The following is a 54,664-nucleotide window of genomic DNA, read 5'->3' as shown; positions in this document are numbered from 1 at the left end:
GCGCGCGGCCGCGCCGAACAGCAGCGGCACCACGTTGGCCGCGCCGATGCCGATCAGGGCGAAGCCGGCCGCGGTCAGCAGGAAGTGGGTGCTCAGCACCGCCGTGGCCAGGCCCGCGAACATCGCCAGCCCGCCCAGCACCATCACGCGCAGCGCGCCGAAGCGCAGGATCATGCGGTCGCCCGCGAAGCGGCAGGCCGCCATCGCGATCGAGAAGGCGGAAAATCCCAGCGCCGCCTGCGCCGGCGCGGCCCCGGTGCGCTCCTGCATCAAGAGCGCGCTCCAGTCGACCAGCGCGCCCTCCACCGCGAAGCACAGCAGCGCCAGCATGCCCAGGCCCAGCGCCGCGCCGCGCGGCAGCTGGAAGTGGCTGCCCGCCTCGTGGGTCGGCGCAAAGGCCATCACGCGCGGCGCCGCCAAGGCCAGTACGATCGCCGTCGCGATGGCCATCGCCAGGGCGCCCCGGCCGTCGCCCCAGCCCTGGCCGATGATCAGGCCGCCCAGCGCCGCGCCGATCAGGCCGCCGAGGCTGTAGAAACCGTGGATCGACGACAGGGTCGGAATGCCGCGCGCGGCCTCGACCTCGCTGGCGTTGGCGTTCATCGCCACGTCCAGCGCGCCGTTGCTGACGCCGAAGGCGAATGCCGCCAGGAACAGCAGGCGCAGGTCGCTCACGCCCATGAGCACGGCCAGCAGCGCGGCAAAGGCAAAGCCCGACAACAAGGTCATGCGGCGCGTGCCCCAGCGCGCGGTGAAGCCGCCCATCAGCGGCATGGCCAGCAGGGCCCCGGCCGCGATGGTCAGGAGGACCATGGAAAGCGTCGCCAGGTCGATCCCGGCACGCGCCTGCACGGTCGGCACGTGGGCGGCCCACAGGCCGATGCCGGCGCCGTTGAGCAGGAAGACGGTCGAGATCGACCAGCGCGCCGCGGACAGCGCGGAAGGATTCGTGTTCATGCGCGGGCTTTCTGGGCAAGCTGGAGATCGAGTCCCGGATGCGCCTGGCGCAGGCGGGCGATGGTGTCGGGCGGGGCGTCGGCTTCGAGCACCAGGTGATCGAGTTCGGCCAGCCGGGCAAAGGCGAAGGGCGCGCTGCCGCCCAGGCGTTCGTTCAGGACCGCCGCGGCCCTGCGCGTGCTGCCTGTCACCATGGCGGCCTTGATCGTGGCTTCCTCGGCGTCGGACCCCGCCAGGCCGCGTTCGGGGTCGAGCGCGCAGACCCCGACGATGCACAGGTCGGCGCGCAACTGCCGCAGCTCGGCCAGGGTCCAGGCGCCGAGCACCGCACCGGTGGCGGCGTGGTAGGTCCCGCCCAGCAGCACGATGCGGGTGCGGCGGAAGTCGCCCAGCGCCAGCGCCAGTTGCGGGCTGTTGGTGACGATGGTCGCGGCCTGGCCGTCTTCCAGCAGGCGCGCCAGCGCGAGATTGGTGGAACCGGCGTCGATCAGCACCGTGTCGCCGGGACGGACGATCGCGCGCAGGGTGTGCGCCAGCGCGGCCTTCCTGGCGGGATCGCGTTCGATGCGCTCGCCGAAGCTGGCCTCGCGCGTGCACCGCACCGCGCCGCCGTGCACCCGGCGCAGCAGGCCGGCCGCGTCGAGCTCGCGCAGGTCGCGCCGGATGGTGTCTTCCGAGGTGTCCAGGCGCTGGGCCAGCTCGGCCGCCAGCACCCGTCCTTCCCGCTCGACGGCCTCGATGATCGATTGCCGCCTTTCTTCCGCCAGTTGCATGTTCTCTCCTGTTGAGCTCACCAATTCTACGCGAACATGCAAAAAAACGCATAAAAATGCATAGAAACGCAAGAATACACCGATCTGCGGCGCAATCTTACTCTCATGCATATCACATCTTCCACGCTGAGCCCGTATGCGGCTTGCCCAGAAGTTGCTAAACTTTATCTACTTTGAACCGCCGCCCGTCCCTGCGCCAGAGGCAGCCGGCGTCGCCCATCCGCAGTTCGGTCACCGGATCCTGCAATTCGCGACACGGCAGTTCCGCTGCGGCGGCCCACGCGCGACACTAGGGACATGAAAACACTACTCGCCAAGCTTCCCCAGCTCAGCCTGATGTGGCGGATCTACATCGCCGCCTGGCTGGTGTACGGGATTCTCCTCTCTGCGGCCGACCAGCTGGACAAGCTCGCCGCCGGACAGTTCGACGCCGCCCGCTATGTGCTGACCCTGGCCAGCCTGCTGCCGTCCCCGATCCTGTTGACGCTGGCCTGGCCGCTGACCGGCGCCATGGAGCGCCGGGGCTACCGCCTGCCCAGGGTCATCGGCATCCACGTCGTGGCGGCCTTCGCGTTCTCGATCGTATCGCAAGTGCCATTCTGGATCATGTTCAGCGTCGCCAAGCCGCTCAGCTGGTACGTCTGGCCGCTGCTCTACCACGTGATGACCTACCTGCTCGGGGCCGGCATCTTCCACCTGATCCGCGCCAGCGAGGCGGCGCATCGCCAGGCGCTGGCCATGAAGGACGCGCAGAACCTGCTGATCGCCTCGGAGCTGAGTGCGCTGCGCAACAAGCTCAATCCGCACTTCCTGTTCAACACCCTGCACTCGATCATCGCCCTCACCCAGCGCCACCCGGCCGCCGCCGAGACCGCGCTGTTCCAGTTCTCGGACATGCTGCGCTACGTGCTCGACACCGAGCGCAGCGGCAGCGACCGCGTGACGCTGGCTGCGGAACTCGATTTCGTGCGCGACTACCTGGAACTGGAGCAGCTGCGCCTGGGCGAGCGCCTGCACGTCGAATGGGACCTCGACGAGGATGCGGGCGACCACCTGCTGCCGGCGCTGTCGCTGCAGCCGCTGGTCGAGAACAGCATCAAGCACGCCTTCAACCCGCACAGCCGGCCGGGCATCCTGCAGATCCGCACCCGGCGCGACCCCGCCACCGGGGCGCTGACCATGACGGTGCGCGATACCGGCCCCGGCGCCGACCCGGCGCTGATCGCCACCTCGTCCGGCCTGGGCCTGCGCACCATCGAGCGGCGCCTGCAGCTGGACTACGGCAGCCGCGCCGCCATGCGGGTGCAAAGCGCGCCGGGCGCCGGCTTCGGCGTGTCGGTCACCATCCCCGCAGTCCTTGAAGAAAGCCATGCATGACATGAACATGAAAACCGCCTTCTTTGCCGAAGACGAGCCGCTGGCGCGCGACGTGCTGCGCGACGCCATCTACGCCAATCCCGGACTGCGTCTGGTGGGCGAGGCCGCCAACGGCGCCGAGGCGCTGGAGCGGATCACGCGCCTGCGGCCCGAGGTCGTGTTCATGGACATCCAGATGCCCGAGATGACCGGGCTGGAAGTGCTGCGCCGCCTCGACTACCTGCCGCAGATCGTCTTCACCACCGCCTACGACCAGTACGCCGTGACCGCCTTCGAACTGCACGCGGTCGACTACCTGCTCAAGCCCTTCACCCAGGCGCGCTTCGCGGCGGCGGTGGCGCGCCTGCTCGACGGTCCGGTCCATGCCCGCGACACCCTCGACAGCGCGCTGGCGCAGGCGGCCAGCAGGAACCAGGCCCCGGCGCGGCTGGAACGCATCCTGGTGCGCGACCGCGGCCGCATCTTCCCGCTGGCGGCCGGCGAGATCGAGTACATGAAGGCCGATTCCAAGTACACGGTGATCGCGGCGCGCGGCCAGACCTTCCTGGTGCGCATCGGCATCTCCGAACTCGAAATCCAGCTCGACCCGGCGCGCTTCGTGCGCATCCACCGCTCGGCCCTGGTCAACCTCGATTTCGTGGACTCGATGCGGGCCGACGAACAGTCGCAGCTGCAGATCCACATGCGCGACGGCACGGTGCTGGGGGCCAACCGCGACGCTTCGAAAGTCTTGCGCGACATGGCGATCTGAACGGCGCGCGTGTGGACCACCGATTGCCGGGCGCTGGACTGGTTCTGGATGCCGCGGGCCAGCACGATCGGGGCGACGTTCAGGACCAGCAGGCTGAGGATGGTAGCTGCGGTGACCGGGCCGCGCTACCAAGGAGGCGATCGCTCAGCCGACCTGGATCCAGGTCGTCTTCAGCTCGGTGTACTTGTCGAAGGCATGCAGCGACTTGTCGCGCCCGTTGCCCGACTGCTTGTAGCCGCCGAAGGGCACCGTGATGTCGTCGTTGTCGTACTGGTTGACGTGCACGGTGCCGGCGCGCAGGGCGCGCGAGGTCCGGATCGCCTTGCCCATGTCCGACGTCCATACCGCCGCCGCCAGTCCATAGGGCGTGGCATTCGCCTGCCGCACCGCCTCGTCGAGATCGGTGAACGACAGCACCGACAGCACCGGACCGAAGATTTCCTCGCGCGCGATGCGCATGTCGGGCTCGACGCCGTCGAACAGCGTCGGCGCGATGTACAGGCCGCCGCTGTCCTGGCGCGCCGCATCGCCGCCCGCCAGCAGGCGCGCACCGGCGGCCTTGCCGTCCTCGATATAGCCGAGCACCGTCTTCATCTGGACCGGATCGACGATCGCGCCCATGACGGTGTCCTCGTCCAGCGGGTCGCCCGGCGCGTAGCGCGGCAGCAGCTTCAGCGCTTTTTCCAGGAACGCGTCCTTGATCGAGGCTTCGACGAACAGGCGCGAGGGCGCGTTGCAGCTCTCGCCCTGGTTGAAGTAGATCGACCCGATGGCGCTTTCCACCGCGGCATCGAGGTCGGGACAGTCGGCGCAGACGATGTTGGCCGATTTGCCGCCCAGTTCGGTCCAGGCGCGCTTCAGGTTCGACTGCCCCGCCATCTGCAGGATATGCTTGCCGACCCGGGTCGAGCCGGTGAAGGCGATGCAGTCGACGTCCATGTGCAGGCCGAGCGCGCTGCCGGCTTCATGGCCATACCCGGGCAGGACGTTGAACACCCCGGGCGGCACGCCCGCCTCCAGCGCCAGCTCGGCCAGGCGCAGGCAGCTCAGGGGCGCCTTTTCGGACGGCTTCAGGACCAGGCTGTTGCCGGCGGCTAATGCCGGGCCGATCTTCCAGGCCGCCATCAGCATCGGGTAGTTCCAGGGGATGACCGCCGCTACCACGCCGACCGGCTCGCGCGTGATCAAGGCCAGGCTGTCCGCGCCGGTGGGCGCCACCTGGTCGTAGATCTTGTCGATCGCCTCGCCATACCAGCGGATGCAGTTCTGGGCCAGCTGCACGTCGACACTCAGGCTGTAGCGGATCGGCTTGCCCATGTCGAGGGTTTCCAGCAGGGCCAGCTCGTCGCGCTGCGCCAGCATCAGGTCGGCGAGGCGCACCAGCACCCGCTTGCGCTCGCTCGGCGCCATGCCGGCCCAGCGGCCGTCTTCGAAGGCGGCGCGGGCGCTGCGCACGGCGGCGTCGGCATCCCGGGCGTCGCAGCGCGCGACCTCGGCCAGCTTGCGGCCGTCGATCGGAGACATGCAGTCGAAGCGGGCGCCGGACCGGGCATCGACCCGGAAGCCGTCGATGAAGGCGCGGCCGTCGATACGCAGGGCATGGGTGCGTTGATGCCAGAGGGAAATCGTCATCGCTGTCTCCTTGGGTCGGCTGTCGGGGCAATCTTAACGCGACGCCGCCCACTGTAAAACGCTATCGATACCATAGGAACAATCAACTTTATCAATGTATGCATGAGCAATAGAATTTGTTTTTCCCAGAAACAAGAACGATAGACATTGACTATGAAAGCTTTATACCTCCCTTCGGGACGCCTGGCGGTTTGCAGCCTGACCCTGGCCGCCGGCTTGATGGCCCTGATGAACGGCGCGATGGCGCAACTTACCAAGGACAACGGCGCCCCGGTCGGCGACAACCAGAACAGCCAGACCGCCGGCCCGCATGGCCCGGTGCTGCTGCAGGACGTGCACCTGGTACAGAAACTGCAGCGCTTCGACCGCGAGCGCATTCCCGAGCGCGTCGTACATGCGCGCGGTACCGGCGCCCACGGCAGCTTTACCGCCACCGAGGACCTGGACGAGCTCACCCAGGCCAAGCTGTTCAGCAAGGGCAAGGTCACGCCGGTGTTCGTACGCTTCTCGACCGTTATCGGCGGCAGCGGCTCGCCCGAGACCGCGCGCGATCCGCGCGGCTTCGCCACCAAGTTCTACACCGAGGAAGGCAACTGGGACCTGGTCGGCAACAACCTGCCGATCTTCTTCATCCGCGACGCCATGAAGTTCCCGGACATGATCCACTCGCTCAAGCCCGATCCGGTCACCAATACCGGCGTGCCGCAGCGCGCTTTCGACTTCTTCTCACACATCCCGGAAGCGACGCACATGCTGACCCGCGTGTATTCGAACTGGGGCGTGCCGGCCAGCTACCGCGAAATGAACGGCAGCAGCGTGCATGCCTACAAGTTCGTGAACGCCAAGGGCGACTACACCTATGTGAAATTTGCCTGGAAATCGCGCCAGGGCGAGCGCAACCTGCGCCCGTCCGAGATCGGCGTCGTGCAGGCCAGGACCAGCACCCATGCCACCGCCGACCTGTACGAGTCGATCGCCAAGGGCCGCTTCCCCGCCTGGGACCTGACGATCCAGACGCTCAAGCCGGAAGACCTGGACAAGTTCGACTTCGACCCGCTCGATTCGACCAAGGTCTGGACCGGCGTGCCGGAGCGCAAGGTCGGCACCATGGTGCTGAACCGCGTGCCGGACAACTTCTTCGAATCGACCGAGCAGGTGGCGCTGGCGCCGGGCAACCTGGTGCCGGGCATCGAGCCGTCGGAAGACCGCATGCTGCAAGGCCGCCTGTTCTCGTACAACGATACCCAGATCCACCGCGTGGGCACCAATTACCAGGCGCTGCCGATCAACCGCCCCCTGGTCCCGGTCAGGAACAACCAGCAGGATGGCGCCGGCAGCATCAGCGGCCGCAGCGGCTCGGTGAACTATGAACCGAGCCGCCTGGCGCCGCAGCCGGCCAGCCCGCATGCCCGCGCCAGCGCCCTGCCGCTGCGTGGTACGACCCAGCAGCAAGCCATCGCCAAGACGCTGAACTTCCGCCAGGCGGGCGAGTTCTACCGCTCGCTGGGCAAGCAGGACCAGGATGACCTGATCGTCAATCTGTCGGGCGACCTGAGGCAGGTCAGCAACAAGGACATCCTGCACACCATGCTGTCGCACTTCTGGAAGGCCGATGCCGACTACGGCAAGCGCCTGACGGCGGCGGTCGGCGCCGATGCCGCCACCATTGCCAGGCTGGCCGCCGCGCTGAAGGAATAAGCGGCGCTGCCGGGAACACCTTTCCTCCAAGCCCGCCGCGGACGCGTTCCGCGGCGGGCTTTTTTCATGGCTTCCCGTCCACGCAACATCCGGCGACAAATCCGAGCAAACTTGATCCAGTGGCCGACTTCTGCATTTATAATCGCGGATTTTCCGCCCGATAACTTTCTCCTCCCGGAGCCTCTACCGCATGAATACTACTTTGATCGTTTTCGTCGCGCTTTACCTGCTCGGTACGCTGGGGCTCGGGGTGTGGGCAGGCACGCGGATCAAGAATACCGCCGACTTCGCCGTGGCCGGCCGCAGCCTGCCGCTGATCATGGTGATCACCACCACCTTCGCAACCTGGTTCGGCGCCGAGACCGTCATGGGCGTGCCGGCCAAGTTCGTGCAGGGCGGCCTGAACGCCATCATCGAGGATCCGTTCGGCGCCGGCATGTGCCTGATCCTGGTCGGCCTGTTCTTCGCCAAGAAACTGTACAAGCTGAACCTGCTCACCATCGGCGACTACTACCGCCAGCGCTACGGCAAGGGCATCGAGATCTTCTGCTCGGTGGCGATCATCCTGAGCTACCTGGGCTGGGTGGCGGCGCAGATCACCGCACTGGGCCTGGTGTTCACGGTACTGACGGGCGGCGCCATGTCGCCGGCCATGGGCATGCTGGTCGGCACCCTGGCGGTGCTGGTCTACGTGGTGGTGGGCGGCTTCCTGGCCGTGGCGATCACCGACTTCGTCCAGATGATCGTGCTGGTGATCGGCCTGGCCCTCATCGCCTTCTTCGCGGCCGACCTGGCCGGCGGCGCCGACAAGGTGCTGGCGGTGGCCCAGCAGGCCGACCTGTGGCGCGTGCTGCCGGAGCCCACCTTCACCGAGATCGCCTTCTTCGTGGGCGCGGCCGTCACCATGATGTTCGGCTCGATCCCGCAGCAGGACGTGTTCCAGCGCGTGATGTCGGCCAAGGACGCGCCCACCGCGCGCACCGGCGCCGTGATCGGCGGCGCCAGCTACATCCTGTTCGCCTTCGTGCCGATGTTTATCGTCACCGCGGCCGTGGTAGTGATGGGCAATACGGCGCTGGAACTCGCCCAGAACGACTACCAGCGTCTGCTGCCGACCTTCATCATGACCAAGATGCCGCTGGTGATGCAGATCCTGTTCTTCGGCGCCCTGCTGTCGGCGATCAAGAGCACCTCCTCGGCCACCCTGCTGGCGCCGTCGACCAGTTTCGTCGAGAACATCCTCAAGAACCTGCGTCCGGGCATGAGCGACAAGCAGAACCTGCTGGCGATGCGCGTCACCATCGTGGTCTTCGCGGCCCTGGTGCTGACCTATGCGATCGCGATGGAAGGCACCTCGATCTACGAACTGGTGTCGAGCGCCTACCAGGTGACCCTGGTGGGCGCCTTCGTGCCGCTGGTGATGGGCCTGTACTGGAAGCGCGCGACCACCCAGGGCGCGATCGTGTCGATCGCATCCGGCATCGTGGTGTGGCTGCTGTTCTTCGAAGGCGTGACCACCTGGGGCGAGCACTTCCCGGGCCAGCTGGCCGGGCTGCTGGCGGCCTTCGCGGGCATGTTCGTGGGCTCGCTGGCGCCGCAGTTCGTTCGCAATGGCGGGGAGCCGACCAAGCATATCGTTGGGGCGGGCGCCTGAGCTAACACTGCTCAAGCAACATTGGGTTCCCGCCTGCGCGGGAACGACGGTTTCAACGCTGGTGGACAGGGAAAGCATTCCCTTGGCTCGCACCCTCAGCACGTCGTTCCGGCGTAGGCCGGAACCCAATTTCGCCAGCGCACCTTTAGCTAGTTCATCCAGCCGCGCGAAACCACCTCCTCCAGCGTCAAATCCAGGCAAACCCCGATCCGCTCCACCATCTCGTCGATCTGCGCCCGCGTGATCGACAGCGGCGGCGCCACGATCATGCGGTCGCCCACGGCGCGCATGATCACCCCATTGTCGAACATGTGCTTGCGGCACAGCATCCCCACCGCCTGCTCCGCCGGGAAGGCTTCGCAGTCGTGCACCGTCGCCCCCTTGCGCCGCACCAGGTTCAGGCCCGCCGTCATGCCGCAGGTCTCGGCATGCCCGACCAGCGGGTGCATCGCCAGCGACGCGAAGCGCGACTTCAGGTGCGGGCCGGTTTCCAGCGCCACCCGCTGCACCAGGCCTTCGGTCTCGATGATGCGCAGGTTCTCCAGCGCCGCCGCGCAGGCCGAGGGGTGGCCGGAATAGGTGAAGCCGTGGTTGAAGTCGCCGCCTTTCTCGATCAGGACGTGCGCCACCCGCCCGCCCACCAGCACCCCGCCGAGCGGCACGTAGCCCGAGGTGACGCCCTTGGCAAACGCGATCAGGTCGGGCTGGAAGCCCATCAGTTCGCAGCCGAACCAGGTGCCCAGGCGCCCGAAGCCGCAGATGACTTCGTCCGACACCAGCAGGATGTCGTACTTGGCGCAGATGCGCCCGATTTCGGGCCAGTAGGTCGCGGGCGGGATGATCACGCCGCCCGCGCCCTGCACCGGCTCGCCGATGAAGGCCGCCACCCGCTCCGGACCCGCTTCCAGGATTTTCTCTTCGAGCCAGCCGGCCGCCATCAGCCCGAACGCGGCTTCGCTCATGCCGCGCCCGTGTTCGGCGTAGCTGGGCTGGCCGATGTGCACGATGCCGGGAATCGGCAGCCCGCCCTGCGCATGCATGCCGGCCATGCCGCCCAGCGAGGCTCCGGCCATGGTGCTGCCGTGGTAGGCGTTGCGGCGGCTGATGATGACCTCGCGATCGGGCTCACCAAGCAGCTGCCAGTAGCGCCGCACCATGCGCACGATGGTGTCGTTCGCTTCCGAGCCGCTGCCGGTGAAGAAGACGTGCTGGAACTGCTGGGGCGCGATGCGCGCCAGCAGCGCCGCCAGCTTCACCGCCGGCACGTTGGTGGTGTTGAAGAAGCTGTTATAGAAGGGCAGCTGCAGCATCTGCGCGTGCACCGCGTCGGCGATGCTGGCGCGGCCGTAGCCGGCGTTCACGCACCACAGGCCGGCCATGCCGTCGATGATCTTCCTGCCCTCGGAATCCCACAGGTAGACGTCGTCGGCGCGCACGATCACGCGCGCGCCGCGCTCCCTCAGCGCGGCGTGGTCGGTGAAGGGATGCAGGAAGTGCGCGCTGTCGAGGCGCTGCAGTTCCTGGGTGTCATAGGTCTCGCAGCCGTCCGGTGCGGCGACGCGCACCGACGCGCCCAGCGTGTTGGTGGTCATGATCGGCTCCCATCTTTTCGTGAACCGGGCCAGGCGCCCCCATCAGACGTGCAGCAGCAGGTGCTCGCGCTCCCACGGACTGATGACGCGCATGAATTCCTGGTGCTCGAGGTCCTTCACCGCCGAATACACGTCGATGAAGCGCTCTCCCAGCACGTCGCGCAGGCGGTCTTCGCGGCGCAGCAGGGTGATGGCCTCGGACAAGCCCTGCGGCAGCTCGACCGGCATGTCGTAGGCGCTGACCTCGACCATCCGGCCCGGCTCGACCGCGTCCAGCATGCCCAGGTAGCCGCAGGCCAGGGTGACCGCCAGCGCGAGATAGGGGTTGGCGTCGGCGCCGATCACGCGGTTCTCGATGCGCCGGTCCTGGGCGCCGGACACCGGCACGCGGAAGCCCACCGTGCGGTTGTCCATGCCCCATTGCAGGTTGATCGGCGCGGCCGAATGGCGCACGATGCGGCGGTAGGAGTTCACGTAGGGCGCGATGATGGCCATGGCCGAGGGCATGTAGCGCTGCAGGCCGCCGATGTAGTGGCGGAAGGCCATCGAGGGCGTGCCGTCGGAATTGCTGAAGATGTTGCGGCCGCTCTCGAGGTCGACCACGCTCTGGTGCACGTGCATCGCCGAGCCGGGTTCGTCGGCCATCGGCTTGGCCATGAAGGTGGCGTACATCTCGTGCTTGAGCGCGGCCTCGCGCAGGGTGCGCTTGAAGTAGAAGACCTTGTCGGCCAGGCCGAGCGGGTCGCCGTGCAGGAAGTTGATCTCCATCTGGCCGGCGCCGATCTCGTGGATCAGGGTGTCGACGTCGAGGTTCATCATCTCGCAGTAGTCGTAGATGTCCTCGAACAGCGGGTCGAATTCGTTGACGGCGTCGATGCTGTAGACCTGGCGGCTGGTCTCGGCGCGCCCGCTCCTGCCGACCGGCGAGGACAGCGGCAAATTCGGATCGATGTTCTTGGCCGTGAGGTAGAACTCGAGCTCGGGCGCCACCACCGGCTTCCAGCCGCGCTCGGCGTACAGCTTGAGCACCCGGCGCAGCACGCTGCGCGGCGCGTAGTCGACCAGGCTGCCGTCGGAGAAGTAGCAGTCGTGGATGACCTGGGCGGTAGGGTCGACCGCCCACGGCACCATGGTGATGGTGGTCGGGTCGGCCTTGAGGATCATGTCGCGGTCGGTGGCCGCGATGGCGCGGTTATAGGATTCGTCGCGCTCGGGGGTGTTGCCGGTGACGGTCATGCCCAGCACCACTTCGGGGATGCGCATGCCGCGGTCTTCGGTGAACTTCACGCGGGGGAGGATTTTTCCACGGGCGACGCCGGTCAGGTCGGGGACCAGGCATTCGATTTCGGTGACCCGTTTCGCGTTGAGCCACTCCTCCATGTCGGTGTAAGAAAAATTGTCGCGGATTGCCATGATTGCCTCACTGTCTGGTTCGGATCGAGTGCGCAGGGCCGGCGCGGGCCGGGTGCGCTCGCACATCAGGCAGGAAAGCTATGGGACGGCGTCGCTGGCCAAGGGAAAGGCGGCCTCCGGGGTGTGGCTGCTCATGCGCCGCTCCGTTGTTTCTGCTGCTGGTATTCGCGGCAGGCCTGGCCGAAGGCGCCGAACATCTTCATCGAATACGGGTTGTGCTGGATGCGCCACTCGGGGTGCCACTGCACCGCCAGCGTGAAGCCGGGCGCGGTGGAAACCGAGAAGGCTTCGACCAATCCGTCCTCGGCTACCGCTTCGACCGTCAGGCCGGGGGCGAGTTCGTTGACGCCCTGCCCGTGCAGCGAGTTGACCGGGATCTCCGGCACCCCGAGCATGCGCTCGAGGCAACCGCCCGGCGTGAGCGTGACGTTATGGGCGTCGCCGTACTGCTCGTCCATGCCGAGTTCGGGATTCTCGCGGTGGTCGAACTTGCCGGCCACGCTCTGCACCGCCTGGTGCAGGCTGCCGCCCAGGGCCACGTTCATCTCCTGGAAGCCGCGGCAGATCGCGATGATCGGGATGCCGCGCTTGACCGCCTCGCGGATCAGGGGCAGCGTGGTCTGGTCGCGCGCCGGGTCCTGCGGCAGCGAAGGGTCGAGCACTTCCTCGGAATAGTAGCTGGGGTGGACGTTCGAGGCCGAGCCGGTCAGCATGATGCCGTCGCACAGGGCCAGCATGGTTTCCAGGTCCAGAGCAGCGCCCAGCGAGGGCAGGATCATGGGGGCGCAATCGGCGCCGAGGACGACGGCGTCGACATACTTGTGCTGGGCCGCGTGATAAGGGTGTTCGCCGAAATCACGCGTGCATGCGGGGACGAATACGATGGGGCGCATGGTCTCTACCTTGTCGTGAAGCGCACGAAACCATGATACGAGCATTCCGGTCCGGGCGCGAGTGGCCTATGACTCAGATCAACTGCGCCAGATCAATGCGACGCGGCCGGAGCGTACTCCCTACTGCTGATCTGCCTAGTGTTCATAGCAAAAGCTTAACGGTAACTCGACAAGCATGCCAACACGCTAGGCCGCGGTAGCAAACTGTTACAGCAGCGGTGCACCGTTTCCACGTACATTTGCGTTATGGAAGGAAAGCCGGGTGCGCATCGCGCCCGCGCCCCGTATCTCATGGAGAAAACGATGAAAGCCCTGCTCGCCGCCCTCGCCCTGCTGGCATCGATGCACCACGCCGCCGCCGGCGAAATCTCGCTGTTCACGGATGCGGACTTCCGCGGCCGTCCGCTGACGCTGCGCGGTCCGGTCACCAACCTGGACGGGATCGGATTCAACGACCGCGCCTCGTCGGCCATCGTTCGATCGGGCACCTGGGAGATCTGCGAGCACAAGGATTTCGGCGGCCGCTGCATCGTGCTGGAGCCGGGCGAATACCGGATGTTCGACGGTTTCAACGACCAGGCTTCCTCGCTGCGTGAGCTGGAGCGCGAACGCGGACGCGGCGGATACCGCGACAGGGACCGTCGCTACGACGAGGGCGGCTGGGGACGGCGCGACCCGCGCAACGACGAGCGCCGCGGTCCGCCGGTCGAGCTGTTCGCCGACCGCCATTTCGGCGGCGACGGCATCATGCTGGGAAGCGATGCGCACAGCCTGCGTTCACGCAATTTCAACGACCGCGCGGGTTCGATGATCGTACGCGAAGGCGAATGGCAGGTCTGCGAGCACGACGATTACCGCGGGCGCTGTATCGTCTACGGACCGGGCCGCTATTCGTCCCTGCGCGGCCTGGACGGCATGGTGTCGTCGCTGCGCAGGGTGCGCTGATCCGCGCCGCCGGCTCCGGCGGCAGCTACTTCCTGTCTTCGCGGTACGCGCGCGTGTCGCCGCGCGTCTGTCCGGCCGGGTTCTTCTCGCGGCCGGCAGCATCCTGCGCGTCCGAATCCATCAAGTCAGCCGGGGAGCGAAATATTATTTCATTTATTATCTCCTAATGAAATTTTATTTCTGACATGGTGCGTTGTTAAATTTCCACATGGAAAGTAACTCGTCGTTGCTATGTAGGAATGATCCTACTAAACTCACCAATTGTCACAAGGGCACCTCCAGCCCGTCTCCTACTTTCCCGCACCAGCATAAAAAATGAAGAATCTGAAAATCGGCCAGCGCCTGGCCCTCGGCTTTGGCGCTGTCCTCGCCATTCTCCTTGCCGTCCTCGCCGCAGGCCTCTACAACATGTCCACCATGAACAGCCTGATCGAGAATGTCGTCGAGGGCAATAACGTCCGCCTCGACAAGGCCAACGACATGCGCGATGCGCAGCGCCGCATCTCGTACAACATGCGTGACCTGATCCTGGTGACCGACGACGCCAAGATGGAAGCCGTGGACAAGGCCATCGGGGCTGCCTGGAAAGACTACGACAGCGCTGCGGCCCAGCTGGCGCAGATGGTGACGCGTGCCGAAACGCAGGCGGCGCTGGAGCGCATCGTCGTCGCGCGTGAACGCGCCGCTCCGCTGATCGAGCAAACCAGGGCGCTGGCACGCGCCAACAGCAACGAAGAAAGCCACGCGCTCCTGACCTCGAAGGTGATCCCGGCGGTCACCCTTTGGCAGGAGGAAATGCAGAAAGTCATCGACATTCAGGAGTCGAACAATCGCGACGACCAGGCGACGGGCCAGCGACAGTATGCGCAGGCGCGCCTGTGGCTGATCGCCCTGGGCGTGGCGGCGCTGGTGCTCGCCGCCTTCATCGGCTGGGCCATGTCACGTTCGATCACCCGGCCGATGGCGCGCGCCGTCGAGGTGGCGCGCACGGTCGCCGCCGGCGACTTGAGCAGCCACATCGAGGTCGGCTCGCGCGACGAGACCGGCCAACTGCTCGAGGCGCTGAAGGAAATGAACGCCAGCCTGAGGAACATCGTCGGCCAGGTGCGCAGCGGCACCGAGACCATCGCGACCGCGTCGTCCGAAATCGCGACGGGCAACCTCGACCTGTCCGCGCGCACCGAGCAACAGGCCGGCTCCCTGGAAGAAACGGCGTCGTCGATGGAGGAGCTGACCACCACCGTACGCCAGAATGCCGAGAACGCCCACCAGGCCAACCAGATGGCGCTGACGGCGTCCGAGGTGGCCAGGCGCGGCGGCGCCGTGATCGCCGACGTCGTCGTGACGATGGGCGCGATCAAGGCGTCCGCCGACAAGATCGTCGACATCATCGGCGTCATCGACGGCATCGCCTTCCAGACCAACATCCTGGCCCTGAACGCGGCGGTCGAAGCCGCCCGCGCCGGCGAACAGGGCCGCGGCTTTGCCGTGGTGGCATCGGAAGTGCGCACGCTGGCCCATCGCTCGGCCAACGCGGCCAAGGAGATCAAGGCGCTGATCGATACCTCGGTGGCGAACGTCGGCGAGGGCAGCCGCCAGGTGGCGCAAGCCGGTTCGACGATGGACGAGATCGTGACCAGCGTCCTGCGCGTGACCGACATCATGGGCGACATCACGATGGCCAGCCGCGAGCAGGAGATGGGCATCGGCCAGATCAACCAGGCCGTCAGCGAGATGGATACGGTGACCCAGCAGAACGCGGCCCTGGTGGAAGAAGCCGCGGCGGCCGCGCAATCGCTGCAGGAGCAGTCCGCGCGCCTGGCGGACGTGGTGAGCGTGTTCCGCCTGGACGGCGCGGCGCCTGCGCGCCAGCCGGCGCCGCGCCGCGCGCATGCGCCAGCGCATGCGCTGGCGCTGGCTTGAACGGGACGGAACCGGCGCTGCGTCCCCGACGCGGCGCTTGACTACTTCTTCAGCGCGGCCAGCGCCGCTTCCAGCACGGTGTCGCGGCCGCGGCGCAGGTCGGCCACGGCCGGCGCCGCCTTGATGGTCGGCTGGATGCCGTGCCCGACCCAGGCGCGCCCGTCCGGATAGGTGTCGGCCTTGGTGCAGATGCGCGCCATGCCGCCGCCCGGGAGGGAAATCATCAGCGGCTGGCCGGTGCTGCCGCCGGTGGCCTCGCCCACGATAGTGCCGCGCCCCATGCTTTCATAGGCCACCATGAAGTCTTCCGCCGCCGAGTAGGTGCCGCTTGATGTCAGCACCGCGACCGGGCCGGTGAAGTGGCGCTTGCCGTCCGGCTGCCAGGAGCCGGCCTTTCCTTCGAAGTCGGGCATCGGACGCTTCCAGGCGCGGTAGCTCGGCAGGTACTGGCGCGTGGCCCATTTGCCGGTCGCGAAGGGCTTGTCGGTCAGGGTGGCCAGCACGCGGTAGCCCTCGCTCGAATTGCCGCCGCCGTTGTTGCGCAGGTCGATGACCAGGGCCGCGCTGGACGCGATCTGCCCGAACGCCGCCAGGAAGGCGTCGGCCGCCCGGCTGTCGCCGAAGCCGTTCAGGGCCACATAGGCCACGTTCCCCGGCAGCTTGCGCAGCTCGAACGGCGGCCTGCCGGGGGCTGCCTTGCCGAAACTGGCCGAGTCGACGCGCCTGGTTTCCAGCACGAAGGTCTTGCCGTCGGCGTTGCGATAGCCCACGCGCGGCGCATGGTCCACCGGCCCCATCAGGAACTGGTAGCCGTACACGCGGCGCGCCAGGTCCTGCGGCGTGGATGCGCTCACGTAGGGCGCGATCTCGCGCTGGGCGTAACGCAGCACCGGCTCGCCGTCGACCTCGACGATCTCGGTATTCGGGGCCACGCCAGCGGCCACCAGGGCCGGGTCGAACACCTCGCGTACCAGCACCCTGCCCTCGACCAGCTCGGTCTTCATGAGGGGCCGCGCCATCGCGGTGTCGATCAGCTCGCGGCCCGGATAGACGTTGGTATGCCCGTCCTGCAGCTTGGCGCACAGCTCCATCAGCACGCGGTAGTACTCGGCGGTGGAGGTGGTGGCGCGCACCTTCGGCAGGTACTCCAGATAAAGCCGGTCCCAGTCGAGCTCCTTGAGCTTGTCGACGTACACGAAGTTGTACTTCACCTCGGACCAGAACTTCGACAGGCCCGCGATCTTCTCGTCCTCGTTGATGTCCTCGCGATAGGCCGAGCTGAGTGCGGGCGAGTCGAACAGCAGCGCTTCGCGCGCTTCGCTTCCCTTCGCGCCTTGCGCGATCGCTGCCCCGGACAAGGCCGCGCAGACTGCGGCCGCGATGATGCGACGTACCATGGACTCTCCTCTTGTGTTCGATAGCGCGATTCTACGAAGGGAGGAGTCTGTCGCAGGAGGAGGATGCGACAGGCTGCAGGATTCGCGGAGCGGAATGCATGACAGCAACTGTCTATCCCTCAACTGTTACAGGGTCAGTTCGAACACACCGCTACAGTTGGGTGTAGAGGTGCCGGACAAGCCCGGCCGCTTCACCACTGCCGACATGAGTACCAGAATGGGAAATTCCGGCGCCGCCGCGCTCTTGCAGCTGGCGGCGACGCAGAACGGCAGCACTGGGATGAAGACGGCACAGTGCGAAGGCGCGGTATGGACCGCGCGCGCCGTGCGAACGGTTACCCATTCCAACAACCTGACGCTGTTTGCCTGCCTCTACAAGTACAAGCAGGGCTACCAACTCGACACCTACACGGTGTTCCAGAAAACCGAGGGTGGCCTGATCCAGCTATCGGGCGATATCGCCAACCGGCTGGTGGGCACACCCGGAGAGTGGCTGAACAAGACGATCTGGGATATGGTGCGCAGCGTCGAAACGGCTGCCCAGGCGAAGGCCGTCTATGTGGAAGGCCAGCCGGAACTCGGTCCCGAGCCGGCGATCGGCCGAGTAGCGGCAAACTCTCCTTGAGCGCCGCCCGGGGCCATGAGGTCCCTACTTCTTGTACTCGTAATACTTGCGCGCATCGCCGCGCACCTGCTCGGCCGGGTATTTTTCCCGGTTGAGCACCATCTTCTCCTGCACCGCCGCGAACAGGTCGACGTCGAGCTTGTCGGCCAGGCGCACCAGGTAGACCAGCACGTCGGCCATCTCGTGGCGCACCTCCATCTGTTTGGCGGGGCCGAGCTCGTCGGGCCGGCCATGCTGCAGCCACTGGAAGTGCTCCAGCAGCTCGGCCGCCTCGACGCTCAGGGCCGAGGCCAGGTTCTTGGGCGTGTGGAACTGGTCCCAGTCGCGCTCGTCCACGAAGGCGCGGACGAGGTCGCGCAAGCGGGTCAGATCACTGTCCACGGCGTTCTTCACGCACCTGGTCTCCATCGAGGTAGCCGGTGAGGACGCGCTGCAGCTTGGGCGCGATCTCATCAAAGCTGCTGACCGTGATGCCGAGGTCGCGCAGCAGGCCGTCGTGCACGCCGTAGACCCAGCTGTGGATGGTCAGCGGCTGGCCGCGTTCCCAGGCGTCGCGCACGATGGTGGTCTGGGCCACGTTGATCACCTGCTCGGCCACGTTCAGTTCGACCAGGCGGTTGACGGCGGCGCGGCCGACCACATTGCCGAGGTACTTGCCGTGCTTCTCGCGCACGTCGCGCACGTGGCCGAGCCAGTTGTCGGCCATGCCCACGCGGGTGCCGGTGAGCGCAGCGGCGACGCCCGAGCAGCCGTAGTGGCCGCACAGGATGATGTGCTTGACCTTCAGCACATCGATCGCGAACTGCAGCACGCTCAGGGCGTTCAGGTCCGAATGCGCGACCACGTTGGCGATGTTCCGGTGCACGAACAGCTCGCCCGGCAGCATGCCCAGCAGCTCGTTGGCCGGCACGCGGCTGTCCGAGCAGCCGATCCACAGGTATTCCGGCGCCTGCTGTTCCGACAGCGCCTTGAAGAAATTCGGGTCTTCGGCCACCATCGAGGCGGCCCATTTGCGGTTGCGCGCGAAGAGCTCTTCGGCGCTCACGCCCGTCGTATTGTTATCCATTATTTTCCCTGGTTGATGCGTGCTGAATGGACGAAAGTATACCAGTAGGGTGGTCGGCATAGCCGACCACCCTACAAACCCGGTAACGCGAGCGGCAGAGGCCCAAAAAAACCGCTGGGGCTCGCGCCGTCAGCGGTTTTTTTCGTTCGCGGCTTCTTACTCGAAGAAGTCCTTGACCTTGTCCATCCAGCCCTTGCTTTGCGGGCTGTGCTTGGCCCCGCCCTCGGTGGTCGAGCGCTCGAACTCGCGCAGCAGGTCCTTCTGCTTGTCGGTCAGCTTGACCGGGGTCTCGACGACCACGTGGCAGAACAGGTCGCCGGTGTAGCCCGAGCGCACGCCCTTGACGCCCTTGCCCTTGAGGCGGAAGGTCTTGCCGGTCTGGGTGCCTTCGGGCACCGTGAACGACACCTTGCCGGTCAGAGTCGGCACCTCGATCTCGCCGCCCAGCGCCGCCTTGGCGAAGGAGATCGGCATCTCGCAGTGCAGGTCGTCGCCTTCGCGCTGGAACACCGGGTGCGGCTTGATGTGGATCTCGACGTACAGGTCGCCCGCCGGCCCCCCGTTCGTCCCCGGCTCGCCGTTGCCGGTCGAGCGGATGCGCATCCCGTTGTCGATGCCGGCCGGGATCTTCACTTCCAGCGTCTTGTTGCGCTTGATGCGTCCGGCGCCGCCGCAGGCCGCGCACGGTTCCGGAATGATCTTGCCGCTGCCGTGGCACTTCGGGCAGGTCTGCTGGATGCTGAAGAAGCCCTGCTGCATGCGCACCTGGCCGTGGCCCGAGCAGGTGGTGCAGGTCACCGGCGAGGTGCCCGGCTTGGCGCCGCTGCCGTGGCAGGTGTCGCACTTGTCCCAGCTCGGCACGCGGATGGTGGTCTCGTAGCCGTGGGCCGCCTGCTCCAGGGTGATCTCGAGGTTGTAGCGCAGGTCGGCGCCGCGGTACACCTGCGGACCCGAGCTGCGGCCGCGCCCGCCGCCGAAGATGTCGCCGAAGATGTCGCCGAAGGCATCGCCGAAGCCGCCCGCGCCGAAACCGCCGCCGCCGCCCATGTTCGGGTCCACGCCGGCATGGCCGTAACGGTCATAGGCCTCGCGCTTTTCCGGATTGGTCAGCATCTCGTAGGCTTCCTTGACCTCCTTGAACTTCTCTTCCGCTTCCTTGTTGTCGGGGTTGCGGTCAGGATGGTATTTCATCGCAAGCTTGCGATAGGCCTTCTTGATGTCGTCTTCCGACGCGTTCTTGGCGACCCCGAGGATCTCGTAAAAATCACGCTTTGCCATTGGCGGCACCTTGCTTGTTGATCTGGTAAAACGGTGTGAGCAAAAAAACCGAGCCGGGGAACCAAACGGTCGCAGCGGCTCGGCGGGTCCCGTGACAGGGAGCGGACGAGTGTAACCCAGCTCGTCCGTCCCCGCAGGGAATTACTTCGCGTCTTTCACTTCCTTGAAGTCCGCGTCCACGACGTCGTCCTGCTGCGGCTGCTGTTCGCCGCCGCTGGCCTGGGCACCGCCCGCGCCTGCCGCGCCAGCCTGCTGCGCCTGCATGTCGGCGTACATCTTCTCGCCCAGCTTCTGGGCCGCGGTCGACAGGGCCGAGGTCTTGGCGTCGATGTCCGACTTGTCGCCGCTCTTGAGCGCGCCTTCCAGGTCGTTGATCGCCGCTTCGATCTTCTCTTTCTCGCCGGCTTCCAGCTTGTCGCCGTATTCGGTCAGGGACTTGCGGGTCGAGTGCACCAGCGCGTCGCCCTGGTTGCGGGCTTCGGCCAGTTCCTTGACCTTCTTGTCCTCTTCCGCGTTCAGCTCGGCATCCTTCACCATCTTCTGGATTTCTTCTTCCGACAGGCCCGAGTTGGCCTTGATGGTGATCTTGTTTTCCTTGCCGGTGGCCTTGTCCTTGGCGCCCACGTGCAGGATGCCGTTGGCGTCGATGTCGAAGGTCACTTCGATCTGCGGGGTGCCGCGCGGCGCCGGCGGGATGCCTTCGAGGTTGAACTCGCCCAGGCTCTTGTTGCCCGCGGCGATCTCACGCTCGCCCTGGTAGACCTTGATGGTCACGGCCGGCTGGTTGTCGTCGGCGGTCGAGAACACCTGCGAGAACTTGGTCGGGATCGTGGTGTTCTTGTGGATCATCTTGGTCATCACGCCGCCCAGGGTTTCGATGCCCAGCGACAGCGGGGTCACGTCCAGCAGCAGCAGGTCCTTGCGGTCGCCCGACAGGACCGAGCCCTGGATGGCGGCGCCGACGGCGACGGCCTCGTCCGGGTTGACGTCCTTGCGCGGATCCTTGCCGAAGAACTCCTTGACCTTTTCCTGCACCTTCGGCATGCGGGTCATGCCGCCGACCAGGATGATGTCGTCGATGTCCGAGACCTTGATGCCGGCATCCTTGATCGCGGTGCGGCATGGCTCGATGGTGCGGGCGACCAGTTCCTCGACCAGGGCTTCCAGCTTGGCGCGGGTGATCTTCAGGTTCAGGTGGACCGGCGCGCCGTTCGCCATGGCGATGTACGGCTCGTTGATCTCGGTCTGCTGTGCCGACGACAGTTCGATCTTGGCGCGCTCGGCCGAGGCCTTGATGCGCTGCAGGGCGATCGGGTCCTTCGACAGGTCGAGGCCGTTGATCTTCTTGAACTCGTCGATGATGTAGTCGATCACGCGCTGGTCGAAGTCTTCGCCACCCAGGAAGGTGTCGCCGTTGGTCGACAGCACTTCGAACTGCTTCTCGCCGTCGACGTCGGCGATCTCGATGATCGAGACGTCGAAGGTGCCGCCGCCGAGGTCGTACACGGCGATCTTGCGGTCGCCCTTGTCGGTCTTGTCCAGGCCGAATGCCAGCGCGGCCGCGGTCGGCTCGTTGATGATGCGCTTGACGTCCAGGCCCGCGATGCGGCCGGCGTCCTTGGTCGCCTGGCGCTGCGAGTCGTTGAAGTAGGCCGGCACGGTGATGACGGCTTCGGTCACTTCTTCGCCGAGGTAGTCTTCGGCGGTCTTCTTCATCTTGCGCAGGACTTCAGCCGAGATCTGCGGCGGCGCCAGCTTCTTGTCGCGCACGCCGACCCAGGCGTCGCCGTTGTCGGCGGCCAGGATCTGGTAAGGCATCAGCGAGATGTCTTTCTGGACTTCCTTTTCCTGGAACTTGCGGCCGATCAGGCGCTTGACCGCGAACAGGGTGTTCTTCGGGTTGGTCACAGCCTGGCGCTTGGCCGGCGCGCCGACCAGGATCTCGCCGTCTTCCTGGTAAGCGATGATCGACGGCGTGGTGCGCGCACCTTCCGCGTTTTCGATGACCTTCGGCTGGCCGTTTTCCATGATCGCGACGCAGGAGTTGGTGGTTCCCAGGTCGATACCGATGATCTTGCCCATGTTGTTTTCCTTTTGAATGCTGTAGTTTCGGATAGAGTCAATATTGGGAAAAACTACGCCCTTTCAAGGGCGCAGTATCCAGCTCCTGCTTTACTTCGGCGCTGCCGCGGTCACGATGGCCGGACGCAGCAGGCGGTCGGCGATCATGTAGCCCTTTTGCAGCACGGCGACCACGGTATTGGCTTCCTGCTCGGACGGCACCACGGCCACGGCCTGGTGCTTGTTCGGATCGAGCTTCTCGCCCGCCTGCGGCATCACTTCGACCAGGCGGTTCTTCTCGAACGCGGCGGTCAGCTGCTTGAGCGTCATTTCGACGCCTTCGCGGATCGCTTCGACCGTCTGCGACTCGACTTTCAGTGCCATTTCCAGGCTGTCGCGCACCGGCACCATGGCCTCGGCGAAGCTTTCGATGGCGAATTTATGGGCCTTGCTGACGTCTTCCTGGGCGCGGCGGCGGATGTTTTCCGCGTCGGCCTTGGCACGCATGAAGGCATCGTGCATCTCGGCCAGCTTGGCTTCGGTGGCGCTGAGCTGGGCTTCCAGCTCGGCCTGCACCGAGGCCTCGGCCGTCGGAGGCACGCCGGCCTGGCCGGCGCTGGCCTGGGCAGCCTCGTTCGCGGCGGCGGCAGTTGCCGGATCGGCGCTGTTGACACCCGTCTGTGCGGCGCCGTTGCCCTGCTGGGACAGCTCTTGGTTTTCTTGGTCTTGCATCGAAAAAACTCCTAGAATCAAGGACTTGCCTGAGTTGGTAACGTGTCCTGCCTGACACACAGGGCCCTACATGGGGCGATGTCCTACATTTTCAAGGGGCATTTCCGGTACACCTTATGAAAAAGTAGAAATCATTTGTTACAAGATTTACGCTTTCCCTGAATCATTTCTCAATGAAAAGTCTTACGCTTCCTGACAAGCTTGCAGTAAACATCGCAAGGATCCGGGAGCAGACATCATGAGACTTCAACTGATCAGTGGCGCCGTCGTGCTGTACACCCTCGCGGTGCTGGCATGGCTGTGCTATGCCGGCATCAGTGCGGCGCCGTGGCACGCATAAGCTGAACCGTTTATTTTAACAGGTCGACAAGAAGCAGCTTTACGCGCCCAGTTGAGCCGCGTGCTGGGCGCCGACCTGGGCGTCGCGGCGCCGGGCGGCGCGCTGGGCCGGGGTCAGGATGGTCGGCCAGCCGATCAGGTGCTGCTCGGCGATCTCGGCCAGGCCGGTGATCCAGGCCGGCGATTCGTTCAGGCAGGGAATATAGTGGTATTCCTTGCCGCCCGCGGCTTCGAAGTCGTGCCTGACTTCCATATTGATCTCTTCCAGGGTTTCCAGGCAGTCGCTGGTGAAGCCGGGACAGATCACGTCGATCCGCTCGATGCCGGAGCGCGCCAGTTCCTGCACCGTGGGGGCCGTGTAGGGCTGCAGCCACTCGGCCTTGCCGAAGCGCGACTGGAAGGTGACGACATACTCGTCGGCGCCCATGCCCAGGCTGGCCGCCAGCAGGCGCGCGGTCTTCTGGCATTCGCAGAAATACGGATCGCCCAGCATCAGGGTGCGCTTGGGCGTGCCGTGGAAGCTCATCACCAGCTTCTGGCCGCGGCCGTGGGTTTCCCAATACGATTCGACCTGCTCGCGCAGCGCCTCGATGTAGCCTTCGTGGTCGTGGTAGTGACGCACCAGGCGCAGCTCGGGGATGTTGCGCACCTGCGCGTAGTGGGCATGGACGGCATCCCAGACCGAGGCGGTGGTGGTGCCGGAATACTGGGGATAGGCCGGCAGGACCACGATGCGCTGGCAGTGCTCGGCCTGCAAGCCGTCCAGCACCTCGGGCAGCGAAGGCGAGCCGTAGCGCATCGCCATCACCACCCGCACGCCTTCATGGCCGCGCTCGACGAGGGTCTTTTCCAGCAGCGCCGCCTGCTTCTGGGTGTGCACCTTGAGCGGCGAACCTTCCTTGGTCCAGATGGTGCGGTACTTGGCGGCCGACTGGCCGGAACGGAATGGCAGGATGAACAGGTTCAGGATGAACCACCAGATCCTGGCCGGGATCTCGACCACGCGCGGGTCGGAAAGGAACTGCTTCAGGTAGCGGCGGACGGCCTTGCGGCTGGGTTCGTCCGGCGTACCCAGGTTGACCAGCACGATGGCGCTGGAGGGCACGGTACCGTGGGGGAAAGGCGGTTCTTTTCGGAAGGGCATGAGCGGCGATGGTGACAGGGACGCCACTATTATAAGTTGGCGCCCCAAACCTGGCGTGTTTACAGGGAGCGACAGCGGGTCATCAGGTGCTGGTGTGCAGGCGTACGTCGATGTTGTTGCGGGTGGCGTTCGAGTACGGGCAGACCACATGGGCCTTGTCGACCAGGTCTTTCAGCTGCGCTGCGTCCATGCCGGGCGCCTTGATGCTGAGGTCGACCTCGATGCCGAAGCCGGTCGGGATCGGGCCGATGCCGACCTCGCCGGTGACGCTCAGGTCCGGCGGCAGCGTCACCTTCTCCTTGCCGGCCACGAATTTCAGCGCGCCCAGGAAGCAGGCCGAATAGCCGGCCGCGAACAGTTGTTCGGGATTGGTGCCGGAGCCGCCGCCGCCGCCGAGTTCTTTCGGGGTGCTCAGCTTCAGGTCAAGTACGTTGTCGGAACTTTTCGAGGTGCCTTCACGGCCGCCTTGCGAAGTGGCCTGGGCGCGGTACAGCACGTTTTCGATGCTCATGCGAAATTCCTCCTGTGTGATTGTGGACAGGTCCGCCGACGCGGAACGTTTATCACTTTGCCACAGAATGTTGAAATCGGCAGGATGGTCTATCGGCGCTGCTGCCAGCGCGCGTACAAGTCCGGTTCGCCTTCGAGGCGCACGGGCAGGTGCCGGATCCTCATGGACTGTTCTTCGAACGGCTTGGCGAGATCGGCGTACGCCTCGGCCGTGGACAGGCCGAAGGGATCGGCGTCCTCGTTGGAATAGGCATAGGTGACCGCCTCGATTCCGGCCATGCGCATCGCCCCCATGCACATCGGACATGGATGTCCGCTGGCAAAGACGGAACAGCCTTCCAGGCTGGCCGAATCCAGGTAGCGGCTGGCCGCCCGGATGGCCAGCAGTTCGGCATGCGCGGTGGGATCCTTGGTGCCGACGATCTCGTTGACCGCCTGGGCGATGAGCTTGCCGTCCTTGACGATGACGGCGCCGAAGGGGCGCCCGCCCCGTTCGGCATTGGCGTAGGCCAGCGCGATGGCCTGCCGGAGAAAGTCCGTATCCTGGTTCATGCGCTTCTCCTTTCCTGAAGTTCAACGCCCGCCGGCCGCCCGTAACGCGTTTTCAATCTCGCGATAGCCGCGCGCACGCGCGTGCCGCAGGGGCGTCACGCCCTCGCGATCGGCAAGATTCGGATCGGCGCCCGCTGCGAGCAGGATGTTCACGATCTTCTGGTGGCGCTCGCCACCGTCGCCCAGGATGACCGCTTCCAGCAAGGCGGTCCAGCCGAGGCGGTTGACGTGGTCCACCGCCACGCCGGCCTCGACCAGCGTCCTGACGGTATCGACGTGACCGCGCTCGGCCGCCGGAATCAGGGCCGTCCCGCCGTAGCGGTTGGTGCTGCGCAGATCGGCGCCGTGCGCCAGCGTCATCCTGAGAATCTCCAGGTGTCCCCGGGCGCCGGCGTACAGGTAGGGACTGTCGCTGATCCGGTCCTTGGCATTGACGTCGGCGCCGGCCTCGATGAGCGCGCGGGCCGCGCCGATCCGGTTCGCTTTCGTCGCGACCAGCAGGGCGGTGGCGCCCGATGCGTCACGCGCCTCCAGGTCGGCGCCCTGGGACAGCAGGCGCTTCAGCGCTGCGACATCGTCGCGGGCGGCGGCCGCATGCAGCAGTAAGGATTGCACGGGTTCCGCCGCGCAGGCCTGCGTGCCCGCGAGAATCATTACCACGGCAATTGCAGCTGATGATGTGTTCATGGCGGCCTCCCGACCCGATTGCCGGCGTCTCAGGAAGCCAGCAGCTCCCTGGCATGCTTGCGCGTGGTCTCGGTGATCTCGATCCCGCCCAGCATGCGCGCCACCTCTTCCACCCGCGCCCGGGTGTCGAGCACGTCGATGCGCGAGACCGTGCGGCCCTCGCTCGTTGCGCCCTTGGCCACCTGGAAGTGCTGGTTGGCCTGGCTCGCCACCTGCGGCAGGTGGGTCACGCACAGCACCTGGCGCTGCTGGCCCAGGCGCTTGAGCAGGCGCCCCACCACCTCGGCCACGCCGCCGCCGATGCCGGTATCGACCTCGTCGAAGATCAGGGTCGGCGTGGTGGTCGCGTGCGCGGTGATCACGGCGATCGCCAGCGAGATGCGCGCCAGTTCGCCGCCCGAGGCCACCTTGGCCAGCGGCCGCGCCGCCACGCCCGTGTGGCCGGCCACCAGGAACTCGACCTGCTCGAGGCCATGCGCGCCCGGTTCGCCGGGATTGAGCGCCACCTCGAAGCGCCCGCCGCCCATGCTCAGCTCCTGCATCGCGGCCGTGACGCCCTTGCCCAGCTCCACCGCCGCCTGCTGGCGCCGTTTCGACAGGCGCTCGGCCACCTTCATGTAGGCCGCCATGGCCTTCTCTTCCTGCTTGCGCAAGCCTTCCAGGTCGCTGGCGTCGGCCAGCTGGCGCAGCCTGGCGGCCAGCGCGGCATGTTCCTCGTGCAGTTCTTCTGGCGTCACGTGGTACTTGCGCGCGGCGCTGTGCAAGGCTTCCATGCGCGCATCGACTTCGCGCAGGCGCGCCGGGTCGAGTTCGACCTTGTCGATGTAGTTGTTCAGGGCGTACACCGCTTCCTGCAGCTGGATGCGGGCCGGCTCCATGCAGTCGAGCACTTCCTGCAGTTGCGCGTCGACGTCCACCAGCTTGCCCAGCTTGGCATTGAGCGAGGACAGCTGCGACAGGATCGGATGGTCGGCCTCGGAAATGGCCTGCAGCGCTTCCTGCGCGCCTTCGAGCAGGCTGGCCGCGTGCGACAGGCGGCTGTGTTCGTTGCTGATCTCGGCCCATTCGCCGGCCTTCGGCGCCAGCTTGTCGAGCTCGCTCACCTGCCACTCCAGGCGTTCGCGCTCGAGCAGTACGTTGCGCGCGTCGTTCTCGAATTCCTCGCGCTGGCGCACCAACGCGCGCCAGGCCTTGTAGGCGGTGGCGGTGGCCAGCACCTCTTCGTTGGCGGCCGGATCGCGCACGGCGATCTGGTTGTCGAGCAGGTCGCGCTGCGCATCGCTCTTGAGCAGCGACTGGTGGGCATGCTGGCCGTGGATGTCGACCAGCATGTCGCCCAGCTCGCGCAGCTGCGCGGCGGTGGCGCTGATGCCGTTGATCCAGGCCTTGGAGCGCCCGGCATTGTCGATCACGCGGCGCATCAGGGCCACGCCTTCGTCGATCGGGAACTCGTTGGACAGCAGCCAGGAGCCGGCCGTCGTGGTCAGGGTGAATTCGGCGGTGATGTCGGCCTTGGCCGCGCCTTCGCGCACCATGCTTGCGTCGCCGCGCCCGCCCAGCGCCAGTTGCAGCGCGTCGATCAGGATCGACTTGCCGGCGCCGGTCTCGCCGGTGAACACCGTGAAGCCATGCGCGAACTCGAGTTCGATGGCGTCGACAATGACGAAATCACGGATGGTAAGTGTGCGCAGCATGAAAAATCGGGTCTCCTGTTTTTGCTCTGCTCTTGACGGGATTACGTCAATTTGCCTTCATTGGTCGGGTATTCGTTCCAGTGCAGCTTTTCGCGCAGCGTATGGTAATAGCTCCAGTCGCGCGGATGCAGGAAGGTGATCGTGTGCGGCGAGCGCGAGATGACGATGCGGTCGCCCAGCTGCAGGCTGGTGAAGGTCTGCATGTCGAAGTTGACGCTGATGTCGCGCCCGGCCACCAGTTCCACCACGATCTCGCTGGACTCGGGCACGACGATCGGCCGGTTCGACAGCGCGTGCGGCGCGATCGGCACCAGCACGATGCCCTGCACGCGCGGATGCAGCAGCGGGCCGCCGGCCGACAGCGCATACGCGGTCGAGCCCGTGGGCGTGGAGACGATCAAGCCGTCGGCGCGCTGGTTGTACATGAATTCGCCATCGACGGTGAGCTTGAGCTCGACCATGCCGGCGCCGGTGCCGCGCGCCACGACCACGTCGTTGAAGGCGACGCTGCAGAAGATCTCGCTGCCGTCGCGCACCACGCGCGCTTCGAGCAGGCTGCGCTCCTCGGCCTCGGCCTGGCCCTGCAGGATCTCGTGCAGCGCAGGCACCATGCGGTCGAGCGGGATGTCGGTGATGAAGCCGAGCCGGCCTGAGTTGATGCCGATCAGCGGGATGTCGTATTTGGCGAGCTGGCGCGCGATGCCGAGCATGGTGCCGTCGCCGCCCATGACCACCGCGTAGCTGCCCTGCGCGCCGATCTCGGCCACCGTCATGGCCTCGATGCCCTCGATACCGAGGTAGGCCGCGGTATCGGTCTCGAACACCACGCGGTAGCCCTCCCCGCTCAGGAAATCGGTGAGCTGCCGGGCCGGCTCCTCGATGCCGGGCGTGTTTTGCCGCACCACGAGCGCGATGATTTGTTGCTTTTCAGGCGACACTGACATGGGTCCTGGACGGTTGGGATGGGACTTTGGAGATTAACCGATTATCCCCGCGTCTGCCATATGAGCCCCTGTGGGCGCTCGCAGATGACTGTACAAATAAACAGTATAACGGGCGCCCAAGGCATCCGGCAAGATCAGAGCAGCAGCCCGAGCGCCACCGCCAGCGACACCACCGTCACCAGGGTGAACAGGTGCAGCACCATCAGGACCATCCAGCGCAGCGCCGTCGTGATCCGGCCGCCCCCGTAGACGCGCCGCATCGCCGTCGGCAGGTAGAACACCAGCCAGGTCAGCAGCACCAGGCGCACGAAGCCCCAGCCGTCCGCCGCCATGAACAGGCTCAGCATGAGAAAGGCGAAGGCATTGCTGTGCAGGGCGAACAGGAAGTGCTCGCCATAGCGCCGCCCCGATCCAAGATAGAGCAGCTTCAGGTAGAGCGCGAACACCGGCATCATCAGGAAGATCGCATACGGGGTATAGCTGAAGAATACGCGCTTGGCCGTCTCGTTGCGTTCCTTGGGCGACAGGGCGAAGAAGCGCTCCGCTCCCTGCTCCAGCCTTGGGCTGGCGCGGCCGAGCAGGCGCTTGGTCTTGTCCTGGAATTCCTGGAAGCTCTCGGTATCCCCGGCGCGCCGCGGCTGCTGGGCGGCGACCGGCGCGCTCACGGCCGGCGGCGTGTCGCTGCCGCTGCCGATATTGACGATCTGCACCCCGCTCATCTTGAACAGGGCGAAGAAGATGATGCTGAACGTCAGGTACAGGCGCAGCGGCTCGACGTAGCGCACGCGCCGGCCTTCGATGTATTCGCGGCTCAGGAAACCCGGCTTGAACAGCAGCAGCTTGAGCGAGCGCCACAGCTTGCCCTCGAGCGCCACGTAATGGGCGATGAATTCGTGCAGGAATTCGCGTGCGCTCGGCACGTGCAGGTGGGTCGCCTGCCCGCATTGATGGCAGTAGTTGCCGGAAATGGCGGCGTCGCAGTTCTTGCAAAAGCCGGCGTGCTGGTGGGTGTCGAAGGCGTGGGCAGTCAAGATCGGGGCATGCAATATTGTCCAGATTGCCATATTAAGGTTTTTGTTGCAAAAAAGCATCTCCAATTGTCGGCGCCTTGTCGCCGCTTCGGCGTCAATTGCGCGACTGCTTCGGCAAGCGGCGGCTAGGATTGGGTTAACTGGAATACAAGGAGGCCAATATGGTGACTGAAACCAAAGACCGCTTCGTCAACACGAAAGCACCGATCGAGAACGATGGCGTCAAGCGCCAGCCGCACGAGCGCGACGAAAGCCCGGACGGGCAGGACCAGGAACCGCGCGGCGTCATGGAACAGGCCGCCTCGGACATGGCGCAGGGCCTGGTGAACACCGACATGTACGGCACCAATCCCGACGGCCTGGAAAACGCCGTCGACCCGGCCCCGGGCGCCACCGGCCAGGCCAAGCCGCAGCCGCACAACAACGAGTCGATGCGCCGGCACGACACCACCAACGACACATCCGACAAGAACAACCTGTAAGGAGGACGCATGACCATCAAACGCAACGGCAGCGCCGTCTGGAGCGGCGGCCTGAAGGACGGCAAGGGTGCGATCTCGACCGCGAGCGGCGTGCTCAAGGACACCCAGTACGGCTTCAACACCCGCTTCGAGGACGGCCCGGGCACCAACCCGGAAGAACTGATCGGCGCGGCCCACGCGGGCTGCTTCACGATGGCGCTGTCGGGCCAGCTCGGCCAGGCCGGCCTGACGGCCCAGGAACTGCGCACCACCGCCACCGTCTCGATGGAAAAGGTCGAAGGCGGCTTCTCGATCACCGCCGTGCACCTCGACCTGGTGGCGAAGATCCCGGGCGCCAGCCAGGAAGCCTTCGACAAGGCGGCCAACACGGCCAAGGAAAACTGCCCGGTGTCGAAGCTGCTTAACGCGAACATCACGATGACCTCGCGTCTCGAGAACTAAGACGGTTGTTGTAGGTGGGCGGCTCCACCTGAAGACAGGAGCCGCCCGCTCCTTCCGCGCCGCCCACGCGTTCAAGCAGTACACGAACGGCTGCTGCGCATCCGGACGCGCCCTGCAAGATCAGCGCCCAGCGCATAAAATGAGCGCTTTCCGAATCACCAGAAAGACACCCCCATGCGCATCCTCCACACCATGCTTCGCGTCGGCGACCTGCAGCGTTCCATCGACTTCTACACCAAGGTGCTCGGCATGCAGCTGCTGCGCACCAGCGACAATCCCGAGTACAAGTACAAGCTCGCCTTCCTCGGCTACGGCAGCAACCCGGACCACGCCGAACTCGAGCTGACCTACAACTACGGCGTCGACAGCTACGACATGGGCACCGCCTACGGCCACATCGCCATCTCGGCCGAGGACATCTACGCCACCTGCGACGGGGTGCGCGCGGCGGGCGGCAACATCACGCGCGAGCCGGGCCCGGTCAAGGGCGGCACCACCGTGATCGCCTTCATCACCGACCCGGACGGCTACAAGGTCGAGCTCATCGAGCGCAAGGACCACGAAGCGGGCGGCGGCCTGAGCAGCTAAACCTCCCCCAGCAAGCTCTGCCGGGCAGATCGATCGGTTCGCCGCCTTGCACGGCTTCCCGATCCTGACGATTGCGGAGATGATCGAATCGCGTCAGCGCCAATCATTGCAGGGTGGTCGGCTCTGCCGACCGCGCGTTCCAATCACGTTTGAGTAGACGCAGCGCGGCTATTCTTCCGCTGGTCGAACGCGCGGACGGCGAAGCGTGATCTGGTCCACTGGACCAGATCACGCCTACGGCAAACCGCTCCGCTTTACGCCAGCGGATCGATCGCGAAGGCCGGCATGCGCGCGTTGTTCTTCGCGCACTCCAGGAACTTGTCCGCGGTGGCCAGGGCCTCGTTGATGGTCACGTCCATGTCGAGGTAGCGGTAGGTGCCCAGGCGCCCCACGAAGGTCACGTTCGGCTCCTCGCGCGCCACGTTCACGTAGCGTTCCAGCTGCTGCTTGTCGCGCGCCTGGCGGATCGGGTAGTAGGGGATGTCCTTCTCTTCGCACTGGCGGCTGTATTCCTTGTACATCAGGGTCTTCTCGTGCTTTTCCCACGGCGAGAAGTGCTTGTGCTCGGTGATGCGGGTGTAGGGCTGGCTGTCGTCGCAATAGTTGATGACGGCATTGCCCTGGTAGTCGCCGGTGTCGCGGAACACCTCGAAGTCCAGCGTGCGGTACGGCAGGCGGCCTTCGGAATGCTTGAACCAGGCGTCGATCGGGCCGCTGTAGAACACGTGCGCGTAGTCGCCCTTGTTGGCCGGGTCGAACTTGGTGTTCAGGTGCAGGGTGATGCCCGGCACGTCCATGATCTTCTCGACCAATGCGGTGTAGCCGTCTTCCGGCATGCCCTGGTACTTGTGCGCGAAGTAGTTGTCGTCGTAATTGAAGCGCACCGGCAGGCGCTTGAGAATGCTGGCCGGCAGCTCGGTCGGCTGCATGCCCCACTGCTTGACGGTATAGGTCTTGAAGAAGGCTTCGTACAGCTCGCGGCCGACGAAGCGCAGGGCCTGGTCTTCGAAGGTCACCGGGTTCTCGATCGACTTGTCGCCGAGCGAAGCCAGGAATTCCTGGGCCTCGGCCGGGCGGAAGGTCTTGCCGAAGAACTGGTTGATGGTGAGCAGGTTGATCGGCAGCGTGTAAACGGCGCCGTTGGTGATGGCCTTCACGCGGTTCACGTAAGGCATGAAGCGGCTGTAGCGGTTGACGAATTCCCAGACGCGCTCGATATCGGTGTGGAAGATGTGCGGCCCGTAGACGTGCACCATGACGCCGGTTTCGGCGTCACGCTCCGAATGGCAGTTGCCCGCGATATGGGGGCGCGACTCGAAGATCTCGACTTTGTACCCAGCTTGTGCCAGCTGGTTGGCAATGACGGCCCCGGAAAAACCGGCGCCGACAATCGCAATGTTCTTTTGCATGTTGTTTTTCCTTAGGGGATAGAATTTCTGACTCGGCACCAGAAGAAGGCGAGCTCTGCTGAACCCGAGCTGGTGGGGAGTACTTACCGTTGTCAGTTTATCAGTTTTGCAAAAAAACCCGCGGTAGCATTACTTGTCGTGCGTCAATCATTATGATTTAAAATCAATGGATTAGCGCGACCATCAAAGCAAAAAGTCCGGACCACCAGGTCCGGGCTTTTTTCACATTCGTCGGCAGGACCGGCCTGCGCGGCGATTACTTCTCGAGCAGGTTATTCACCGCCGCCAGGTCCGATTCGCGCAGCGAGCCCGAGGCCGCCTTCAGGCGCAGGCCGTTCAGGATGGTGTTATAACGCGCCTGCGACAGGTCGGTGCGGGTCTGGTACAGCTGGCGCTGCGCGTTCAGCACGTCGATGTTGATGCGCACGCCCACCTGGTAGCCCAGCTTGTTCGATTCCAGCGCCGACTGGCTCGACACTTCCGCCGCTTCCAGCGCCTTGACCTGGGCCATGCCGCTGTTCACGCCGAAGTAGGCCTGGCGCGCCTGCAGGGCGGCCTGGCGGCGCGTCGCTTCCAGGTCGTTGCGCGCCTTGTCTTCCAGCGCGATGGTTTCGCGCACGCGGCTGGTGACGCCGAAGCCGTTGAAGATCGGCACCGTGAACTGCACGCCGATACCATTGTTGGTATTGGTGCCGGAAGCACCCATGGTGCCGCCGTGGACCTTGGTACGCTGGTTGCTGGCCACCAGGTCCAGGGTCGGATAGTGGCCGGCGCGGGTCTTCGAGATTTCGCGCTTGGCCAGTTCCACCTGCAGCTGCGACACGGTCACGCCGTAGTTCTGGCTTTCGGCCGAGGACACCCAGGGGTCTGGGTTCGCCGGCGACGGCGCCGTCAGGGTGATGCCGCTCTTGAGCGGCGCCAGGTTGGTCGGGGCCGTGCCGATGATGGCCTGCAGCGCATTGCGTTTGTTGTCGAGGTCGTTCACCGCCGCGAATTCCTGGGCGATCACCAGGTCATATGCCGCCTGCGCTTCGTGGGTGTCGGTGATGGTCTGGGTGCCGACTTCGAAGTTGCGCTTGGCCGATGCCAGCTGCTCGGTCACCGCGGTCTTCTGGGCGCGGGTCGATTCCAGCTTGTCCTGGGCCGCCAGCACGTCGAAATAGGCTTGCGCCACGCGGGTGATCAGGTCTTGCTGGGCCTGCGCGAACTGGGCTTCGGAGATGGCCTGCTGCAGCTTGCTCTGCTGGTAGGTTTCCCAGCGGTCCCAGCGGAACAGCGGCTGCGTCAGCAGCAGCGTGTACTGGCTGGTGCGCAGGTTCGAGCCGTCTCCCGCCACGATGGTTTCCCGGCCGGTCAGCGGATCGGTGAACCGTGCGCCTTCGTTGAACGGCGACGCTTCGCGGTCGTTCTTGATGCTGCTGCCGGTGATGCCCACGGTCGGGAGAAGTCCTGCGCGCCCCTGCGGAATCCGCTCCCGCCCGGCAGCCGCCGACGCACGCGCGCTTGCATAGGCCGCATCGTTGGCGAGTGCCTGCTGGTACACCTGGAGCAGGTCCGCCGCGCTGGCGTTCAGCGAAAAGACGGCGCCGGCAACCAGCACGGCAAGAAAGGATTTGCGCAGGGGTTTCTGCATTACGTTCTCCACTGGAGTCATCAAAAGTTAAGGACAGGTAGTACTTCGCAGGTCAGTACTTCGGCATCGAAGGGTCGACCTGTACGGCCCAGGCGTGTATTCCGCCCGTCAAGTTCGTTACGTTGTCAAATCCGTTCCGTTCGAGGAAGCTTGCCACCTGCATGCTGCGTGCTCCATGGTGGCAGATGCATACGATCTCCCGGTCGTCCGGCAGTTCGCCGGCACGGATCGGCACCAGGTGCATCGGGATCTGGGTCGAGCCTGCGATGTGGCAGGTCTCGAATTCCCAGTTCTCGCGCACGTCCAGCAGGAGCGGCTGCTCGGCTGCCCCTGCTTCCACCTGGGCAAGCCGGGCCGCCAGCTCCGGTGCGGTCATGTGCTGCATCGCGGCCTCAGAACTCGAAGCGCGACGGCGCAGGCGCGCCGGTGAGCGGCTTGACGATGGTCTCGAACAGCTTGACCGTGTCGTAGCCGCTTTCCGACGTGCGGGTAATGATCTTGAAGCTCATCGCCGGGGCCTCGCCCACGATCGCGCCGATGCGGCCGCCCACCTTCACCTGCTCCAGCAGTGCTTGCGGCAGCAGCGGCAGGCCGCCCGACACCAGGATCACGTCGTAGGGCGCGCCCTTGGCCCAGCCGCCCGCGCCATTGCCTTCCTCGACGGTCACGTTGGTGACGCCGGCGCGGGCCAGGTTTTCCTGCGCCAGCTTCACGGCTTCCGGCTGGATCTCGACGGTGGTCACGTGGCGCGCCTTGTGCGCCAGCAGTGCCGCCATGTAGCCCGAACCGGTGCCGATCTCGAGGACGTTCTCGTGCTTCTTGACCGCCAGTTCCTGCATGATGCGCGCTTCGACCTTCGGGTTGAACATCGCTTCACCGCCCGGCAGCGGGATCTCGACGTCCGCGAAGGCCAGGTTCTGGTAGGCGGCCGGCACGAACTGTTCGCGCTTGACGACGTGCAGCAGGTCCAGCACGTCCTGGTCGAGCACGTTCCACGGGCGGATCTGCTGTTCGATCATGTTGAAGCGGGCTTGTTCGATATTCATCTCAATTCTCGATGGAAAAATAAATAATCCGATATTTTATCGTTGAACGGCCACAGGACGCACATCTTAGCGATGGGCTGCCCGGACCGGGGGAAATTGCGACAGTCTGCAGTTTAGAGGGGTTGAACGCCGAAAAAACGGTGCAATGACGCAAACGGCGGCCTGGGAGCGCCTGACAAGGACCAGGGCGAGACGATGCACGCAGTAGTGGGCTTTGTCAGGCGTTCTCTCGGGGGAGCAGGCCGTTCAGGATGAGGTCGAGCAGGTTCTCGAGATAGGCTTCGGGCTGCAGCGCGCCGTTCTCGCCGGGAGCCACGGCCGAGTGCCGCCAAACGTTGAGCATCATCATGGGCGCGATCAGCACCTGGGTCATCTGCGGGATGTCGACCTTGCGGAAGTCGCCCCGGCTGACGCCGCGTTCGACGATGCTCGAAATCATCTGGACCGTGCGGCGCATGACTTCGTCCCGGTAGAAGGCGGCCAGGTCGGGGAAGTTGCCCGCTTCGGCAAGCATCAGCTTGCCCAGTCCCGAGGCCTTGCTCTCGCCGATCTGGCGCGACCAGTTCATGACCACGCTGCGCAGCAGGTCGGCACTGTGGCCATCGAACTCGGCAACCGACGTTTCAGCCTTGCCCAGGAAAGGCAGGATGCTCTCGCGCACCACGGCCTTGAACAGTTCTTCCTTGTTCGTATAGTAGAGATAGAGCGTGCCCTTGGAGACACCGGCGCAGCGCGCCACGTCTTCCAGACGGGTGGCGGCGAATCCGCGCTCGACGAACAGGTCGATTGCGGCAGCAAGAAGCTCCTGCGGACGGGCCTCTTTCCGGCGTTCCCACCGCGGCTTGCTGTCGATTGGACATTCCATGTTTCTGCCTAGAAACCAAATGAACAACCATAGAATATAGACGCGGCTTGTCAGGCAGTCAAGCAATCCTTGCCAAAACTGTCAATATAAACAGGTATTTACGTGATGTCGCACGTTCATGAAGGTCCGTAAATGCGCCCGTTTGCCCGGGATGCATACAAGGCCCCATCCGGGTTGCGCGGCGGAGCATCCTGCTGCTGGCGCGACACCTGGAACACCGACAGGCGGTCCGTCAGTCCGGGCGCGATCTTCTCCATCAGCACGTCGAGTTCGGCCATCAGGCCCACCCGCACCGTGCGCATCGGCACCACGGCCGCATGCAGGATGGCGGCCGCCACCTCGTGCGGGTCGACCTGGGGCGACGGCAGCTTCGGCTCGCAGTCCATGTAGTTGCGCGCATGCTGGGGCAGCGGCGTGTCGACGGCGGTCGGCTCGATCAGGGTGATCGATACCGGCGCTCCATCCATGTGCTCGACCTCGATGCGCAGCGCATCGGTGAAGCCTTTCACCGCGTGCTTGCTGGCCGAATACATGCCCTGCATCGGGATCGCCACCTCGGAGGCCTCGCTGCCGAGGTTGATCAGGGCGCCGCCCTGGCGCGCCAGGTGCGGCAGCGCCACCAGCGAGCCGTGCACCATGCCCCAGAAATTGATGTCGAACAGGCGCCGGCTGTCTTCCTCGGAGACCTGGTCGAGCCGGCCGTAGATGGTGCCGCCGGCATTGTTGATCCAGGTATCGATGCGGCCATAGCGCTCGATCGCGACCTGCGCGATACGCTCGACCTGGGCGCGCTCGGCGACGTCGGCCACCACCGCCACCGCCTCGAAGCCGTTCTCGACCAGGCCCTGCACCACCGCCTCGAGCACGTCGGCCCCGCGCGCGGCCAGCACCAGCTTCGCGCCCTGCTTGCCGGCTTCCTGCGCGGTGGCCAGGCCAATGCCGCTCGATGCGCCGGTGATCACCACGACCTGGCGGTTCAGGGGTTTGAGGGGACTGGACATGGGGCCTCCTGCTTGTGCTGTGCGATGACAACAACGTAGCAGGAAAACGGCGGGCGCCGCGCCCGCCATGGGCGCCGCGGCGGTATACTCCTGCCCTTTCTTTCGTCCTTCCTTCCCATGCAGTGTAGAAGCAACTGCGGCGCCTGCTGCACCGCGCCCTCGATCACCAGCCCGATCCCCGGCATGCCCCATGGCAAGCCGGCCGGCGTGCGCTGCGTGCAGTTGGGCGAGGACAATCGCTGCCTGATCTTCGGCCGGCCCGAGCGCCCGGCTTTCTGCGGCGGGTTGCAGCCTTCAAGGGAAATGTGCGGGGACAGTCGCGAGCAGGCGATGCGCTGGCTGGATGAACTGGAGCGTGCCACGGCGCCGTAGCCGCCCCCTACTTTTTTCCTTTGGGATCGTCGTCGGGCATGACCAGCCCGATCCGTTTTTTCTTCTTCTTGATGACGGTGGCGTGCTCGACCGCCGGCTTGGTGGCAGGCGGCGGTGCGACGGGCAGGGGAAAGCCGAGGAAGGCCATTACGAAGAAGATCGGCAGCAAAACATAGAACAGCGGCCGTCTCCAGTTCAGTTTCTGTTTTAGCATGTCCGGCACATGCTGCCAAGCTTACAGAAAGCAAGACCCGCCCCTTACCCACGCGGGGTAATCTGCTGCAAGGCCGATGCCTGCGCCGCGGCCCCTTACACGGCGTCGTACCTGCTGCGCGCCTGCTGCACGCGTTGGAACAGCCCGCCCAGCGTCATCCCTTCGTGCCAGATCTCGTCCAGCCTCAGGCCATAGCGCTCGCGCAGCGCCTTGGCCAGCGTCTCGAATTCCTGCGCGTCCGGCAGCCAGCGCGTCGGGTTCACCGCGCGGTAGATGCCGAGCACTTCGTCGTCGGGACGGAAGTGCAGCCGCTCGCTTTCCCGGAAGGAAAAGGAGGACACGAAAACGGACAGGAAATCGCGGATGTCCTTCCGCGACGCGGTAGGAAAGCTGCTGCGCCAAGCCCGGCCCTGGCAGGGCCGGTAACGCAAGGAGTTGGGCATTTGCCAACCGTGAAATGCTGCCCAGGCGAGCGCAGCAAGGATCAGGACAACAAAAATGCTCATGCGGTTGAGTCAGGAATACTCATGCGGTCCAGTGTAGCACGCGTTCGAGCTGCTGGCGCACGAGATAATTTTGCGGGCATGCCGATGAGCTGACCCGGCGGCAACCCGGGCGCGGTACAATCTTGCACCGGACACAGCAGGCGACGCCGCCTGTTGCAATCATGTTAAGCTTCGGCCCCGCAGTACCTCCACGGAATATCCCGACAGCACCCGCATCCAGCCGATCTCACTCTAACGCATACATGGACATTCTTCTCGCCATCAAGGCGATCATCATGGGCCTGGTCGAAGGCTTCACCGAGTTTCTTCCGATTTCCTCCACCGGCCACCTGATCCTGATGGGCAGCCTGCTCGACTTCACCGGCCCGAAATCGGTCGTGTTCAAGATCGTGATCCAGGCCGGCGCCATGCTGGCGGTGGTGTGGGAGTACCGCGACCGGATCGCGCGCGTGTTCAAGGGCCTGGGAGCGGACCCGGTCCAGCAGCGCTTCGCGCGCAACGTCGTGATCGCCTTCCTGCCGGCCGCCGTCGCCGGCGTGCTGTTCAGCTCGGCGATCACCGAATTGCTGTTCCATCCGGTGCCGGTGGCGATCGCCCTCGTCATCGGCGGCATCCTGATCCTGTACGTGGAGCGGCGCAACCGCCTGCGCCCGACCGCGGCGCGCGTGGAAACCGTCGACGACATGAGCGCGCTCGACGCGCTCAAGGTAGGCCTGGCGCAGTCCTTCGCCCTGATTCCCGGCACCAGCCGCTCCGGCTCGACCATCATCGGCGGCATGCTGTTCGGCCTGTCGCGCAAGGCGGCGACCGAATTCTCCTTCTTCCTCGCCATGCCGACCATGCTGGGCGCCACGGTGTACTCGGTGGTCAAGGAGCGTGCGCTGCTGTCGGCGGCCGACCTGCCCCTGTTCGGCCTGGGCTTCTTTTCCGCCTTCATCGCGGCCTTCCTGTGCGTGCGCTGGCTGCTGCGCTATATCAGTTCGCACGACTTCACGATCTTTGCCTGGTACCGTATCGTATTCGGTATCCTGGTGCTCGTGACCGCCCATTTCGGCCTGGTGACCTGGGCTGAATAAACAGTAAATAGAGTATGACAAGCGAAATCGGCGCGCGCGCCCTCCACGTTCTCGAAACGGTCTTCGGCTATCCCGCTTTCCGCGGGCAGCAGGCCGACATCGTCGAGCACGTGGCCAGCGGCGGCGACGCCCTCGTCCTGATGCCCACCGGCGGCGGCAAGTCGCTGTGCTACCAGATCCCGGCGCTGCTGCGCGACGGGGTGGGCGTGGTCATCTCGCCACTGATCGCGCTGATGCAGGACCAGGTCGACGCGCTCGAGGAAGTCGGCGTGCGCGCCGCCTTCCTCAACTCCACGCAAACCTTCGAGGAAACCCTGCGCATCGAGCGCCTGGTGCGCGCCGGCGAGCTCGACCTCGTCTACGTGGCGCCCGAGCGCCTGTTGACGCAGCGCTGCCTCGAGCTGATCGATGCCTCGCCGATCTCCCTGTTCGCCATCGACGAGGCGCACTGCGTGTCGCAGTGGGGCCACGACTTCCGTCCCGAGTACATTCGTCTGTCGGTCCTGCATGAGCGCTATCCGACCATCCCGCGCATCGCCCTCACCGCGACCGCCGACCAGCAGACCCGCGATGAGATCGCGCACCGCCTGCAGCTGGACGATGCGCGCAAGTTCGTCTCGTCCTTCGACCGCCCGAACATCCGCTATTCCATCGTCGAGAAGACCACCGGCCGCAAGCAGCTGATCGATTTCATCAGCAGCGAGCACCCGCAGGATTCCGGCATCGTCTACTGCCTGTCGCGCAAAAAAGTCGAGGAAACCGCCGACTTCCTGTGCCAGCACGGCATTCGCGCCCTGCCCTACCACGCGGGCATGGAACACAGCGTGCGCGCGGCCAACCAGTCGCGCTTCCTGCGTGAAGACAACATCGTGATGGTGGCCACCATCGCCTTCGGCATGGGCATCGACAAGCCGGACGTGCGCTACGTCTGCCACCTGGATCTCCCCAAGAGCATCGAGGGCTACTACCAGGAGACCGGCCGCGCCGGACGCGACGGCGCGCCGGCCAGCGCCTGGATGGCCTACGGCCTGCAGGACGTGGTGCTGCAGCGCCGGATGATCGACGAATCCGAGGCCGACGAGACCTTCAAGCGCGTGCTGTCGATGAAGCTCGACGCCATGCTCGGCCTGTGCGAGACGCTGTCCTGCCGGCGCATGCGCCTGCTCGACTACTTCGGCGAGCGTTCCGGCCCCTGCGGCAACTGCGACACCTGCCTGATTCCGCCGATCCAGGTCGACGGCACGGTGCCGATGCAAAAACTGCTGTCGGCCATCTACCGCGTCGACCAGCGCTTCGCCGCCGGCCACGTGATCGACGTGCTGCGCGGCGCGCAAACGGAACGCATCAGCCAGTGGCACCACGACAAGCTCACCGTGTACGGCGTCGGCGCCGACCGTTCCGAACAGGAGTGGCGCGCCATCGTGCGCCAGGCGATCGCGCTCGGTTTCGTCACGGTCGACCACGACGCCTTCAGCTCATTGAAACTGACCGACGCCGCGCGCCCCGTGCTCAAGGGCGAGCAGAAGGTGCAGCTGCGCCAGTACCAGAAACCGGTCAAGGCCAAGCGGCCGTCGTCCTCGCGCAGCAGCGGGTATGAAGAGCTGGAACTGTCGCGCTCCGAGCAGGCGCTCTTCGAGCGCCTGCGTTCCTGGCGCATGGGCACGGCGCGCGAGCACGGCGTGCCGGCTTACGTGGTGTTCCAGGACGCGACCCTGCGCGAGATCGCCAAGGTCAAGCCGGGCTCGCTGGACGCGCTGCGCGGCGTCTCCGGCGTCGGCGAGAAGAAACTCGTCTCCTACGGCGACGAGATCGTCGCCATCATCAACGAGATGATGTGAGGTTTCGAAGTCATCGGTAGGGAGGGCAGGTTTCCTGCCCACGCGGTCAAATCACGGTGATGTTGCACGCGCGCTGCTTAAACGGCGTGGGGTAAACCGGGCCAGTGGCCCCGGTTCACGAGCCGCCCACCCTACGGTAAACCTTTACTTCTTGGTGAAGACGAGGTCCCACACGCCGTGTCCCAATTTCAGGCCACGGTTCTCGAACTTGGTCAGCGGCCGGTATGCCGGTTGCGGCGCATAGCCTTCCGCCGTGTTCTGGAGCAGGGGCTCGTTGCCCAGCACCTCCAGCATCTGCACCGCGTAGTCTTCCCAGTCGGTGGCGCAGTGGATGTAGCCGCCCGGCGCCAGCTTGTCGCACAGGACCTTCACGAACGCCGGCTGGATCAGGCGGCGCTTGTTGTGGCGCGCCTTGTGCCACGGGTCCGGGAAGAACACGTGCACGCCGGCCAGCGAGCCGTCAAGGATCATGTGGTTCAGCACCTCGACCACGTCATGCTGGATCAGGCGCAGGTTCTCGATACCCTGCTCGCCGATCTGCTTGAGCAGGCTGCCCACGCCCGGCGTGTGCACCTCGACGCCGATGAAATCCTTCTCCGGCATCAGGCGCGCGATGTGGGCGGTGGTGTCGCCCATACCGAAGCCGATCTCCAGGATGACCGGCGCCTTGCGGCCGAACGCCTGTTCCAGGTCCAGCGTCTCCTTTTTATACTCGATCAGGTACTTGGGACCGAGTTCCTCCAGCGCGCGCGCCTGGGCGGTCGACAGGCGGCCGGCCCGCGTGACGAAGCTGCGGATGCGGTGTTCGGTCGGATCGTACAGCATGGAACGCGCCGGGCCATTGGTAGGCTTTTCAGAGGACATGGGGGAACAGTATGAGGAAAAAACGGCTGCCATTATAGCTGGCCGCCCGCTGGCGAGACCAGATAAAGCTTGACGCTCACCCATGTTGCACTGCAAAATTTCTTCCATGACCCTGCTTTACACCGTGCCCAGCCCCTCATGCCGCGCCGCCGATTGCGCGCAATGGGCACGCTACGTCCAGAACCGCCTCGCGGCGGCCTCCTTCCGGGGTGCTGGACTGCCGCGCGGTTATTTCTGCTCTGTCACTCCTCCCTAAGTCTTCCCGGCTTCCTGCAGCCTGCCGCATGAGCCTGCGTCCATCGTGAGCAGCGGCGGTTCGTCCCTGGCCGGCGCCGCTCGGCGGCCCGGCCCGCTCTTCTATTGCTTGTTGCCCGCAGCTGCGGGCCGGGAAGGTTTTACATGTCTTTTTCTCTGCACACCATCCGCCAGGACTGGTTTTCCAACGTCCGCAACGATCTGCTGGCCGGCCTCGTCGTCGCGCTCGCGCTGATCCCTGAAGCCATCGCGTTTTCCCTGATCGCCGGCGTCGATCCCAAGGTCGGCCTCTACGCGTCCTTCTCCATCGCGACCCTGGTCGCCTTCTTCGGCGGCCGCCCGGGCATGATCTCGGCGGCGACTGGCGCCATGGCGCTGGTGATGGTCACCCTGGTCAAGCAACACGGCCTCGATTACCTGCTTGCCGCCACCATCCTGGCCGGCCTGCTGCAGGTCCTGGCCGGCTGGATCCAGCTCGGCCGCCTGATGCGCTTCGTCTCGCGCTCGGTGGTCACGGGTTTCGTGAACGCGCTGGCCATCCTGATCTTCATGGCGCAGCTGCCCGAACTGACGAACGTCACCTGGCACGTGTACGCGGTGACGGCCGCCGCCCTGGCCATCATCTACGGCCTCCCCTACCTCACGCGCGCCGTGCCTTCGCCGCTGGTGGCGATCGTGGTCCTGACCGGCCTGTCGATCGTGCTGGGCCTGGACATCCGGACCGTGGGCGACATGGGCCAGCTGCCCGACAGCCTGCCCGCCTTCCTGGTGCCGGACGTGCCGCTGAACCTGGAAACCCTGCAGATCATCCTGCCGTACTCGGTGACCTTGATGGTGGTCGGCCTGCTCGAATCCCTGATGACCGCCACCATCGTGGACGACATGACCGATACCAGGAGCGACAAGAACCGCGAATGCGTCGGCCAGGGCGTCGCCAACATCGCCACCGGCTTCATCGGCGGCATGGCTGGCTGCGCGATGATCGGCCAGTCGGTGATCAACGTGAAGTCGGGCGGCCGCGGACGCCTGTCGACGCTGACGGCCGGCGTAGTGCTCCTGCTGCTGGTGGTGTTCCTCGACGAATGGGTCCAGCGCATCCCGATGGCTGCACTGGTGGCGGTGATGATCATGGTGTCGATCGGCACCTTCAACTGGCGCTCGCTCGCCGACCTGCGCGCCCACCCCGGCAGCTCGAGCATCGTGATGGTGGCGACCGTGGTCGTGACCGTGGCGACCCATGACCTGGCCAAGGGCGTGTTGACGGGGGTACTGCTGTCCGGCGTGTTCTTCGCCCAGAAGGTCAGCCGCCTGCTCAAGGTGGAGTCCCGGCTCGAAGACGAAGGACGCACGCGGCGCTACCAGGTCATCGGCCAGGTCTTCTTCGCTTCGTCCGACCAGTTGGTGCATGCCTTCGACTACAAGGAAGCGCTCGACACCGTGCACATCGACGTCGGCCATGCCCACTTCTGGGACATCACGGCGGTCGGCGCGCTGGACAAGGTGGTGTTCAAGTTGCGCCGGGCCGGCGCCCAGGTGGTGGTGCATGGCTTGAACGAAGCCAGTGCGACCATGATCGACAAGTTCGCCGTGCACGACAAGGCGGGCGGCGAGCGGGCCCTCGGGCACTGAGCATGCGCCAAGCGGAGCGTGCGGGGCGAGGCGGTGGAATCGCGCATAATCGTGTTTTATCCCCGCCGAGTCCAGGAAGCCTGTCCATGCAATCAGTGAAACACCCGATCGCCGTCGACGAGAACGTCGCCACCGCCCACCTGACTTCCTTCCACTACGGCAGCCCGGGGACCGGTAAAAAGGTGTACATCCAGGCCGCCGTCCACGCCGACGAGGTGCCGGCCATGCTGGTGGCCCACTTCCTGCGCCAGGAACTGGAACGCCTGGACGCCGAAGGCCGGATCAAGGGCGAAGTCATCCTGGTGCCGGCGGCCAATCCGATCGGCCTGTCGCAGGTCATCCACGGCGCGCCTTTCGGCCGCTACCACCTGAACACCGGCATCAACTTCAACCGCCTGTACCGGCACGTGGCGGACGACCTCAAGAAGTCGCTCGAAGGCAAGCTCGGCAGTGACGTGGATGCCAACGTCGCCCTCATCCGCGAAGAGGCGCGGCGCCACGTCGGCCTGTGGGAGCCGAAGGACGACGTCGAGACGCTCAAGAAGACGCTGCTGTCGATGGCGATCGACGCCGACATCGTCCTGGACCTGCACTGTGATAACGAAGCGCTGATGCACATGTACACCGGCACGCCGCTGGTGGAAAACGTGGAGCCCCTGATGGCCCTGCTGGGCGCACGCGTGTTGTTGGTGGCCAAGGCCTCGGGCGGCGAAGCGTTCGATGAAGCCTGCAGCCGCCTCTGGTGGGACCTGGCCGAGCACTTCGAGGGCACGGCGATACCGCCCTCCTGCGTTGCCGTCACGGTCGAGCTGCGCGGCGAGAACGACGTGCGCTACGACTACGCGCGCCAGGACGCCAATGCCCTGCTGCAGTACCTGGGCCATGCCGGCGTGCTCGACATCCCGCTGGAGCCGCTGCCTGAAACGCCCTGCCGCGCGACGCCGCTCAATGCCGTCGAGCCCCTGGCCGCGCCGCATGCGGGCGTGCTGGTCTTCCACAAGCAGCTGGGCGACCTGGTCGAAGCGGGCGAGCCGGTGGCCGACATCGTCAATCCGGTGAGCGGCCAGGTCAGCACCTTGTGCGCGGAGCACGCCGGGCTGCTGTTCGCGAGCACGGCCCACCGGCACCTGTTGCGCGGCATGCACGTGTGCAAGATCGCCGGGACCGAATCGTTCCGCTCGGGCGACTTGCTCAGCGCCTGAACCTCCCCCACACCACGGTTCCCAGCGCCAGCAGTGCTGTCACGGCCGGCCACCAGGGCCGCGATGCATCCAGTTCGAGCATCGTCGCGGTACTGAGGGCGCACCACAGCAGTGGAATCACCCACAGCGGCCAGGGCGCGCGCCAGAACATCAGGACGCCGAGCGTGAGCATGGCGGTCGGATCGGGCGCGAAGCCGAAGACCTCGGCCTGCCACCAGCTGCGGCCAACCAGTGACGCCAGAAACGGGTAGCCGGCCAGCACGAGCAGCACGAGGAGGAAGGCCATGCCCACCGCAGGGGTGAGCAAGTCCGGCTGCGGTGGCGCCTTCCAGGCCATCCAGGCGTGCAGGCCGGCTTGCAGGAAGAAGGCGGCCGCGAAATACGGCGCACCGGTGTTGATGTCGGCATAGCGCTGCAGGTGGTAGGCCCAGCCTACCCACAGCCAGGTCGCGGCCAGCAGCGTGAAAGCGATCCGTGCGCTGGCCAGGCGCCGGTGCGCGATGCCACCCAGGATGACCGCCCCCGCCCCAAAGGCCAGCAGCTGCAGCGGCCACCACTCGCGGTTCATCAGTTCGAACTGGCGATAATAGGTCCGCGCCGAGAACATCAGGAAGTCCGATAGCGAGTACGTCCACCACTCGCTCATGCCAGCCTTTCGACGTCCTGGACGATACGGCGGCGCAGCGCCTCGTCCGGCAGCGGCCCGCTCGCGGCCAGCATGTTCTCGCGCACGTGGGCGACGCTCGAGGTGGCGGGAATCGCGCAGGTGACGCCCGGGTGCGCGACGATGAACTTGAGCAGGACCTGCGCCCAGCTGCTGCAGCCGATCTCCGCGGCCCAGCCGGGCAGGCGCTTGCCCGCCAGCGCCCGGGTCAGGTCTCCCTGCCTGAACGGCCGGTTGACGATCACGCCGATGCGCCGCTCGCGCGCCAGCGGCAGGATGCGCTGTTCCACCTCGCGGTCGAGCACGTTGTACGAAACCTGCACGAAGTCGATCGGCTGGCTCGCCATGATCTTCAGGATCTCGCCATGGCGGCGTCCTTCGGAGGTGGTGATGCCGACGTAGCGCAACCGTCCTTCCCGCTTCATCCGCAGCAGCATCGGCAGGTGCGCTTCCCAGGCCAGCAGGTTGTGCACCTGCAGCAGGTCGAAGCGCGGGATTTGCCACAGGCGGCGCGAGGTTTCAAGCTGCGTCGGGCCTTGGGCACCCTCGCCGATCCACACCTTGTCGGCAGAGAACAGCTGCGCGGGCTTGAGCTTGCCGACGGCCTCCCCGATCACCGCCTGCGCCGAGCCGTACATCGGCGAGGAATCGATGAGCCGGCCGCCGCTGGCGAAGAACTGGCGCATCACAGCCGCGCATTCGGCGCGCGCTTCCGGATCGCGGCCGACGTTGAAGGTGATCCAGCTACCCAGGCCGACCACCGGCAGCTGCTCGCCGGAAGATGGAATGGCGCGCGTGAGCAGCGCCGGGCGCCCCTGGGCATGGGCGAAAGCCGGCAAGGCCAGCAGCGAGGCGAGCAGGCGGCGGCGCGATCGGGACACGAAGGGCATGCGGGCGCTCCTTGGCGGATGGGACGAGTAGGATCGAGCATACCGCGCCGGCGCCGGGCGCGGCGCATCGCCGAGCGGCGCCGCCTGGAGGAAACCGATGCGACGCCACCTTCGCCCTCGCCTGCTCGTCATTGCCTTGCTGCTGGCCTGCGTGCCGGTCCGGTCCGCACAGGACCGGGACACCATTGCCTGGCTGCCCGTGCAGGAAGTCGCCAGCGGTGGCGGCACCAAGGGCCCGTGGCGCCAGAACGACTCGCACTACGACTACGTGGACGACGGCACCGCTGCCTTCCTGCCCGACGGCGCCCTGGCCGTGGCCTGGGTCGACCAGCGGCGCAAGGAGGCGCTGCTGCAGGTGCTCGGGGCGGATGACCGCGCACGCGCCGCGCCGGTGGACGTGTCGCGCAGTCCTGACACCTTTTCCTGGATGCCACGCATCGCGGCGGGTGGCCCGGACACCCTGCACGTGCTCTGGCAGGAGATCATCTTCTCGGGCGGATCGCATGGCGGCGAGATCCTGTATGCGCGCTCGCTCGATGGCGGCCGCAGCTTTTCCGAGCCCGTGAACCTGTCGCGCTCGCGGGGTGGCGACGGCAAGGGCCGCCTGGACCGCGACACCTGGTCGAACGGCAGCCTGGACCTGGCGGTGGGCGCGGACGGCAAGGTCTACGCGGCCTGGACCGAATACGACGGCGCCCTGTGGCTGGCGCGCTCGCGCGACGGCGGGCGCAGTTTCACGCCGCCGCAGCGCATCGCCGGCGACGACAAGCGTCCGGCGCGTGGCCCGTCGCTTGCGCTCGGGGGCGGCAAGGTCTGGCTGGCCTGGACGGTGGGCGAGGATCCGGATGCCGACATCCGCGTGAGCAGCTCGCCGGACGACGGCGCCAGCTTTTCTCCACCGGTCCTGGTCGGCGCCAGGGCGGCGCGGGCCGATGCGCCGCGCCTGGCGTTGGACGGTGACGGGCGGCTGCATCTGGTCTATATGGAGCAGGCGGGCAAGCAGCCGGCGGCGATCCGCCACGTGCGCTCCGACGGCCATGATCCGGCATTCGGAGCGCCGCGCACCTTGTCTACGCGCGTTGAAGCGGCGATGGCGCCGCAGCTGGCGATCGATGCGCAGGGCCGCGTGCATGTCGTCTGGGGGGCGGCGCAGGGGCTGTGCTACAGCCGGGATGGCGGCGCCCCGGTCACTGTGCCGCACAGCGGACCAGGGGCAGGAGCACGCCAGGGCAGCCAGCAAGGCCTGCTCGGCAAGAAGCTCGCGACTGGGGACGGCATGGTCGCGCTGGTCAACAGCAGCCTCGCCCAGGGGCGCGGCAGCCGCGTTTGGGTGATGCGGGGACACTTGCCCGATTCTCGCTGAAGAGTCGGCGGCGTGACAGCTTGGGGGATGGGATACCGAGGACTGGAGCGGGTGAAGGGAATCGAACCCTCGTCGTAAGCTTGGGAAGCTTCTGCTCTACCATTGAGCTACACCCGCGTTGCCTGCATTCTACGCGTGTTTTCCGGGCTTTGACAAATCCTCAAGCTTCTTCAGCCTGCCGGCGCAGACAAGCAAAACGCCCGGCCTGACGCCGGGCGTCGAACGCAGACGTTCTGTTAAGGCTCAGGCTTGTTGCTTGCGGCGACGCGCGGCGACCAGGCCTGCGGCGCCGAGGCCCAGCAGCGCGAACACGCCTGGCTCCGGCACTTCGCCGACCTGGACATTGATGGCGCTGCGGCCCAGTTCATCGCCCTGGCCGTTGTACGCCGCCAGGATGAAGCTATAGTGGCCGTTTGCCTGCGGATTGAAGCTGGCGCCACCTGTTGGCGGGGTTACCAAGGGCGACGGCGTGGCGAGGAAAGCGAACAGCATGTTCTGGGAATCCTGCTTGGTATCCAGGGCAGTTCCGCCGGCGCCGATCGAGAAGAATGTACTCAGGTCGAGAACGCCCAGTTTGTCCTCGTCCGTATTCATGCCCGCATCGAGGTCGTAGAACAGCTTGAAGCTCAGTCCACTTTCGGCGATGGTCGGCTGGTCGACATGGACGTAATACCCCACATTCCAGGTCGAGCCCAGCACATTCTTGGGCGAGAGCGTGGTGCCCGGGGTTGCGAAGTACGTCCCCTCGCCATCGTTGAGCAGCTTGGGCGCGTCGTAGCGCTGGTGCGCCGTGAGGGCAATGGTGAAGCCTTCGCGGTAAGTGATCGCGGACGGATTGTTCGGAATGCCGGAGCCGCCGTAGGTAGCCCCCGCCAGCGGGCCGAAGCTCGTGTACTCGGGCGAAACAGGCGCGGCTGTGGCAAAGGCCGAAGCAGCGCCCAGCAACAGGCTGATTACAAGATGCGATACGGTATGCATGACTGATCTCCCTAAAACTTTTGGACGGGAGACATGTAGCAATTCTCATACCAATGTTGAGCTTGGTAAACTTTACTCTTTGAAAACAATAGTTTAGTGCCAGCTACATTGCTGCTCTAATGAAATTTTCGTGCAGGTGTAAAGTTTTTCGACGGCCCAAGTGCGCCACTCACTCCGGCTGCTCGACCTTGTACCCCTTCGCCGCCAGCGCCGCCACCAGGCCCTTTGGATCGAGCAGGTCCTTCATCGCCAGCACCGCGAAGCTCGAGCTGTTCTTCGCCAGCGCGGCCTCCGCATTGGCGAGCCACATGGCGCGATGGCGCTCTTCCGCCCCCTGGAAGGCCAGATGCTCACGCAGCACCGCGCTATTGCGGATCGCGTTGCTGCAGCTTTCCTGCTCGTTGAAATCGAGCTTGCGGATGGCGTCGATGTCGCCCTTGGCCCAGGCGTTGGCGCGCACGCGCATCGCATCGATGTCGGTTTCCAGGCGTTTCAGGGTGTTCGAAAAACAGGCCACATCGTCGAGCTGCGATTTCTTGAAGTCCTTGATCAGCTGGCGCGGGTTGTCGACCTTCAGTTCATTGACCGTCTTCGTGACCTTGAGCTTGTTCTGCTCGACGAGCTTCTCGACCTGCTTGCGCACGTCGGTGCTGGTGGTAAGGCCGGCCTGCTTCAGCGCGGCGCTGAACAGCTCGTTGGCCACGAAGATCGGCCGGTCGCGCTCCTTGTTCTTGGGAAGGTATTTTTCCTTGAGCGGCAACCAGCGCGCGTAGACCTCGGCCGGGAGCACGTCGCGCAGCACGGCGTCGTCCGGATTCTTGTTGACGCCGATGAGGCTGGGCAGCGCCAGCGCCATCTGGAAGTAGGACGCCTCGACCCTGCTGACCGGCGGCGCCAGGTATTCCTGCGAGCGCTTGATGACGGCTTCGACTTCGTGCGAGCGCCAGTCCATCTTGACCGGCAGCGGAGAATAGGTCCCGAAGATCCACAGCACGTGCTCGTCCTTCGAGACCTTCCACATGCCCGGACCGGGCTTCTGGCCGACCACCAGGATCTGTTCGGGCGCCGCCGGCGCCTCGTCGGCAGATACCGACGTGTCAGGCGCGGTCGCGGGGACGGGCTCCCGGGCCTCGGTCTGGGCCCGGGAAGGTGCTGCGCACAAGGCCAGGCACAGCACCGGAAGAATTGCGAACTTGAGCATCAGAACATCCTTGTTGTTGGTTGTCCATCAAGCTTAGCTCTGCAATATGAGCGAAAACTTAAGAATAGATAATGAACGGCGACTCAGGCAGCGCGCGACCGACGACGGCGCGCCACCACTCCCAGCAAGCCGATACCCAGCAGGGCCAGGCCCGCAGGCTCCGGCACCGCTTTCGGCGCGGAGACGCGAACGTTGTCCAGGCCGGCGGTGGTGATGGTGCCCCCATAGGTGCTCGTTTGAATCGTCACGCTGGTGAAGGTTTCGCCGTTGGTGGCAACGATACCCAGAAAGCCGGTTGCCGCCGTGCCTGATGCCTTCGGAATCAGGAAGCGCTGCTGATTATTGACGATGACCGAATAGGTATCGCTGGTATCGGTATTGAACCAATCAAAGCCGAATGCGCTCACGCCGGTGGCAAACGTGAAGGTCATGGTCGGCGCTGCATTACCGCTGCCCGTACCCGCAGGACCATTGCCCCATCCAAAAAACTGTTGCCCAATGAAATTGGAAGGAATCGAACGATTGTCAGTGCTTGATGAAACGCGGCCAGTCGCGATGCCCGACCGGTCGCCATTGGCCACCGTGCTGAGCGTGAATCCATTGAAACTTTCCAGATAATTGGCGACGCTGACACCAGGCTTCGCATTACTGAAGGTTTCCAGCGTGGTGGCACCGGCCGCCTGCTGGAAACTGCTCTGGCTGGAATACGTGATGAGTGCCGCTTGCGAGGATGCGGCCATGCTTGCTGCCAGAACGGCAGCGCTCAACAGAGTAAAGGTCTTCATGCGATCCTAGTTTTGGGAAATGTTTTGCTTACCCCAAAGCAGGAAGTGTGCCTAAAAGAAATTTACCAATAGAATTAATTACTTATAGGAATTAGACGCGATGCATGTTATGTCAATGTAAATCTTTTCGACAAGTTAATCTCTTGTTCTCGCCATCCACGGATGTCAGAGGCTGCCTCGACCGTCTCCACCGGGCTCCGGCACATCCGGCCGCGCGAGCAATTCGTGCGCCAGCCGCAAGCCCTTCACCATGACCGAAAAGGCTTCATGCTTGCTCGCCTCGTCCGGCACCCGCAACACATAGGACGGGTGGTAGATGGTCACCAGCCAGGCGCCGTCGATGCGGACCGGCTTGCCGAGGAAATCCTTCAGCGCCACCGTGCCCTTGCGCATCACGGACTTGAGCGCCGTCGCACCCATGGCCACGATCACCTTCGGCTTGACCGCCGCCAGCTCCTTTTCCAGCCAGTAGTGGCAGGCCTCGATCTCGCGCTGGACCGGGGTCTTGTGCAGGCGGCGCTTGCCGCGCGGCTCCCACTTGAAGTGCTTGACGGCGTTGGTGAGGTAGATGGCCTTGCGGTCCACCTCGGCCTGGGCGAACACCTGGTCGAGGAGTTTTCCGGCCGGGCCGACGAAGGGCTTGCCGGCCAGGTCTTCCTGGTCGCCCGGCTGCTCGCCGACGATCATGATGGGCGAGCGCTTCGAGCCTTCGCCGCCGACTGCCTGGGTGGCGTACTGCCACAGCTCGCAGCGCCGGCACTCGTTGAGTTTCGAGGGTTGCTCGCGGTCGGGCTGGGCGGCTTCGGCGCTGATCGGGATGGTGGCCCCGCTCTTGCGGCCGACCGCCTCGACCTGCCCGATCTTGCGCGCCCCGAGTTCGGCCTGGCTCACCAGCGCAGGCACGATCGCGCCTTCCGGCAGGTTCTTCCAGAAGCGCGAGGGGATGTGGCTCTGCATCAGCTGGGCGTTGACGCGCGCCGGATTGAAGATGCTGCGGTAATAGGTGAGCCAGAGGGCTTCGCCCGCATCGTCCAGCTCGGCCGCGCTCGACATCAGGGGGCCGGTCTCGTGCAGCGTGTGGCCGTCCCACAGCACGCTGGCCTCGGGCGTGGCGATCATCCAGCTGATTCTGCCCATGCGGGCCACGAAGTGTTCGGCCACTTGCGGCAGCACGTCGTGGCGCGGCTCGAACCAGGCCACGAAGCGCGGGTCGCCGGCTTCGAGCGGCCGCTCGCGGAATCGGATGTAGGCATGCATGTCGTGCTCCTCGCGGCGCACCGCCTTGACCATGCCGTGCAGGCGGCTGCCGTCCGGATCGGCGGGCGACTGCACGTCGTGCTCGCCATGCGTCCAGCGCCACAGCACGCGGTACAGGAAAGCCCAGCGATCCGGGGCGCGAAAGCACGCGGCCTTCTGCAGCATCTCCAGCAGCGATCTGGGTACGCGCGGACTTGCCTCCTGGGCCAACGGTCTCGGCGATTGCGTTTCCTGCAATCGGGTGCCGCCATTATCGGCCGGCGCGGCCGTGGCCGGCGCACCCGAGAACAGGTCGCCTCCTTCCAGCGTGCCCCAGCTCGCCGCCTCGGGCGGCACGCCGGCCTGCAGCAGCGCCCGCGCCGCCTCGCGCCATTCGGCGAAATTCGTCACCGCCGGCGGCCGGCCCTTCATGCCAGCTGCGGCAGCGCCGGCGCTCATGCCGCCTGCAGTTCCGGCCACAGGTTCATCTGCTCGGGCGCGTCGGCCAGGTGGCGCCGGAGGACGTGGGAACTGGCCGCGCCCTGCACCGGCTTGTAGTCGGCCGTGACGATGAAGGGCGCCAGCTTCTTCATGCTGCAGCGCAGGCGCGACAGGTCTTCCCAGCGGATGCGGCGGATGCGGCGCAGCTCGACGATGCGCTTGGCGTTGCGGATGCCGATGCCGGGCACGCGCGCGATCATGATCTCGTCGGCGCGGTTCAGGTCCATTGGGAAGTGCTCGCGGTTGGCTAGCGCCCAGCCCAGCTTGGGGTCGACGTCGAGCGCCAGGTTGCCCGATTGGGGCATCAGTTCGCCCGCGGTGAAGCCGTAGCCGCGCAGCAGGAAGTCGGCCTGGTACAGGCGGTGCTCGCGCAGCAGCGGCGGGGGAGCTAGCGGCACGCTCTTCGGGCTTTGCGGGATCGGGCTGAAGGCCGAGTAGTACACGCGCTTGAGTTGATAGCTGCCATACAGCGTCTCGGCGGTGTTCAGGATGGTATGGTCGTCGCTGGCGTCGGCGCCAACGATCATTTGCGTGCTCTGCCCGGCCGGCGCGAAGTTCGGCGCCTTCGGCTCTTCACGCTTTTCGTCGAGCTTGCGGCGGATCGAGCCCATCGCCAGCTTGATGGTGTGGACGTTCTTTTCCGGCGCCAGGCGGGTCACGCTGTCGTGGGTCGGCAGCTCGATGTTCACCGACAGGCGGTCCGCCCAGCGGCCCGCCTCTTCGATCAGCAGCGGGTCGGCGTCCGGAATGGTCTTGAGGTGGATGTAGCCGCGGAACTGGTGCACCTCGCGCAACTGGCGCGCCACCGCCACCAGCTGCTCCATGGTGTAGTCGGCCGACTGGATGATGCCCGAGCTCAGGAACAGGCCGTCGATGTAGTTGCGGACGTAGAAATCATGGGTCAGCTTGACCACCTCTTCCACCGAGAAGCGGGCGCGCGGCACGTTGGACGTGCGGCGGTTGATGCAGTACTGGCAGTCGTAGATGCAGAAGTTGGTGAGCAGGATCTTGAGCAGCGAGACGCAGCGGCCGTCCGGAGTGTAGCTGTGGCAGATGCCCATGCCGGTGGTGGCGCCGAAGCCGTCCTTGTCCTCGGACGAACGCTTGGGTGCGCCGCTGCTGGCGCAGGACGCGTCGTATTTCGCGGCGTCGGCCAGGATTTCCAGTTTGTCCTTGAGTTCCATTGCATGCCTTGAACTGTATGGGCATACAGTATACTATCGCGCGCGTATGCACAGGGTGGATGGGTCAAGTGTGCGGGCTTGATTGCGGTTCAAAGATGGGACGGGTGGTATAAAGAGGCGGGTCAGCGCGCTCGCGTAAATTGGGTTCCCGCCTTTGCGGGAACGACGGTTTTAAGGCTAACGTATGGAGTTAGCGTTATCTCATTAGCTGCCCGCAAACCCGTCGTTCCGGCGAAGGCCGGAACCCAATTCCCTAGCGCAGAGACGAACGTAAAAAAGCCCGGCCACCAGACCGGGCTTTCCACTACAGCAAGCTCCGATCAACGAATCGGCTTGCCGTCCGCATCCACCACGGTCACGTCACCCCAGCCGAGCGAGCGCACGCCCGCTTCGATCTTGCGCAGGTCGCCGATCACCATCCACACCGCCTCGTCCGGCTTGATGAACTTGGACGATGCCGCCGCCAGCTGCTCCGGCTTGAGCGCGCGCACGTTCGACGCGTACCTGGTCCAGTAGTCGTCGGCCAGGCTCAGGTTGACGGCGTCCAGCCCTGCCGCTTCCAGGGCGGCGAGGGTGGAGAAGCGGCCCGGCAGGCGCGAGCTCATGTTGCGCATGATGCTCTCGTATTCAAGGCCCACCAGCGGGCGCTCGCCCGCGACGCCGCGCAGTTCCTTGGCTACCTCCCGCATGGCCTCGATCGTCTTGTCGGTCTGTACCGGCGCGATGATGTAGAACGGACGCTGGCCGCGCACGTCCGGCAGGCGGGCTTGGGT

General features: G+C 65.5%; 52 protein-coding genes and 1 tRNA gene (2 of these 53 only partly in view). 16 read left to right on the top strand and 37 right to left on the bottom strand.

Going from position 1 to position 54,664, the window contains the following annotated elements:
* Positions 1-957, bottom strand: the 5' portion of a protein-coding gene (locus ACK4S9_RS03880) for an MFS transporter (RefSeq protein WP_409721695.1). The gene continues 201 nt to the left of window position 1, outside the view; 957 of the gene's 1,158 nt are visible here — the first part of the coding sequence; its start codon is at positions 955-957; its stop codon lies off the left edge, out of view.
* Entirely contained in the window at positions 954-1,730 is a 777-nt protein-coding gene (locus tag ACK4S9_RS03875; RefSeq protein WP_409721692.1) for a DeoR/GlpR family DNA-binding transcription regulator, read from the bottom strand. Before ACK4S9_RS03875 ends, ACK4S9_RS03880 begins: the two co-directional genes overlap by 4 nt.
* Before the next feature lie 297 nt (positions 1,731-2,027).
* Between ACK4S9_RS03875 and ACK4S9_RS03870 the strand changes: the two genes are divergently transcribed.
* Together ACK4S9_RS03870 and ACK4S9_RS03865 are read left to right on the top strand one after the other, a co-directional pair.
* A complete protein-coding gene (locus ACK4S9_RS03870; RefSeq protein ID WP_409721689.1) occupies positions 2,028-3,107 on the top strand; it encodes a sensor histidine kinase in 1,080 nt (359 codons plus the stop codon).
* Positions 3,100-3,858 carry a LytR/AlgR family response regulator transcription factor gene (locus ACK4S9_RS03865; protein WP_409721686.1) on the top strand — a complete coding sequence of 253 codons (759 nt, stop codon included), beginning with the start codon at positions 3,100-3,102 and terminating at the stop codon, positions 3,856-3,858. The genes ACK4S9_RS03870 and ACK4S9_RS03865 overlap by 8 nt, the downstream gene beginning before the upstream one ends.
* Positions 3,859-4,002: 144 nt before the next feature.
* Here the strand turns inward: ACK4S9_RS03865 and ACK4S9_RS03860 are convergent, their stop codons facing one another.
* The gene (locus ACK4S9_RS03860; RefSeq protein WP_409721683.1) at positions 4,003-5,490 is read right to left on the bottom strand and encodes an aldehyde dehydrogenase; all 1,488 of its coding nucleotides are present in this window, start codon (positions 5,488-5,490) and stop codon (positions 4,003-4,005) included.
* A gap of 153 nt (positions 5,491-5,643) precedes the next feature.
* Here ACK4S9_RS03860 and ACK4S9_RS03855 point away from each other — a divergent pair, with 153 nt between their 5' ends.
* Both ACK4S9_RS03855 and ACK4S9_RS03850 read left to right on the top strand, forming a co-directional pair.
* Positions 5,644-7,188: a catalase gene (locus ACK4S9_RS03855; protein ID WP_409721680.1), complete on the top strand. Its 1,545-nt coding sequence runs from the start codon at positions 5,644-5,646 to the stop codon at positions 7,186-7,188.
* Between the two features lie 190 nt (positions 7,189-7,378).
* The gene (locus ACK4S9_RS03850) at positions 7,379-8,842 is read left to right on the top strand and encodes a sodium:solute symporter family protein (RefSeq protein ID WP_409721678.1); all 1,464 of its coding nucleotides are present in this window, start codon (positions 7,379-7,381) and stop codon (positions 8,840-8,842) included.
* 149 nt (positions 8,843-8,991) lie between these two features.
* Here the strand turns inward: ACK4S9_RS03850 and ACK4S9_RS03845 are convergent, their stop codons facing one another.
* From ACK4S9_RS03845 to ACK4S9_RS03835, 3 genes are all read right to left on the bottom strand, one after another.
* A complete protein-coding gene (locus ACK4S9_RS03845; RefSeq protein WP_409721675.1) occupies positions 8,992-10,434 on the bottom strand; it encodes an aspartate aminotransferase family protein in 1,443 nt (480 codons plus the stop codon).
* Between the two features lie 42 nt (positions 10,435-10,476).
* Complete coding sequence (locus tag ACK4S9_RS03840; protein ID WP_409721673.1) at positions 10,477-11,847, bottom strand: glutamine synthetase family protein; 1,371 nt, start codon at positions 11,845-11,847, stop codon at positions 10,477-10,479.
* Positions 11,848-11,978: 131 nt separating this feature from the next.
* Positions 11,979-12,740 (bottom strand): gamma-glutamyl-gamma-aminobutyrate hydrolase family protein, encoded by a 762-nt coding sequence (locus ACK4S9_RS03835; protein ID WP_409721670.1) that lies wholly within the window; start codon positions 12,738-12,740, stop codon positions 11,979-11,981.
* Positions 12,741-13,043: 303 nt separating this feature from the next.
* Between ACK4S9_RS03835 and ACK4S9_RS03830 the strand changes: the two genes are divergently transcribed.
* Together ACK4S9_RS03830 and ACK4S9_RS03825 are read left to right on the top strand one after the other, a co-directional pair.
* Positions 13,044-13,685 (top strand): beta/gamma crystallin-related protein, encoded by a 642-nt coding sequence (locus tag ACK4S9_RS03830; RefSeq protein ID WP_409721668.1) that lies wholly within the window; start codon positions 13,044-13,046, stop codon positions 13,683-13,685.
* Between the two features lie 315 nt (positions 13,686-14,000).
* Positions 14,001-15,608, top strand: coding sequence for a methyl-accepting chemotaxis protein (locus ACK4S9_RS03825; protein WP_409721666.1), 1,608 nt, complete (start codon positions 14,001-14,003; stop codon positions 15,606-15,608).
* Positions 15,609-15,649: 41 nt separating this feature from the next.
* On the opposite strand, the gene ACK4S9_RS03820 is transcribed toward ACK4S9_RS03825, so the two are convergent.
* Entirely contained in the window at positions 15,650-17,005 is a 1,356-nt protein-coding gene (locus ACK4S9_RS03820) for a S41 family peptidase (protein WP_409721664.1), read from the bottom strand.
* Between the two features lie 94 nt (positions 17,006-17,099).
* On the opposite strand from ACK4S9_RS03820, the gene ACK4S9_RS03815 reads away from it, so the two are divergent.
* The gene (locus tag ACK4S9_RS03815; RefSeq protein WP_409721661.1) at positions 17,100-17,630 is read left to right on the top strand and encodes a hypothetical protein; all 531 of its coding nucleotides are present in this window, start codon (positions 17,100-17,102) and stop codon (positions 17,628-17,630) included.
* A gap of 24 nt (positions 17,631-17,654) precedes the next feature.
* Here the strand turns inward: ACK4S9_RS03815 and ACK4S9_RS03810 are convergent, their stop codons facing one another.
* The 12 genes from ACK4S9_RS03810 to ACK4S9_RS03755 form a co-directional block, all read right to left on the bottom strand.
* Positions 17,655-18,038 (bottom strand): nucleotide pyrophosphohydrolase, encoded by a 384-nt coding sequence (locus ACK4S9_RS03810; RefSeq protein ID WP_409721658.1) that lies wholly within the window; start codon positions 18,036-18,038, stop codon positions 17,655-17,657.
* Positions 18,001-18,696 carry a carbonate dehydratase gene (can, locus tag ACK4S9_RS03805; protein ID WP_409721656.1) on the bottom strand — a complete coding sequence of 232 codons (696 nt, stop codon included), beginning with the start codon at positions 18,694-18,696 and terminating at the stop codon, positions 18,001-18,003. The genes ACK4S9_RS03810 and can overlap by 38 nt, the downstream gene beginning before the upstream one ends.
* A gap of 156 nt (positions 18,697-18,852) precedes the next feature.
* Positions 18,853-19,974 (bottom strand): molecular chaperone DnaJ, encoded by a 1,122-nt coding sequence (dnaJ, locus tag ACK4S9_RS03800; protein ID WP_409721653.1) that lies wholly within the window; start codon positions 19,972-19,974, stop codon positions 18,853-18,855.
* Between the two features lie 141 nt (positions 19,975-20,115).
* On the bottom strand, positions 20,116-22,056 hold the full coding sequence (gene dnaK, locus ACK4S9_RS03795) for a molecular chaperone DnaK (RefSeq protein ID WP_409721650.1): 1,941 nt from the start codon (positions 22,054-22,056) through the stop codon (positions 20,116-20,118).
* 90 nt (positions 22,057-22,146) lie between these two features.
* Entirely contained in the window at positions 22,147-22,767 is a 621-nt protein-coding gene (gene grpE, locus ACK4S9_RS03790) for a nucleotide exchange factor GrpE (protein ID WP_409721647.1), read from the bottom strand.
* A 379-nt stretch (positions 22,768-23,146) separates the two neighbouring features.
* Positions 23,147-24,250, bottom strand: coding sequence for a ferrochelatase (gene hemH, locus ACK4S9_RS03785; protein ID WP_409721644.1), 1,104 nt, complete (start codon positions 24,248-24,250; stop codon positions 23,147-23,149).
* 82 nt (positions 24,251-24,332) lie between these two features.
* Positions 24,333-24,761 carry an organic hydroperoxide resistance protein gene (locus ACK4S9_RS03780; RefSeq protein WP_409721641.1) on the bottom strand — a complete coding sequence of 143 codons (429 nt, stop codon included), beginning with the start codon at positions 24,759-24,761 and terminating at the stop codon, positions 24,333-24,335.
* Positions 24,762-24,850: 89 nt separating this feature from the next.
* Entirely contained in the window at positions 24,851-25,312 is a 462-nt protein-coding gene (locus tag ACK4S9_RS03775) for a nucleoside deaminase (protein WP_409721638.1), read from the bottom strand.
* A gap of 21 nt (positions 25,313-25,333) precedes the next feature.
* Entirely contained in the window at positions 25,334-25,966 is a 633-nt protein-coding gene (locus tag ACK4S9_RS03770; protein WP_409721880.1) for an ankyrin repeat domain-containing protein, read from the bottom strand.
* A 62-nt stretch (positions 25,967-26,028) separates the two neighbouring features.
* Positions 26,029-27,693, bottom strand: a complete 1,665-nt coding sequence (gene recN / locus ACK4S9_RS03765) for a DNA repair protein RecN (RefSeq protein ID WP_409721635.1) — start codon at positions 27,691-27,693, stop codon at positions 26,029-26,031.
* Positions 27,694-27,734: 41 nt separating this feature from the next.
* Positions 27,735-28,637 carry an NAD kinase gene (locus ACK4S9_RS03760; RefSeq protein ID WP_409721632.1) on the bottom strand — a complete coding sequence of 301 codons (903 nt, stop codon included), beginning with the start codon at positions 28,635-28,637 and terminating at the stop codon, positions 27,735-27,737.
* A 134-nt stretch (positions 28,638-28,771) separates the two neighbouring features.
* A complete protein-coding gene (locus tag ACK4S9_RS03755; RefSeq protein WP_409721630.1) occupies positions 28,772-29,668 on the bottom strand; it encodes a DUF3667 domain-containing protein in 897 nt (298 codons plus the stop codon).
* A gap of 161 nt (positions 29,669-29,829) precedes the next feature.
* On the opposite strand from ACK4S9_RS03755, the gene ACK4S9_RS03750 reads away from it, so the two are divergent.
* From ACK4S9_RS03750 to gloA, 3 genes are all read left to right on the top strand, one after another.
* On the top strand, positions 29,830-30,150 hold the full coding sequence (locus ACK4S9_RS03750; protein WP_409721627.1) for a hypothetical protein: 321 nt from the start codon (positions 29,830-29,832) through the stop codon (positions 30,148-30,150).
* Positions 30,151-30,159: 9 nt separating this feature from the next.
* Positions 30,160-30,591 (top strand): OsmC family protein, encoded by a 432-nt coding sequence (locus ACK4S9_RS03745; protein ID WP_409721624.1) that lies wholly within the window; start codon positions 30,160-30,162, stop codon positions 30,589-30,591.
* A gap of 174 nt (positions 30,592-30,765) precedes the next feature.
* Positions 30,766-31,179, top strand: a complete 414-nt coding sequence (gene gloA, locus ACK4S9_RS03740; RefSeq protein WP_409721622.1) for a lactoylglutathione lyase — start codon at positions 30,766-30,768, stop codon at positions 31,177-31,179.
* A 254-nt stretch (positions 31,180-31,433) separates the two neighbouring features.
* On the opposite strand, the gene glf is transcribed toward gloA, so the two are convergent.
* The 6 genes from glf to ACK4S9_RS03710 all read right to left on the bottom strand — a co-directional run bounded on the left by glf (position 31,434) and on the right by ACK4S9_RS03710 (position 37,133).
* The gene (gene glf / locus ACK4S9_RS03735) at positions 31,434-32,627 is read right to left on the bottom strand and encodes a UDP-galactopyranose mutase (RefSeq protein WP_409721620.1); all 1,194 of its coding nucleotides are present in this window, start codon (positions 32,625-32,627) and stop codon (positions 31,434-31,436) included.
* Between the two features lie 217 nt (positions 32,628-32,844).
* On the bottom strand, positions 32,845-34,221 hold the full coding sequence (locus ACK4S9_RS03730) for a TolC family outer membrane protein (protein WP_409721617.1): 1,377 nt from the start codon (positions 34,219-34,221) through the stop codon (positions 32,845-32,847).
* A 52-nt stretch (positions 34,222-34,273) separates the two neighbouring features.
* Positions 34,274-34,606, bottom strand: coding sequence for a rhodanese-like domain-containing protein (locus tag ACK4S9_RS03725; RefSeq protein WP_409721614.1), 333 nt, complete (start codon positions 34,604-34,606; stop codon positions 34,274-34,276).
* A 7-nt stretch (positions 34,607-34,613) separates the two neighbouring features.
* Positions 34,614-35,267, bottom strand: a complete 654-nt coding sequence (locus ACK4S9_RS03720) for a protein-L-isoaspartate O-methyltransferase family protein (protein ID WP_409721611.1) — start codon at positions 35,265-35,267, stop codon at positions 34,614-34,616.
* A 217-nt stretch (positions 35,268-35,484) separates the two neighbouring features.
* Entirely contained in the window at positions 35,485-36,132 is a 648-nt protein-coding gene (locus tag ACK4S9_RS03715; protein WP_409721608.1) for a TetR/AcrR family transcriptional regulator, read from the bottom strand.
* Positions 36,133-36,248: 116 nt separating this feature from the next.
* Positions 36,249-37,133: an SDR family oxidoreductase gene (locus ACK4S9_RS03710; RefSeq protein ID WP_409721605.1), complete on the bottom strand. Its 885-nt coding sequence runs from the start codon at positions 37,131-37,133 to the stop codon at positions 36,249-36,251.
* Positions 37,134-37,250: 117 nt separating this feature from the next.
* Here ACK4S9_RS03710 and ACK4S9_RS03705 point away from each other — a divergent pair, with 117 nt between their 5' ends.
* A complete protein-coding gene (locus ACK4S9_RS03705) occupies positions 37,251-37,505 on the top strand; it encodes a YkgJ family cysteine cluster protein (RefSeq protein WP_409721602.1) in 255 nt (84 codons plus the stop codon).
* 7 nt (positions 37,506-37,512) lie between these two features.
* Here the strand turns inward: ACK4S9_RS03705 and ACK4S9_RS03700 are convergent, their stop codons facing one another.
* Together ACK4S9_RS03700 and ACK4S9_RS03695 are read right to left on the bottom strand one after the other, a co-directional pair.
* A complete protein-coding gene (locus tag ACK4S9_RS03700) occupies positions 37,513-37,719 on the bottom strand; it encodes a hypothetical protein (RefSeq protein WP_409721599.1) in 207 nt (68 codons plus the stop codon).
* A gap of 95 nt (positions 37,720-37,814) precedes the next feature.
* Positions 37,815-38,225, bottom strand: coding sequence for a hypothetical protein (locus ACK4S9_RS03695; RefSeq protein ID WP_409721597.1), 411 nt, complete (start codon positions 38,223-38,225; stop codon positions 37,815-37,817).
* Between the two features lie 242 nt (positions 38,226-38,467).
* On the opposite strand from ACK4S9_RS03695, the gene ACK4S9_RS03690 reads away from it, so the two are divergent.
* Positions 38,468-39,301, top strand: coding sequence for an undecaprenyl-diphosphate phosphatase (locus ACK4S9_RS03690; RefSeq protein ID WP_409721594.1), 834 nt, complete (start codon positions 38,468-38,470; stop codon positions 39,299-39,301).
* Between the two features lie 14 nt (positions 39,302-39,315).
* Complete coding sequence (recQ, locus tag ACK4S9_RS03685) at positions 39,316-41,139, top strand: DNA helicase RecQ (protein ID WP_409721591.1); 1,824 nt, start codon at positions 39,316-39,318, stop codon at positions 41,137-41,139.
* A 144-nt stretch (positions 41,140-41,283) separates the two neighbouring features.
* On the opposite strand, the gene trmB is transcribed toward recQ, so the two are convergent.
* Entirely contained in the window at positions 41,284-41,964 is a 681-nt protein-coding gene (gene trmB, locus ACK4S9_RS03680) for a tRNA (guanosine(46)-N7)-methyltransferase TrmB (protein WP_409721588.1), read from the bottom strand.
* Positions 41,965-42,402: 438 nt separating this feature from the next.
* On the opposite strand from trmB, the gene ACK4S9_RS03675 reads away from it, so the two are divergent.
* Both ACK4S9_RS03675 and ACK4S9_RS03670 read left to right on the top strand, forming a co-directional pair.
* Positions 42,403-43,887: a SulP family inorganic anion transporter gene (locus ACK4S9_RS03675; protein ID WP_409721586.1), complete on the top strand. Its 1,485-nt coding sequence runs from the start codon at positions 42,403-42,405 to the stop codon at positions 43,885-43,887.
* A gap of 86 nt (positions 43,888-43,973) precedes the next feature.
* Positions 43,974-45,089 (top strand): succinylglutamate desuccinylase/aspartoacylase family protein, encoded by a 1,116-nt coding sequence (locus ACK4S9_RS03670; RefSeq protein WP_409721583.1) that lies wholly within the window; start codon positions 43,974-43,976, stop codon positions 45,087-45,089.
* On the opposite strand, the gene ACK4S9_RS03665 is transcribed toward ACK4S9_RS03670, so the two are convergent.
* A complete protein-coding gene (locus tag ACK4S9_RS03665; protein WP_409721581.1) occupies positions 45,079-45,735 on the bottom strand; it encodes a DUF6064 family protein in 657 nt (218 codons plus the stop codon). The genes ACK4S9_RS03670 and ACK4S9_RS03665 overlap by 11 nt on opposite strands.
* Entirely contained in the window at positions 45,732-46,643 is a 912-nt protein-coding gene (locus ACK4S9_RS03660; RefSeq protein WP_409721578.1) for an aldo/keto reductase, read from the bottom strand. Before ACK4S9_RS03660 ends, ACK4S9_RS03665 begins: the two co-directional genes overlap by 4 nt.
* 97 nt (positions 46,644-46,740) lie before the next feature.
* On the opposite strand from ACK4S9_RS03660, the gene ACK4S9_RS03655 reads away from it, so the two are divergent.
* The gene (locus ACK4S9_RS03655; protein ID WP_409721575.1) at positions 46,741-48,006 is read left to right on the top strand and encodes a sialidase family protein; all 1,266 of its coding nucleotides are present in this window, start codon (positions 46,741-46,743) and stop codon (positions 48,004-48,006) included.
* A gap of 43 nt (positions 48,007-48,049) precedes the next feature.
* Here the strand turns inward: ACK4S9_RS03655 and ACK4S9_RS03650 are convergent.
* The 7 genes from ACK4S9_RS03650 to ACK4S9_RS03620 form a co-directional block, all read right to left on the bottom strand.
* Positions 48,050-48,123, bottom strand: a tRNA-Gly gene (locus ACK4S9_RS03650).
* A 126-nt stretch (positions 48,124-48,249) separates the two neighbouring features.
* Positions 48,250-48,984 carry a PEP-CTERM sorting domain-containing protein gene (locus tag ACK4S9_RS03645; protein ID WP_409721572.1) on the bottom strand — a complete coding sequence of 245 codons (735 nt, stop codon included), beginning with the start codon at positions 48,982-48,984 and terminating at the stop codon, positions 48,250-48,252.
* A 169-nt stretch (positions 48,985-49,153) separates the two neighbouring features.
* Positions 49,154-50,185 carry a TraB/GumN family protein gene (locus ACK4S9_RS03640; protein WP_409721569.1) on the bottom strand — a complete coding sequence of 344 codons (1,032 nt, stop codon included), beginning with the start codon at positions 50,183-50,185 and terminating at the stop codon, positions 49,154-49,156.
* Between the two features lie 83 nt (positions 50,186-50,268).
* Positions 50,269-50,970, bottom strand: coding sequence for a PEP-CTERM sorting domain-containing protein (locus ACK4S9_RS03635; RefSeq protein ID WP_409721566.1), 702 nt, complete (start codon positions 50,968-50,970; stop codon positions 50,269-50,271).
* A gap of 165 nt (positions 50,971-51,135) precedes the next feature.
* The gene (locus ACK4S9_RS03630) at positions 51,136-52,665 is read right to left on the bottom strand and encodes a UdgX family uracil-DNA binding protein (RefSeq protein ID WP_409721563.1); all 1,530 of its coding nucleotides are present in this window, start codon (positions 52,663-52,665) and stop codon (positions 51,136-51,138) included.
* A complete protein-coding gene (locus ACK4S9_RS03625) occupies positions 52,662-53,891 on the bottom strand; it encodes a putative DNA modification/repair radical SAM protein (protein WP_409721561.1) in 1,230 nt (409 codons plus the stop codon). Before ACK4S9_RS03625 ends, ACK4S9_RS03630 begins: the two co-directional genes overlap by 4 nt.
* A 320-nt stretch (positions 53,892-54,211) precedes the next feature.
* A protein-coding gene (locus tag ACK4S9_RS03620; RefSeq protein WP_409721558.1) for a M16 family metallopeptidase crosses the window boundary here: on the bottom strand, positions 54,212-54,664 show its 3' end. Its footprint extends 2,310 nt past the window's final position; 453 of the gene's 2,763 nt are visible here — the last part of the coding sequence; the start codon falls outside the window, past its right edge; its stop codon occupies positions 54,212-54,214.

It is taken from the genome of Massilia sp., assembly GCF_046293535.1.
Lineage (GTDB): Bacteria > Pseudomonadota > Gammaproteobacteria > Burkholderiales > Burkholderiaceae_D > Telluria.
This window is presented reverse-complemented; position numbering and strand designations above follow the sequence as displayed.

Bases quoted from the DNA above. Each gene is read 5' to 3' on its own strand.
- ACK4S9_RS03875 (WP_409721692.1), bottom strand. From the start codon at position 1,730: ATGCAACTGGCGGAAGAAAGGCGGCAATCGATCATCGAGGCCGTCGAG.
- ACK4S9_RS03870 (WP_409721689.1), top strand. From the start codon at position 2,028: ATGAAAACACTACTCGCCAAGCTTCCCCAGCTCAGCCTGATGTGGCGG.
- ACK4S9_RS03865 (WP_409721686.1), top strand. From the start codon at position 3,100: ATGCATGACATGAACATGAAAACCGCCTTCTTTGCCGAAGACGAGCCG.
- ACK4S9_RS03860 (WP_409721683.1), bottom strand. From the start codon at position 5,490: ATGACGATTTCCCTCTGGCATCAACGCACCCATGCCCTGCGTATCGAC.
- ACK4S9_RS03855 (WP_409721680.1), top strand. From the start codon at position 5,644: ATGAAAGCTTTATACCTCCCTTCGGGACGCCTGGCGGTTTGCAGCCTG.
- ACK4S9_RS03850 (WP_409721678.1), top strand. From the start codon at position 7,379: ATGAATACTACTTTGATCGTTTTCGTCGCGCTTTACCTGCTCGGTACG.
- ACK4S9_RS03845 (WP_409721675.1), bottom strand. From the start codon at position 10,434: ATGACCACCAACACGCTGGGCGCGTCGGTGCGCGTCGCCGCACCGGAC.
- ACK4S9_RS03840 (WP_409721673.1), bottom strand. From the start codon at position 11,847: ATGGCAATCCGCGACAATTTTTCTTACACCGACATGGAGGAGTGGCTC.
- ACK4S9_RS03835 (WP_409721670.1), bottom strand. From the start codon at position 12,740: ATGCGCCCCATCGTATTCGTCCCCGCATGCACGCGTGATTTCGGCGAA.
- ACK4S9_RS03830 (WP_409721668.1), top strand. From the start codon at position 13,044: ATGAAAGCCCTGCTCGCCGCCCTCGCCCTGCTGGCATCGATGCACCAC.
- ACK4S9_RS03825 (WP_409721666.1), top strand. From the start codon at position 14,001: ATGAAGAATCTGAAAATCGGCCAGCGCCTGGCCCTCGGCTTTGGCGCT.
- ACK4S9_RS03820 (WP_409721664.1), bottom strand. From the start codon at position 17,005: ATGGTACGTCGCATCATCGCGGCCGCAGTCTGCGCGGCCTTGTCCGGG.
- ACK4S9_RS03815 (WP_409721661.1), top strand. From the start codon at position 17,100: ATGCATGACAGCAACTGTCTATCCCTCAACTGTTACAGGGTCAGTTCG.
- ACK4S9_RS03810 (WP_409721658.1), bottom strand. From the start codon at position 18,038: ATGGAGACCAGGTGCGTGAAGAACGCCGTGGACAGTGATCTGACCCGC.
- can (WP_409721656.1), bottom strand. From the start codon at position 18,696: ATGGATAACAATACGACGGGCGTGAGCGCCGAAGAGCTCTTCGCGCGC.
- dnaJ (WP_409721653.1), bottom strand. From the start codon at position 19,974: ATGGCAAAGCGTGATTTTTACGAGATCCTCGGGGTCGCCAAGAACGCG.
- dnaK (WP_409721650.1), bottom strand. From the start codon at position 22,056: ATGGGCAAGATCATCGGTATCGACCTGGGAACCACCAACTCCTGCGTC.
- grpE (WP_409721647.1), bottom strand. From the start codon at position 22,767: ATGCAAGACCAAGAAAACCAAGAGCTGTCCCAGCAGGGCAACGGCGCC.
- hemH (WP_409721644.1), bottom strand. From the start codon at position 24,250: ATGCCCTTCCGAAAAGAACCGCCTTTCCCCCACGGTACCGTGCCCTCC.
- ACK4S9_RS03780 (WP_409721641.1), bottom strand. From the start codon at position 24,761: ATGAGCATCGAAAACGTGCTGTACCGCGCCCAGGCCACTTCGCAAGGC.
- ACK4S9_RS03775 (WP_409721638.1), bottom strand. From the start codon at position 25,312: ATGAACCAGGATACGGACTTTCTCCGGCAGGCCATCGCGCTGGCCTAC.
- ACK4S9_RS03770 (WP_409721880.1), bottom strand. From the start codon at position 25,966: ATGATTCTCGCGGGCACGCAGGCCTGCGCGGCGGAACCCGTGCAATCC.
- recN (WP_409721635.1), bottom strand. From the start codon at position 27,693: ATGCTGCGCACACTTACCATCCGTGATTTCGTCATTGTCGACGCCATC.
- ACK4S9_RS03760 (WP_409721632.1), bottom strand. From the start codon at position 28,637: ATGTCAGTGTCGCCTGAAAAGCAACAAATCATCGCGCTCGTGGTGCGG.
- ACK4S9_RS03750 (WP_409721627.1), top strand. From the start codon at position 29,830: ATGGTGACTGAAACCAAAGACCGCTTCGTCAACACGAAAGCACCGATC.
- ACK4S9_RS03745 (WP_409721624.1), top strand. From the start codon at position 30,160: ATGACCATCAAACGCAACGGCAGCGCCGTCTGGAGCGGCGGCCTGAAG.
- gloA (WP_409721622.1), top strand. From the start codon at position 30,766: ATGCGCATCCTCCACACCATGCTTCGCGTCGGCGACCTGCAGCGTTCC.
- ACK4S9_RS03730 (WP_409721617.1), bottom strand. From the start codon at position 34,221: ATGCAGAAACCCCTGCGCAAATCCTTTCTTGCCGTGCTGGTTGCCGGC.
- ACK4S9_RS03725 (WP_409721614.1), bottom strand. From the start codon at position 34,606: ATGCAGCACATGACCGCACCGGAGCTGGCGGCCCGGCTTGCCCAGGTG.
- ACK4S9_RS03720 (WP_409721611.1), bottom strand. From the start codon at position 35,267: ATGAATATCGAACAAGCCCGCTTCAACATGATCGAACAGCAGATCCGC.
- ACK4S9_RS03715 (WP_409721608.1), bottom strand. From the start codon at position 36,132: ATGGAATGTCCAATCGACAGCAAGCCGCGGTGGGAACGCCGGAAAGAG.
- ACK4S9_RS03710 (WP_409721605.1), bottom strand. From the start codon at position 37,133: ATGTCCAGTCCCCTCAAACCCCTGAACCGCCAGGTCGTGGTGATCACC.
- ACK4S9_RS03705 (WP_409721602.1), top strand. From the start codon at position 37,251: ATGCAGTGTAGAAGCAACTGCGGCGCCTGCTGCACCGCGCCCTCGATC.
- ACK4S9_RS03700 (WP_409721599.1), bottom strand. From the start codon at position 37,719: ATGCTAAAACAGAAACTGAACTGGAGACGGCCGCTGTTCTATGTTTTG.
- ACK4S9_RS03695 (WP_409721597.1), bottom strand. From the start codon at position 38,225: ATGAGCATTTTTGTTGTCCTGATCCTTGCTGCGCTCGCCTGGGCAGCA.
- ACK4S9_RS03690 (WP_409721594.1), top strand. From the start codon at position 38,468: ATGGACATTCTTCTCGCCATCAAGGCGATCATCATGGGCCTGGTCGAA.
- recQ (WP_409721591.1), top strand. From the start codon at position 39,316: ATGACAAGCGAAATCGGCGCGCGCGCCCTCCACGTTCTCGAAACGGTC.
- trmB (WP_409721588.1), bottom strand. From the start codon at position 41,964: ATGCTGTACGATCCGACCGAACACCGCATCCGCAGCTTCGTCACGCGG.
- ACK4S9_RS03675 (WP_409721586.1), top strand. From the start codon at position 42,403: ATGTCTTTTTCTCTGCACACCATCCGCCAGGACTGGTTTTCCAACGTC.
- ACK4S9_RS03670 (WP_409721583.1), top strand. From the start codon at position 43,974: ATGCAATCAGTGAAACACCCGATCGCCGTCGACGAGAACGTCGCCACC.
- ACK4S9_RS03665 (WP_409721581.1), bottom strand. From the start codon at position 45,735: ATGAGCGAGTGGTGGACGTACTCGCTATCGGACTTCCTGATGTTCTCG.
- ACK4S9_RS03660 (WP_409721578.1), bottom strand. From the start codon at position 46,643: ATGCCCTTCGTGTCCCGATCGCGCCGCCGCCTGCTCGCCTCGCTGCTG.
- ACK4S9_RS03655 (WP_409721575.1), top strand. From the start codon at position 46,741: ATGCGACGCCACCTTCGCCCTCGCCTGCTCGTCATTGCCTTGCTGCTG.
- ACK4S9_RS03645 (WP_409721572.1), bottom strand. From the start codon at position 48,984: ATGCATACCGTATCGCATCTTGTAATCAGCCTGTTGCTGGGCGCTGCT.
- ACK4S9_RS03640 (WP_409721569.1), bottom strand. From the start codon at position 50,185: ATGCTCAAGTTCGCAATTCTTCCGGTGCTGTGCCTGGCCTTGTGCGCA.
- ACK4S9_RS03635 (WP_409721566.1), bottom strand. From the start codon at position 50,970: ATGAAGACCTTTACTCTGTTGAGCGCTGCCGTTCTGGCAGCAAGCATG.
- ACK4S9_RS03630 (WP_409721563.1), bottom strand. From the start codon at position 52,665: ATGAGCGCCGGCGCTGCCGCAGCTGGCATGAAGGGCCGGCCGCCGGCG.
- ACK4S9_RS03625 (WP_409721561.1), bottom strand. From the start codon at position 53,891: ATGGAACTCAAGGACAAACTGGAAATCCTGGCCGACGCCGCGAAATAC.